The 55,119-nt window shown below is 54.7% G+C and carries 62 protein-coding genes (2 of these 62 running past the window's edge); 30 read left to right on the top strand and 32 right to left on the bottom strand.

Annotated features, from left to right (window positions below; genetic code table 11):
• Positions 1–705, bottom strand: partial view of a hypothetical protein gene (locus BHU62_RS24625; protein ID WP_078062082.1) — the 5' portion only. Its footprint begins 60 nt before the window's first position; the window shows 705 of its 765 coding nt (coding positions 1–705); its start codon is at positions 703–705; its stop codon lies off the left edge, out of view.
• Between the two features lie 116 nt (positions 706–821).
• On the opposite strand from BHU62_RS24625, the gene BHU62_RS17185 reads away from it, so the two are divergent.
• Positions 822–1,034 carry a helix-turn-helix transcriptional regulator gene (locus tag BHU62_RS17185; RefSeq protein ID WP_073533080.1) on the top strand — a complete coding sequence of 71 codons (213 nt, stop codon included), beginning with the start codon at positions 822–824 and terminating at the stop codon, positions 1,032–1,034.
• Between the two features lie 83 nt (positions 1,035–1,117).
• On the opposite strand, the gene BHU62_RS17190 is transcribed toward BHU62_RS17185, so the two are convergent.
• The 8 genes from BHU62_RS17190 to BHU62_RS17225 form a co-directional block, all read right to left on the bottom strand.
• Complete coding sequence (locus BHU62_RS17190; protein ID WP_073533081.1) at positions 1,118–4,405, bottom strand: DEAD/DEAH box helicase; 3,288 nt, start codon at positions 4,403–4,405, stop codon at positions 1,118–1,120.
• Positions 4,398–5,198: a hypothetical protein gene (locus BHU62_RS17195; protein ID WP_073533082.1), complete on the bottom strand. Its 801-nt coding sequence runs from the start codon at positions 5,196–5,198 to the stop codon at positions 4,398–4,400. The genes BHU62_RS17190 and BHU62_RS17195 overlap by 8 nt, the downstream gene beginning before the upstream one ends.
• Positions 5,199–5,333: 135 nt before the next feature.
• On the bottom strand, positions 5,334–6,113 hold the full coding sequence (qatD, locus tag BHU62_RS17200) for a Qat anti-phage system TatD family nuclease QatD (RefSeq protein WP_073533083.1): 780 nt from the start codon (positions 6,111–6,113) through the stop codon (positions 5,334–5,336).
• Complete coding sequence (gene qatC / locus BHU62_RS17205; RefSeq protein WP_073533084.1) at positions 6,110–7,483, bottom strand: Qat anti-phage system QueC-like protein QatC; 1,374 nt, start codon at positions 7,481–7,483, stop codon at positions 6,110–6,112. The genes qatD and qatC overlap by 4 nt, the downstream gene beginning before the upstream one ends.
• Positions 7,480–8,322, bottom strand: a complete 843-nt coding sequence (gene qatB, locus BHU62_RS25020; RefSeq protein ID WP_139282295.1) for a Qat anti-phage system associated protein QatB — start codon at positions 8,320–8,322, stop codon at positions 7,480–7,482. Before qatB ends, qatC begins: the two co-directional genes overlap by 4 nt.
• A complete protein-coding gene (qatA, locus tag BHU62_RS17215; protein WP_073533086.1) occupies positions 8,323–10,263 on the bottom strand; it encodes a Qat anti-phage system ATPase QatA in 1,941 nt (646 codons plus the stop codon).
• A 463-nt stretch (positions 10,264–10,726) separates the two neighbouring features.
• Positions 10,727–11,311: an inovirus Gp2 family protein gene (locus tag BHU62_RS17220; protein ID WP_073533087.1), complete on the bottom strand. Its 585-nt coding sequence runs from the start codon at positions 11,309–11,311 to the stop codon at positions 10,727–10,729.
• 437 nt (positions 11,312–11,748) lie between these two features.
• The gene (locus BHU62_RS17225) at positions 11,749–13,197 is read right to left on the bottom strand and encodes a YfjI family protein (RefSeq protein WP_073533088.1); all 1,449 of its coding nucleotides are present in this window, start codon (positions 13,195–13,197) and stop codon (positions 11,749–11,751) included.
• A 326-nt stretch (positions 13,198–13,523) separates the two neighbouring features.
• On the opposite strand from BHU62_RS17225, the gene BHU62_RS17230 reads away from it, so the two are divergent.
• The 10 genes from BHU62_RS17230 (at position 13,524) to BHU62_RS17270 (ending at position 18,667) form a co-directional block, all read left to right on the top strand.
• Positions 13,524–14,411, top strand: a complete 888-nt coding sequence (locus BHU62_RS17230) for a GTPase family protein (protein ID WP_073533089.1) — start codon at positions 13,524–13,526, stop codon at positions 14,409–14,411.
• Between the two features lie 212 nt (positions 14,412–14,623).
• Entirely contained in the window at positions 14,624–14,782 is a 159-nt protein-coding gene (locus BHU62_RS24725) for a hypothetical protein (protein WP_088776065.1), read from the top strand.
• Positions 14,783–14,907: 125 nt separating this feature from the next.
• Positions 14,908–15,372, top strand: a complete 465-nt coding sequence (locus BHU62_RS17235) for a hypothetical protein (protein ID WP_073533090.1) — start codon at positions 14,908–14,910, stop codon at positions 15,370–15,372.
• Positions 15,373–15,406: 34 nt separating this feature from the next.
• Positions 15,407–15,748, top strand: a complete 342-nt coding sequence (locus BHU62_RS17240; RefSeq protein ID WP_032616287.1) for a hypothetical protein — start codon at positions 15,407–15,409, stop codon at positions 15,746–15,748.
• Positions 15,749–15,839: 91 nt separating this feature from the next.
• Positions 15,840–16,661: a DUF932 domain-containing protein gene (locus BHU62_RS17245; RefSeq protein WP_073533143.1), complete on the top strand. Its 822-nt coding sequence runs from the start codon at positions 15,840–15,842 to the stop codon at positions 16,659–16,661.
• A 30-nt stretch (positions 16,662–16,691) separates the two neighbouring features.
• Entirely contained in the window at positions 16,692–17,135 is a 444-nt protein-coding gene (locus tag BHU62_RS17250) for an antirestriction protein (RefSeq protein WP_073533091.1), read from the top strand.
• 12 nt (positions 17,136–17,147) lie between these two features.
• Complete coding sequence (radC, locus tag BHU62_RS17255) at positions 17,148–17,690, top strand: RadC family protein (protein WP_073533092.1); 543 nt, start codon at positions 17,148–17,150, stop codon at positions 17,688–17,690.
• Positions 17,687–17,908 (top strand): DUF987 family protein, encoded by a 222-nt coding sequence (locus BHU62_RS17260; protein WP_073533093.1) that lies wholly within the window; start codon positions 17,687–17,689, stop codon positions 17,906–17,908. Before radC ends, BHU62_RS17260 begins: the two co-directional genes overlap by 4 nt.
• Before the next feature lie 25 nt (positions 17,909–17,933).
• Positions 17,934–18,284 (top strand): type IV toxin-antitoxin system YeeU family antitoxin, encoded by a 351-nt coding sequence (locus BHU62_RS17265; protein WP_073533094.1) that lies wholly within the window; start codon positions 17,934–17,936, stop codon positions 18,282–18,284.
• A 53-nt stretch (positions 18,285–18,337) separates the two neighbouring features.
• Positions 18,338–18,667 carry a TA system toxin CbtA family protein gene (locus BHU62_RS17270; protein WP_073533095.1) on the top strand — a complete coding sequence of 110 codons (330 nt, stop codon included), beginning with the start codon at positions 18,338–18,340 and terminating at the stop codon, positions 18,665–18,667.
• Between the two features lie 339 nt (positions 18,668–19,006).
• Here the strand turns inward: BHU62_RS17270 and BHU62_RS17275 are convergent, their stop codons facing one another.
• Genes BHU62_RS17275 through BHU62_RS17285 form a run of 3 tightly spaced genes read right to left on the bottom strand, consistent with a single transcriptional unit; the run spans position 19,007 to position 21,189 of the window.
• Entirely contained in the window at positions 19,007–20,143 is a 1,137-nt protein-coding gene (locus tag BHU62_RS17275) for an HlyD family secretion protein (RefSeq protein WP_073533096.1), read from the bottom strand.
• 9 nt (positions 20,144–20,152) lie between these two features.
• Positions 20,153–20,497 (bottom strand): DUF3302 domain-containing protein, encoded by a 345-nt coding sequence (locus tag BHU62_RS17280; protein WP_073533097.1) that lies wholly within the window; start codon positions 20,495–20,497, stop codon positions 20,153–20,155.
• Between the two features lie 38 nt (positions 20,498–20,535).
• Positions 20,536–21,189 carry a DUF3313 domain-containing protein gene (locus BHU62_RS17285; RefSeq protein WP_073533098.1) on the bottom strand — a complete coding sequence of 218 codons (654 nt, stop codon included), beginning with the start codon at positions 21,187–21,189 and terminating at the stop codon, positions 20,536–20,538.
• A gap of 135 nt (positions 21,190–21,324) precedes the next feature.
• Between BHU62_RS17285 and BHU62_RS17290 the strand changes: the two genes are divergently transcribed.
• A complete protein-coding gene (locus tag BHU62_RS17290; protein WP_073533099.1) occupies positions 21,325–22,260 on the top strand; it encodes a LysR family transcriptional regulator in 936 nt (311 codons plus the stop codon).
• Between the two features lie 29 nt (positions 22,261–22,289).
• Here the strand turns inward: BHU62_RS17290 and BHU62_RS17295 are convergent, their stop codons facing one another.
• The 5 genes from BHU62_RS17295 to BHU62_RS17315 form a co-directional block, all read right to left on the bottom strand.
• Positions 22,290–23,600: a serine dehydratase subunit alpha family protein gene (locus BHU62_RS17295; RefSeq protein ID WP_073533100.1), complete on the bottom strand. Its 1,311-nt coding sequence runs from the start codon at positions 23,598–23,600 to the stop codon at positions 22,290–22,292.
• Between the two features lie 30 nt (positions 23,601–23,630).
• Positions 23,631–24,962 carry an amino acid permease gene (locus BHU62_RS17300; RefSeq protein ID WP_073533101.1) on the bottom strand — a complete coding sequence of 444 codons (1,332 nt, stop codon included), beginning with the start codon at positions 24,960–24,962 and terminating at the stop codon, positions 23,631–23,633.
• A gap of 337 nt (positions 24,963–25,299) precedes the next feature.
• On the bottom strand, positions 25,300–26,961 hold the full coding sequence (locus tag BHU62_RS17305; RefSeq protein ID WP_073533102.1) for a DUF2534 family protein: 1,662 nt from the start codon (positions 26,959–26,961) through the stop codon (positions 25,300–25,302).
• Between the two features lie 71 nt (positions 26,962–27,032).
• Positions 27,033–27,428 carry a DUF2946 domain-containing protein gene (locus tag BHU62_RS17310; RefSeq protein WP_236720687.1) on the bottom strand — a complete coding sequence of 132 codons (396 nt, stop codon included), beginning with the start codon at positions 27,426–27,428 and terminating at the stop codon, positions 27,033–27,035.
• Positions 27,429–27,540: 112 nt separating this feature from the next.
• Positions 27,541–27,993 carry a GNAT family N-acetyltransferase gene (locus BHU62_RS17315; protein WP_073533104.1) on the bottom strand — a complete coding sequence of 151 codons (453 nt, stop codon included), beginning with the start codon at positions 27,991–27,993 and terminating at the stop codon, positions 27,541–27,543.
• Between the two features lie 99 nt (positions 27,994–28,092).
• Here BHU62_RS17315 and BHU62_RS17320 point away from each other — a divergent pair, with 99 nt between their 5' ends.
• Entirely contained in the window at positions 28,093–28,827 is a 735-nt protein-coding gene (locus BHU62_RS17320) for a class I SAM-dependent methyltransferase (protein ID WP_073533105.1), read from the top strand.
• Between the two features lie 62 nt (positions 28,828–28,889).
• On the opposite strand, the gene BHU62_RS17325 is transcribed toward BHU62_RS17320, so the two are convergent.
• Positions 28,890–29,387, bottom strand: coding sequence for a GNAT family N-acetyltransferase (locus tag BHU62_RS17325; protein ID WP_073533106.1), 498 nt, complete (start codon positions 29,385–29,387; stop codon positions 28,890–28,892).
• 85 nt (positions 29,388–29,472) lie between these two features.
• On the opposite strand from BHU62_RS17325, the gene BHU62_RS17330 reads away from it, so the two are divergent.
• Positions 29,473–30,399: a LysR substrate-binding domain-containing protein gene (locus BHU62_RS17330; RefSeq protein ID WP_073533107.1), complete on the top strand. Its 927-nt coding sequence runs from the start codon at positions 29,473–29,475 to the stop codon at positions 30,397–30,399.
• Here the strand turns inward: BHU62_RS17330 and BHU62_RS17335 are convergent.
• Positions 30,394–30,909 (bottom strand): DUF1543 domain-containing protein, encoded by a 516-nt coding sequence (locus BHU62_RS17335; protein ID WP_073533108.1) that lies wholly within the window; start codon positions 30,907–30,909, stop codon positions 30,394–30,396. The genes BHU62_RS17330 and BHU62_RS17335 overlap by 6 nt on opposite strands.
• A gap of 120 nt (positions 30,910–31,029) precedes the next feature.
• Here BHU62_RS17335 and BHU62_RS17340 point away from each other — a divergent pair, with 120 nt between their 5' ends.
• Positions 31,030–31,212 carry a YodC family protein gene (locus tag BHU62_RS17340; protein ID WP_025303973.1) on the top strand — a complete coding sequence of 61 codons (183 nt, stop codon included), beginning with the start codon at positions 31,030–31,032 and terminating at the stop codon, positions 31,210–31,212.
• A gap of 32 nt (positions 31,213–31,244) precedes the next feature.
• On the opposite strand, the gene BHU62_RS17345 is transcribed toward BHU62_RS17340, so the two are convergent.
• Positions 31,245–31,523 (bottom strand): GNAT family N-acetyltransferase, encoded by a 279-nt coding sequence (locus BHU62_RS17345; RefSeq protein WP_078062084.1) that lies wholly within the window; start codon positions 31,521–31,523, stop codon positions 31,245–31,247.
• Between the two features lies 1 nt (position 31,524).
• Positions 31,525–31,755 carry a (4Fe-4S)-binding protein gene (locus BHU62_RS17350; RefSeq protein ID WP_073533109.1) on the bottom strand — a complete coding sequence of 77 codons (231 nt, stop codon included), beginning with the start codon at positions 31,753–31,755 and terminating at the stop codon, positions 31,525–31,527.
• Between the two features lie 190 nt (positions 31,756–31,945).
• Here BHU62_RS17350 and BHU62_RS17355 point away from each other — a divergent pair, with 190 nt between their 5' ends.
• Positions 31,946–32,359, top strand: coding sequence for a DoxX family protein (locus BHU62_RS17355; protein ID WP_016929826.1), 414 nt, complete (start codon positions 31,946–31,948; stop codon positions 32,357–32,359).
• Between the two features lie 50 nt (positions 32,360–32,409).
• Here BHU62_RS17355 and smrA read toward each other — a convergent pair whose 3' ends face one another.
• The gene (gene smrA / locus BHU62_RS17360; protein ID WP_073533110.1) at positions 32,410–32,982 is read right to left on the bottom strand and encodes a DNA endonuclease SmrA; all 573 of its coding nucleotides are present in this window, start codon (positions 32,980–32,982) and stop codon (positions 32,410–32,412) included.
• Positions 32,983–33,166: 184 nt separating this feature from the next.
• Here smrA and BHU62_RS17365 point away from each other — a divergent pair, with 184 nt between their 5' ends.
• Together BHU62_RS17365 and BHU62_RS17370 are read left to right on the top strand one after the other, a co-directional pair.
• On the top strand, positions 33,167–33,502 hold the full coding sequence (locus BHU62_RS17365) for an MbeD/MobD family mobilization/exclusion protein (RefSeq protein ID WP_073533111.1): 336 nt from the start codon (positions 33,167–33,169) through the stop codon (positions 33,500–33,502).
• A gap of 67 nt (positions 33,503–33,569) precedes the next feature.
• Positions 33,570–34,019, top strand: a complete 450-nt coding sequence (locus BHU62_RS17370; RefSeq protein WP_073533112.1) for a DUF1198 family protein — start codon at positions 33,570–33,572, stop codon at positions 34,017–34,019.
• Positions 34,020–34,043: 24 nt separating this feature from the next.
• Here BHU62_RS17370 and BHU62_RS17375 read toward each other — a convergent pair whose 3' ends face one another.
• From BHU62_RS17375 to BHU62_RS17385, 3 genes are all read right to left on the bottom strand, one after another.
• Positions 34,044–34,382 carry a DUF2002 family protein gene (locus BHU62_RS17375; protein WP_033644143.1) on the bottom strand — a complete coding sequence of 113 codons (339 nt, stop codon included), beginning with the start codon at positions 34,380–34,382 and terminating at the stop codon, positions 34,044–34,046.
• 102 nt (positions 34,383–34,484) lie between these two features.
• Positions 34,485–35,657: an MFS transporter gene (locus BHU62_RS17380; RefSeq protein ID WP_073533113.1), complete on the bottom strand. Its 1,173-nt coding sequence runs from the start codon at positions 35,655–35,657 to the stop codon at positions 34,485–34,487.
• A 98-nt stretch (positions 35,658–35,755) separates the two neighbouring features.
• A complete protein-coding gene (locus BHU62_RS17385) occupies positions 35,756–36,652 on the bottom strand; it encodes a LysR family transcriptional regulator (protein WP_073533114.1) in 897 nt (298 codons plus the stop codon).
• 105 nt (positions 36,653–36,757) lie between these two features.
• Here BHU62_RS17385 and BHU62_RS17390 point away from each other — a divergent pair, with 105 nt between their 5' ends.
• Positions 36,758–38,140, top strand: coding sequence for a DHA2 family efflux MFS transporter permease subunit (locus BHU62_RS17390; protein WP_073533115.1), 1,383 nt, complete (start codon positions 36,758–36,760; stop codon positions 38,138–38,140).
• Positions 38,137–38,517 (top strand): DUF4440 domain-containing protein, encoded by a 381-nt coding sequence (locus tag BHU62_RS17395; protein WP_073533116.1) that lies wholly within the window; start codon positions 38,137–38,139, stop codon positions 38,515–38,517. The genes BHU62_RS17390 and BHU62_RS17395 overlap by 4 nt, the downstream gene beginning before the upstream one ends.
• Before the next feature lie 195 nt (positions 38,518–38,712).
• Here the strand turns inward: BHU62_RS17395 and asr are convergent, their stop codons facing one another.
• Entirely contained in the window at positions 38,713–39,063 is a 351-nt protein-coding gene (gene asr, locus BHU62_RS17400; protein WP_004928953.1) for an acid resistance repetitive basic protein Asr, read from the bottom strand.
• Between the two features lie 200 nt (positions 39,064–39,263).
• On the opposite strand from asr, the gene BHU62_RS17405 reads away from it, so the two are divergent.
• Positions 39,264–40,238, top strand: a complete 975-nt coding sequence (locus BHU62_RS17405; protein ID WP_073533117.1) for a nickel/cobalt transporter — start codon at positions 39,264–39,266, stop codon at positions 40,236–40,238.
• 30 nt (positions 40,239–40,268) lie between these two features.
• Here BHU62_RS17405 and BHU62_RS17410 read toward each other — a convergent pair whose 3' ends face one another.
• Positions 40,269–40,655 (bottom strand): VOC family protein, encoded by a 387-nt coding sequence (locus tag BHU62_RS17410; protein WP_073533118.1) that lies wholly within the window; start codon positions 40,653–40,655, stop codon positions 40,269–40,271.
• A gap of 659 nt (positions 40,656–41,314) precedes the next feature.
• Between BHU62_RS17410 and BHU62_RS17415 the strand changes: the two genes are divergently transcribed.
• Complete coding sequence (locus BHU62_RS17415; RefSeq protein WP_073533119.1) at positions 41,315–41,623, top strand: DUF883 family protein; 309 nt, start codon at positions 41,315–41,317, stop codon at positions 41,621–41,623.
• Positions 41,624–41,684: 61 nt separating this feature from the next.
• On the opposite strand, the gene BHU62_RS17420 is transcribed toward BHU62_RS17415, so the two are convergent.
• Positions 41,685–43,118, bottom strand: coding sequence for a PLP-dependent aminotransferase family protein (locus BHU62_RS17420; protein WP_073533120.1), 1,434 nt, complete (start codon positions 43,116–43,118; stop codon positions 41,685–41,687).
• A 96-nt stretch (positions 43,119–43,214) separates the two neighbouring features.
• On the opposite strand from BHU62_RS17420, the gene BHU62_RS17425 reads away from it, so the two are divergent.
• The 5 genes from BHU62_RS17425 to nrdF all read left to right on the top strand — a co-directional run bounded on the left by BHU62_RS17425 (position 43,215) and on the right by nrdF (position 47,664).
• Positions 43,215–43,646 (top strand): carboxymuconolactone decarboxylase family protein, encoded by a 432-nt coding sequence (locus BHU62_RS17425; RefSeq protein ID WP_073533121.1) that lies wholly within the window; start codon positions 43,215–43,217, stop codon positions 43,644–43,646.
• A 267-nt stretch (positions 43,647–43,913) separates the two neighbouring features.
• Positions 43,914–44,144: a glutaredoxin-like protein NrdH gene (nrdH, locus tag BHU62_RS17430; RefSeq protein ID WP_073533122.1), complete on the top strand. Its 231-nt coding sequence runs from the start codon at positions 43,914–43,916 to the stop codon at positions 44,142–44,144.
• A 9-nt stretch (positions 44,145–44,153) separates the two neighbouring features.
• Positions 44,154–44,558 (top strand): class Ib ribonucleoside-diphosphate reductase assembly flavoprotein NrdI, encoded by a 405-nt coding sequence (nrdI, locus tag BHU62_RS17435; protein WP_015378865.1) that lies wholly within the window; start codon positions 44,154–44,156, stop codon positions 44,556–44,558.
• The gene (nrdE, locus tag BHU62_RS17440; protein WP_073533123.1) at positions 44,540–46,684 is read left to right on the top strand and encodes a class 1b ribonucleoside-diphosphate reductase subunit alpha; all 2,145 of its coding nucleotides are present in this window, start codon (positions 44,540–44,542) and stop codon (positions 46,682–46,684) included. Before nrdI ends, nrdE begins: the two co-directional genes overlap by 19 nt.
• 8 nt (positions 46,685–46,692) lie before the next feature.
• The gene (nrdF, locus tag BHU62_RS17445; RefSeq protein ID WP_073533124.1) at positions 46,693–47,664 is read left to right on the top strand and encodes a class 1b ribonucleoside-diphosphate reductase subunit beta; all 972 of its coding nucleotides are present in this window, start codon (positions 46,693–46,695) and stop codon (positions 47,662–47,664) included.
• 62 nt (positions 47,665–47,726) lie between these two features.
• On the opposite strand, the gene BHU62_RS17450 is transcribed toward nrdF, so the two are convergent.
• Together BHU62_RS17450 and BHU62_RS17455 are read right to left on the bottom strand one after the other, a co-directional pair.
• Complete coding sequence (locus BHU62_RS17450) at positions 47,727–47,930, bottom strand: DUF1289 domain-containing protein (protein WP_073533125.1); 204 nt, start codon at positions 47,928–47,930, stop codon at positions 47,727–47,729.
• 64 nt (positions 47,931–47,994) lie between these two features.
• Complete coding sequence (locus tag BHU62_RS17455) at positions 47,995–48,735, bottom strand: SDR family oxidoreductase (protein ID WP_073533126.1); 741 nt, start codon at positions 48,733–48,735, stop codon at positions 47,995–47,997.
• 101 nt (positions 48,736–48,836) lie between these two features.
• Between BHU62_RS17455 and BHU62_RS17460 the strand changes: the two genes are divergently transcribed.
• Positions 48,837–49,730 carry a LysR family transcriptional regulator gene (locus BHU62_RS17460; protein ID WP_073533127.1) on the top strand — a complete coding sequence of 298 codons (894 nt, stop codon included), beginning with the start codon at positions 48,837–48,839 and terminating at the stop codon, positions 49,728–49,730.
• 12 nt (positions 49,731–49,742) lie between these two features.
• On the opposite strand, the gene BHU62_RS17465 is transcribed toward BHU62_RS17460, so the two are convergent.
• Complete coding sequence (locus tag BHU62_RS17465; RefSeq protein ID WP_073533128.1) at positions 49,743–50,687, bottom strand: MBL fold metallo-hydrolase; 945 nt, start codon at positions 50,685–50,687, stop codon at positions 49,743–49,745.
• A 206-nt stretch (positions 50,688–50,893) separates the two neighbouring features.
• Between BHU62_RS17465 and BHU62_RS17470 the strand changes: the two genes are divergently transcribed.
• On the top strand, positions 50,894–51,865 hold the full coding sequence (locus BHU62_RS17470) for a patatin-like phospholipase family protein (RefSeq protein ID WP_073533129.1): 972 nt from the start codon (positions 50,894–50,896) through the stop codon (positions 51,863–51,865).
• 98 nt (positions 51,866–51,963) lie between these two features.
• Here BHU62_RS17470 and BHU62_RS17475 read toward each other — a convergent pair whose 3' ends face one another.
• Positions 51,964–53,319: a 2-hydroxycarboxylate transporter family protein gene (locus BHU62_RS17475; protein WP_073533130.1), complete on the bottom strand. Its 1,356-nt coding sequence runs from the start codon at positions 53,317–53,319 to the stop codon at positions 51,964–51,966.
• 326 nt (positions 53,320–53,645) lie between these two features.
• On the opposite strand from BHU62_RS17475, the gene BHU62_RS17480 reads away from it, so the two are divergent.
• Positions 53,646–55,119 carry the 5' portion of a sensor histidine kinase gene (locus BHU62_RS17480; protein WP_073533131.1) on the top strand. Its footprint extends 119 nt past the window's final position, so 1,474 of the gene's 1,593 nt are visible here — the first part of the coding sequence; the start codon lies at positions 53,646–53,648; the stop codon falls past the right edge of the window.

Raw genomic sequence — 55,119 nt, forward strand, 5'->3', positions numbered from 1 at the left:
CGTTGCGTTAAAGGCAGCCTTAACTACGGCGTCATTTCTAGACCAATCTTCAATCAGCCGGGGAATTCTTGCAAATAATACAGCTAAGTCTTCCTGTTTTTCTTCAGGGGAACCAGGATAGCCATGCTCTTGAATAAATATGCTTACATCCTCATCAATCAACTCTATAGCCTCTCTCCTGTTTCTCCAGCCATCCGCAGGCTTGTTGCAATACAACAAACGGATAATTTCAGCTTTTAGAGGAGCGTAAAGCGATGCTTTTGCTTTACCCCCATTAGTGGCCTGTTCTTTTTTTTTCGCCTCAGTGTTTTGCCATATTTCATGGTGAACAATTCCATGGCACATGTCGAGAAGTTCTGTCGATTTGAGCAACAACGTGACACCATCACGCCAATCTGAAGCCACGAGATGTATCCCTAGGCACCAGTATACTGCAGCCAAAAAGATCCACTCATCTATTGATTCCTGGATAGTGTCAGCCTCTTCATACAAAATATGGTACGACTGATTTTCCAATTCACGACGCTTCGCTGTATCCAGCATAATATCATTGACTATTTTGTTAATATGAGTATCGCCATCATTTAAACAGGTTATACAGCTTTTCCATCCAACCGCACGTAGAGCGAGCACCAGTCTACTTTTCTTTAAGTTGAATGATTCCTTTATCGTATCGACAAAAAAACAGAGATTAAAATCATCCATAAATCAATAACCTAACTCGTGTAAAAAATGAGGTAACGCAGCCGTATACCTTATACCCGCGTCAATGAATAACCTTCCTCTCATCCAAAGCAAACCAGATTAGAGGAAACAACACTATGTCATCATCTACCGTAAAAATCCTTCGTATCAATGCACTTACCCAAAAACTGGGCATCGCCCGCTCGACGATTTACGACTGGATCAATCCTAAATCGACACGCTATGACAGGACATTTCCAAAGCAGCGCCGCCTTGGGAACCAGTCTGTCGGTTGGCTAGAATCCGAAGTAGATCAGTGGATCTTACAACGCGAAATTTCCTCCCAATAAAATTACTTAGCTAAGTAAACCGGAGAATGTAATCTCCGGTTAAGTCACTCAGCAATCATTAGCATCAAACATTCCAGTGAAGATTAAAATTCATCCAGTAATGCTGATATATGTGCTTCACGTACCCTATCACGCACATCCTCAAAACTTTCAGACGCTAATCCTGACTGCAGATATGGTAAAATCTTTGTAAATTCAGCGCGAGCGGCAGGACGCGAAGAACCATTGAGATAGATTGCATTTGCAAGAAGTTCTGGGCTAGAGCACCCTTTCCTTACCGCCCCACTTAAAGTCAGTATACTGACAGGAACAATGGGTTCATTACCATTAGCGATAGCTTGGGCGGTATATATACGGGCTGGAAGACCCGCGACAAAAGCAAGATCTGCAGTTAAACGAACCGCAAAATGTCGCGCTATTTCACATGTCTTGATATCCTTCTCTGCTGTTCCAATCGCGCGTTCAAGATCGCTGAGAGGTTTACCATCCATCCACGCGACTAAAAGTTTTTTCAACAAAGGGATAGCTAATTTTGTTTTATTTTCATCGCTTAAAGAACGATAATTTGTACCAAATAGACCGGCAATATCGTTGGGTCTAATTAGCTGGAACAACCAACCAGGATGCTTTTCAAGCCATTCAAAAAGATCTTGGATACAATCGCGGGTGCTCCCAAGAAATGCCCCACTACTTACCAACTGAGTCATACTCTCAATAACTACATAAGGCAGTCCGCAAGACGCCGCAACTCTTTCTAACCAAGTTAACTCTTGCTTCGGAGAAAGTCTAGAGCGCTCAAGTATAGCTGAAGATATCCGAGTCTCGATCCAATCATTATTGCCCTTCTGACGCATGCGGTAAGCAGCGAATGATCTATTGATCATATATTTCGCTAATTCATCTGGAGCATCGCCATCACCCTTTGGTAATCTGGCGAGGAAATATGCCTCATTATCATCAAGAGCTCCTGAGTGGATACGGTCAAGTAGACCTGTGAGCGGATCGTCTATCCTGAGGCACTGGTCTGACTGAGAAAATATTCCTTGTAAAGTCATCCAATGACTATTTATGTTACTTTTATCTTCATCAATATTGATTATTTTACTGGGAATGACTAAAACAAACCCTTGCCCTCCTTCCCCTGCTCGTCCAGCTCTGCCTGCAGCATTAAGCAATTCATGAGCATCTAACTGCTTCATTTTGTCTCCCTCAACATCCCAGCGGCTATCTCCCGCAATCAAGACGATATCACTAGGAAGATTCATTCCTTGAGCAAGAGTTGAAGTCGCAAACATAGCACTTAGACCATCAGACCGTTTAAAAAGCGATTCATGCAAGAGACGTTCTTGTTTTATCAATTGAGCATGATGACTTATAGCACCACCTACAACTCTATAATTATCGTCAATTTTAAGATAACAATGTTGAGATCCACCAAGTTCCTCCTCAACTATTTTTCGTAATACTTTCTCGTCTTCCGTAAGAGTAACTCCGTGTTTCGGTAATAGTTCACGAAAGTATTTAACAGTAGATTCCGCAGCAATAGTACTTTGAACAAATATAAGTGTCTTAAGCTTATCTTGTGCAGCAGCAGCAGCAATCTCCCCTGCAACTTTATTTCCGTTTGGGGTTAAGTACCAGTTACCTTTATATTTATTTATACCTGTAGAAAATGACACCGATTTATTTAATAATGTCATCAACGCATAATCTTTACGCTTACGCGTCGCCCAAGTCTGTCTAAGACAGAAGAAAGCAGACGGTTGAGCATTAAGCTGTGATTTAACTTTTGCTGGTACACCTTTAGTTGTTGCTTTGGCTTGGGCTTTTCGAAGTATTTCTTCTAACTTTGATATCCGATCTGAACTGTAAGCTACGCAACCACGAGCTTGTCGGGTAGGTTTCCATGCTAAATCTAACTCAAGACAAGGACGGCCAGTAAGTTCGGAAATCCAACCAGCAATTTCGGCAGCGTTTTGCATCATTGCTGAAATCATCAAAAAATCTGCTTCAGGTGCCAGTTGAGTAAGATTTAAAATACATAACATTGCATCAATGCTGCGACGACTTCGATCAGCATCTCTTGGATGCAAAAGATGACATTCATCGAACACTATCAAACCGATATCGTTAAATGCTTCTGGCTGCAGAGATTGCAGCATTAAGCATCTTTCGGGAGTTGTCACGATTATTTCTGGCAATTCAACAATATCTGTAAACACAATATCTTCGTCAAGATCGCCATAAACACTAAAGTCTTTGAAAGCATTTTTAAGTGTAAAAGCAGTCTGATCTACTAGAGCCAACGTAGGAGCAAGAACAATAGCCTTACTGCCGCTCAGTAATGAAACAGCTATTTTCAGCTCCGCAAGTGTTGATTTCCCCCCGCCAGTCGGAAAACTTATTGCAGCAGAAACGCCTTTGGTAAGATAACCTCTTTCAAGCGCAGTGCGGTGATTACGCCAAAGGTAGGGACGTTTATTAGCCGCCTGACGCACAATACGCCACCATTGTTTTACATTTATACCGGCAGGTGCCTCAATTCGGCATAATGAGGTATCGGCAAGGTTAATAGAAACCGCTAGTAGTAATTTTGCTAAATGAAGTGGACCGGGAAAGATATTAACAGCAACAGGCCCTTCATCATCAAAAACCCCATCGATACGAGAAATACATAACGATATAACCTCTTTAAATATCATCTGAGAGCGAGGAATCTCAGCGACTTCATTTGGCTCTGATAGTAATTCTTGAGCAAGCTCTACCAAACCAGCATGAAGATGCCTTAGTAATGCGTCAACAGCAACTTCGGGGCCAGTAGTTTCATTACCCAAATCCTTTTCCCGTGGTTCTATATCCAGAATTTCACCAAGCCGTCCTGTTGCAAGAGCTCCAATATCTTTTATCAAAATTGATTCGGAAGAATTTGAATCATCCCGTTGATTCAAATGCTTTGCCATTTCTGCTGCATCACTTTGAAAGTCAGCAATCAAAAAGAGTAAGGTGCTACAAATTTCCGGCGCGACACGAACTATATCGATAAAGGCTTCACGCTCTCCTCCTTTAATAACCTCAGCCATCATGCAAAGTTGATGTGCAGTTCCTGCAACAAATGCAGCAGCAGCTCGATCAACTCTCTCAGGCGAAGATGTGACTAATAGCTCCTGTGTAGCCGCTAAACGTCGCATCTCTTCTAGCAATTCTTCCAATTTTTCGTTTTTCTCTTTTGTATCGATGGCACCATGGTACCTGACACGTGCAGCAACGATTTCTGCATAAGCATTAGTGAAACGCTGAGGTAGTTCCTCTAATTCGAGAGAGTCAAGCTGAGGAGCTGAGCTAATTAGATCTATAGTTACAGGGTCAAACATTGTCTATCCAAGCCTCAATATATTTTATTGCCTTTGACGAAAACTGCTCCATCCAGTTACGTAGATCTTTTATGCACATAGTTTCGCCTTGTCGACGTTCATGCTTACCAGGAGCAACTTCATCAAAGCCCTTAAATAGAGCTTTACGGCTACTATCATCGTCATCTTTAGTATCTATCGTTACCGCAACACGATAATGTCTAGCCTCTTCCCAAATAATCTTTTCGACCGCAGCATCAATATCCATCTCTGGGAATTTAATCTGATGAGCTTCTAACAGTGCGCCTGTCTCTTGTATTAATTCAGGCATTCGTTCACCGCACTCTAATGAGCGTATTCCCTTCCAAACATCACTAGTAATTGTTGATCGGGGATTTATAGTGGCCTTATCTTCGAATATAACAACAGCAATAACATTTTCATTGGTTTGGTCTAGTTGAAGTTGCATACCATCAAACCCTTTATGCGCCAAGATAGCATGTGGCGCACGAACAATATTTCCTTTATTTGCTCTATGGGCTGCAATCCATGAAATCGCTTGGAAAATCCAACCGTCTCGATGATAAGGATCCTTTCCAGCGGGCACGGTGAGAAGTTTGATTGCTTCCTTAGCAGTATCAGGGCGGGTGGATGGTGGTTTTTTATCAATTCCAGCAAGGATTATGGATATATGCCGTGCTTGGCCCAGAGCGAGAGAAGCAACCTTACTAGCGAGATCATTTTCATCAGCAATGATCCATCTTGAACCATGGCAAAGAGAGTCGTGTACTATTTCAGTCAGCGTTAGAGGCATCATTACCTCCCCATCTTTTTATAAGGTTGGTGTAAGGTCATTATCGCAGCAAAATTCAATTCTGCTCTTGTCCCTAAAGACAATGTTTTATCTTTTTTCATTTTGTTTTAAAAGGAATATACATATGTTTGACAACTATTTAAGACAGTCCATTGTCACAAGTTTTTTAAGATTACTCAAAACTACGAATCTAGTAGCATCTTCAGAAATACCATGAAGCAGGGCTATTTCATGCACAGCGCGATAAACATCTCGAGGACATATAGCCCTTCCCTCGTTCTTTACAAAAGGGCCATCTGTTTCTGTCAGCAGTCTGTTTAGAGGAATACTAGCAATAAGTTTCCTGTGTTTGACTGAACGTAGCATCTCCTCATTAACTGAAAAGTAGCATCCGAGTTCAACAGCACGTCGAGCCTCTGCAGATGACCCTGTAAACCAATGAAGAATAGCTTGGCAATTTTCAAGAATTTTGCTTTTCTCAAGATGATCTAAAACTTTTGCTGCTGTACGTACACTATGGATACTAAGTATTTTGTTCCCCTGTTCTGCACAGGCTTGAAGAATACGCGAAAACACACGCTCCTGAGCTTCAAAGCTTTGGTAAAAACGGGGACCGGCATCTAGACCAATTTCTCCCACATAGCGTGCTGAAGACAAGTAGCGTTCTAGCAGTACCACTTCATCTTCACGTTCTGAGACCAGTTGTGGATGTAGACCCAATCCGACACGAACGAATGATGAATCTAAAGCCAATTCACAATTTCTTTGCCATGCTTTAGGGGTTGTAGTTACCGCAAGTGTAGCCACACGTGCCAGCTCGCATTCCGCAATGACAGCCTTATGATCCGGATATAGATCAAGGTGGCAGTGAAAATCTACCCAGTGCGGAGAAAGTTGATGCTTGGTTGTATTCATGATAATGGTCTCGTTCTCACCCCAGTTAGCAGGCGGCTAACTTCCTCCATGCCCCTTATATATACGCCTGCATAGTCATCATAATTATCAGGGTGATCACTTAGTGGTCCAGGTTTATGGATATCAAATTTCGCATGGCCGGGGAAACGTGCTAGCCGCTCCAGTGAGAACTGAAAGGCTCGCACATGCTCCCCTTCAGCTTTACTACAATCGAGTACTCGTGCTCGAAGATCCGGGATTCGATAAGCAGTTCCGTCTGAACCAAAAGCCGCAAATAACGATGCGCGTCTTATCAAACAAGGTACGCACCGACCGCAGTGTATAGACTGTTCTTCATTTAAATCGGGATTCCACCGGGTACTTTGTGGGGATGAACATGACATGGTATTTTCAGCATGTTGGCGAAGAAATGTCTGATCATGGCACTGTCGCGCCATTTCGCCTTTTGTCATGAAGGCATAAGGATTATTTAAATAAGCGTCTATCCCTAAATTACGTAGCAGTTCATTATAGCGAGCCATGTAATATGGATGCGTCGTTCTGGTGCTGAGTGCGCCCACACGTAATGGATCTAAAGGGACGTTGAGAGATATGAGACCATTCTCAGGAACATTTATCTCCATAGCTCCACCAGCAGCATCTGCTGCTAACGTTGCAAGGGAAAAAAAGAGAAATGATCTACCTCTTAAGGTATTTTCGCCCTCATCACCTATAATGGTATCTTTCTTAAAACCGATGCGTGCCCGGACATGGCCAAATTCTTGAGTGAATCTGCTAGACAATAATTCTGAACACTTTTTTTGGTATTTACTAGTAATAGAATCCCAGTAATGGCTGACAAATAGTGGAGTTCTTCCCTGAGAAAGAAGATCAATCGCACCAATAAAACTGTCCAGCCCGCCAGAGAAAAGACATACAGAAGTGGGATTAAGTATTCGTGGTTTAGTTGATTCTCTGACAAGGCCGCGCTCAATTTCAGGCCGTTCATGAAAATGCAATGACCAACGATCCCCTGTCAAAAAATTCAATAAATTACTTAGCAGCCCCGTCTGACTACTCCATAAAACAGGATCAAATACAGGAATATGCAAAGATAATTCACGAGTCCAAAGATCTTGGGCATTTCGATTACGTGAAATTCTAGTATCTGCAGCAGTAACTGTTGCAGCTAACAGAGCAAGATCAACTGAGGTTTCCGACGGAGTGAGCCCAAGCTCCCTTAATCCTGTTAACGCTTGCCCTAGACCAAAGTCCAACTGCCCATTATTTTTTAAAAAGTTAATTTGGGTAATATTGGTCTGTAATCGGCTTAGTACAGGCTGCTGGGAATCTCTAGCGCCAAGTCTCGCAATAATAGTGTGATGGCTCATTCTGATCTCTCCCCTTCACTAGCAATCAGTTCGAATGCCAGTTCATAAATCTGTTCGACCTTTTGGTTAATTTCACGACCTGATAGTCCTGATACATCTCTCAACTCGTCTCTCAACTGAACACGAGTAGCACCATCAACAAAATCGTGGAGTGTATCCTGAATGTCACCAATAGCATCGACATCATCAGGTAACTTGATGCCATTTTTACCTATATCGGCCATGATTCGCCCTTCAATGGAGTGAACGATGAAACCGATAAATATTTCTTGCATCTGCTCGGTGTTTAATGAATCAAAACTAACCACATCGGTATCAGACATGTCAGCAATCGTATCAAGCATTGCCTGTCTGGAGACCCCTTCATCGACTGATCCGCCAGGGGGGCACAAAAATTCGACAAGCGATACGAAAACTGTTGGCGCAGGCTCTCCAGCCAAATTGCTTAGATTAAAACGCTGAAGGGCTTGTTCTGCACCTCCCTGCTGGAAATCACCCAAGATATGAAGTAGCCCACCAGCAACGACGCGGGAGGAGCCCATACGGCGACTGGCTCTACTCGTCCCCCCTGTGCCGTTGCGCACATAACCGGCAATTGCCTTGCCGAGCGAACTTCGACTTCCGGAACGAACGTAGCGGGTAAAGTTACCTTTAGGTGTACTTAACGGCCCTGCACCATTTGAATCGGGAGGGATTAGTGATGGAGTTAAAGGCCCACCCTGAAGTTGGTCATCTTCCGGAGTTGTTGGGGATATAGGTAATGTAGGTGCCGGAGGGTTGTCTACAAAGTCAGGTACCAGTCCGCTGGTAGGCCCCCCATAAGATTTTGAAGTTCCCATTTACTTTTTCTTCCTTGGTAAATCAAGCATCGCTTGAGCTGTACTGCTTAATTTTGAATTATCAGGCTGATCTACCCATCCCTGAAGGATAGATCGGAATTCCTCTTCATGAGTATCGTCAACAAAACACTGCATGAAGGTTGATCCCAGCCAGACTCCACCAGTCTTCGGAACCGGGATTCGGCGGATGAAATCAAGCAGTTTTCTTTGCATCTGAGGCAGTACTTTCACGAGGAATTGAATTCCGTCAATTCCAGCTGGTTTTTTACCGAAACTATCTTCTTGGAGGATCTGCTCGCTAAGTGTTTCAAATACCTCGTCCACTTCTGAGGCTGTAAGTTTTTCAAGTACTGCTTTTGTTCCTGCAACGGCCATACTAGAGCCGAGAAGTTTTTCAACAAGCGGGGCAAGATGACTGGATGTTAGGGAGACTCCAAATGTACTTTGCTTGTCCCTGGTCACGAACACATAGGGGCGTAGGTCTTGGTTGGCTAATGCAGGTTCAATTTCAGCCCATCCAACTGCCCAGTCGTTTTTCAGCCATTCATTTATGTCAGAATGCTCGGCAACAGTAATTTTGCTAGGTGAATTCGATTCCTGCTGCTGTTTAGACTTTGCTCCCCTTACCAGCTGTTCAAATTGAATCAGTGCCTCAGGTTTCCCCTCTTTATGACTACTTGCCTGTCTCACTATTTGCTCATAAAAGGCAGGATAAAAACGTTCAGCCAACATAATCTTCGCCAATACAGGACGCTTAATGTCTTCACCAAACCCCCGTTCTTCTGCAATAGACTGGCGCAATATCATCGAATTGAGAAAGCGTTTTATCTGACGTGGATTTCCCCTAGTACCTTTACTAAGAAGTGGCGTTACGTGTGCACTAATCTTTAAAGCCTGTTCAATTTCCTCTGGTATGTGCTCTCCCAAGGCTTCAAGTACTACTTTCCTATCTAACCCACTACTAATCCATGGTCTTTTCATTTCTTCACGGGCTTTGCCAAGCAATTTCATAAAATGCTTATTTTTCGAGCCTAAGGCATTCTCTGCAAGAAGAAGCGTTGTATAAACACGGGTTTCAGCGCTACCTAGCGCCGGTATCCGAAATGGCACCTGTATAAGTTTTTCCAAATAGTTTCTGGCATAAGTCAAAGGACCAGTGCTTTGCGGAAGGTCGGGAAAATGTTCGCGCACCGCATATTCGATCATCGCTTCATCCGCACCGATAACAAAGGCTGTTTTCTCAACAAAAAGAAATAAACGTATAGCCTCAAGTGTTTCTATCGCTGTTTTTGGCAAACATCGGTCAAGATCATCAACGATTACAACTAGCTTTTCGACTTCGGCAACATTGAGAAGGTCTTTAAACTCTTCACGAAAGGCATGAATATGCTTGGGAAGGGTTTCCCCATCGGAATCCGCTTCTTTTATGAAATCACCAGCTCTGTCCGCAAAATTCTTTATATCATCGACTGATATATTATCTTGGGGATTGCTAAGGATACCGGAGGCAAGCTCGTAGACACTTTTGAGTTGATCCATTGTAGGAATACCTGTAAATGCGGTGAAAGCTAACCCCCCCGCTTTACGTGCCATTTTCAACCAGTCAACCCGGCGCAATACTTTTTTTGCAGCCGCAGCAACCTTGATACACCCCGGTCGGGCTTGCATTAATTCTTCGACCAAGGTTTCTATAATGACCGTCTTGGCATCCTCAAAGCCTTCAAATGTCCATCCGTTAAACCATAAGCAAAGTGTCTTATTTTTTCCTTCGTATGATGCTTCTAGCATTTTCAAAACGCTTGACTTACCAGCCCCCCAATCACCATGCACACCGATGGTTATTGGCGCATCAGGAGTATGATCTATCAGTTTTACGACCGTCCTCGCGATAGCTTCGTAATACAAAAGGTCTGTTGCAGTTTCTTGATCATTCAAAAACATGTGCTCTTCCCCTGAGTGCGGTAAATGTGCATCACAGCAATCACTTTGCTTATCACACTCCCCTCTTGAAAATCAAATCTCACATTTTCAATCAGATAAGTACGAATACATTGTATTTATATTACAAGAGAACTTAGTTGATGTAGCTCACGTTCTTAGCTTTAGATAGTTGAATAAATAAGTCATTATTATCAATATATTAGGTTTTTTCTTCACTTCATTTACCAACCGGATCGCTCCAATAGGTAACCAAAGCTTCCACTCAGAGAGCGGGGGAAAGGAGCCCATCAGGTTGATACAGGACTTGGCCAAACGAAGTTGCGCCAACCACCATTAGACCGAAGCCTACAGTTCCTTTAGATGTTTTTTGCCATACTAAATTTTCGTTAGTTTACAGCGCAAAAAATTTTAGAGACGACAGTCAAAGCAATTTGCCCATCCAAAGTTCATACTGTGACTTCTTTCACCCTCGGCTCATTCCGATTGATCGATATCTGTCGTTATAGTTCTTGGTGTGGTCTTTTGCCATATACTCCATACGCTTCAGCAATTCGGTAATCTGTTGCATATAATTAGGGGAATTTCTGTTTAAATAAAAACACCCGTTCTCAGTCATATTCGTTAAACCTGAATATTGCTCCGAATCCAGACCTAACGCACTACACCATGCCTGCTGGATTAATGCGTATAAACTGTCATCGGCGTTATAGTTCCCGGCACCATGGTAGAAGTCTTTATTCAGCAGCAGTAATACATGGTAATGTTTACGGCGGTTAAGCTCACCGACTTCACGTACCCATACATACCGTAACCTATTAGACCGATTACGTTTCCATCGTCGGTTCTTACGTTGGCAATCGACCAGTAACTTAGCTTTCAGTGATTCAATAAAACGAGTAACCTCTTTGTTCGAATCACCATAATGATAGTTGCGGGGAAAACGTAAATCAACACGTAGTGCTAACGTACGCGGAAACTCATCTACTGCATTACGAATAACATCGTAAAATGCCTGCTGGTAATCAGCGTTCAAGGAATCAAGTTGCATATTAAGACCTGAATAAATAACTCACTCAATAATTAACATTGAGGTAAGTATGAATAACTAACCATGCGATTAACAATTGTGTTAATGTTACATGCAGATATGTACATGAACATAATCGAATAATAATCATTAACCGTATGGTGTTACGTAATCAATGTATGCTGCGTTATAATTAACTGATTGTATAGGCATAATGTATTAGTATGTTAATGACCAACACTCTGGATAGAGAGTGGATATATTATTAACAAACATATATTACTATACCGACAGTTAATTCATCAGTAATAATATAACAATAAGCACTTTAGCTTGATTAAACCTCATACAAATAGTAAGCATGATAATAATATTACTCTGATATTAGTTTTACTGGTTTTTGTCATTTTCTACAGGTTCCTCCCCCGGTAGTTGCGACTGATCGCAACTACCGGGGCTCAGTAGTGTTGATATGCTGCATGTTTTGTAAACGGATTATTATCAAAATGACGACCTTTATATACCTTTCGGGCACCATATTTTGAATAATCAATATCTATCACCTCTTCCTTTTCAAGTCTGTCAATAACCCTGTCCAGTAACTTTCCCTTACGTAACACATTAGGTCCGCCGTTTCGGATATCATTATATCGAACTACATCTTTCCATGAACGTGAATACTGCCGACGTAGCCACGACAATAACAGTGCTTCATAATAGCCCTCCTCATTGCCAAAGAGTGTTACTGCCTGTTGCATATACCATTCGCACAGCAACCATGCATTTTCGACATATTCTTTTTTTATCGCACATTCACCCTCACTCCAGTAACTCAACAGGGCGGCTACGCGTGCAGTATTATTCGACATTTTGGATGCAAAATCTTTCGAGTTTTCATAGTCTCCCTCTGGCCCCAGGCGACGCTCTATCTTATTGTGAATTCTCACCCATGCTTCCTGAGCTTGAGGTTCGAAGGATAAACATGTCTGATGCCCGGTTCCGTGTTGAGAAGCACTTTTTTCTACCAGTTCATTCATACGTTGGTAGAAGGAATTAAGATTCTCTAGGTCACCAGACTGAGGGCCAGATTGACGACGAATCAAACGCTGGCCTTGTGTCGATAAATTCTCATCAATATTCAAGACAAGACAACGTGCAAAAAAACCACTTCCGCGTGCACTTTCGCCCTTACGTTTTAAATAATCATCAAATATAGCTTTTTGTACCATAACCAACAAAGTAATACGTCCATTCCTGAGCGTAAAACTCGGTGTTGTTTTACGTTCAACCTGAAAATATCCCCCATCCCACATTGAGTTAATAAAACCGAAGTCAGCCATGGTCTTTCTGTTAAGTATATTAGCTCCCTCATCGGTTATTAGTCCTGTTTGCGGCGACTGAGTGTACATTGCAAACTGTAGGGCTTCCGGTGTGGTATTATTATAAACAAATCTTCTGGCTTTTGGTGGTTCTGGTTTTTCAGCGTATAACGCCTTTAACTGCAGTGAAAATTCATCTGTACACTTTCCTTTCATAGTGGCTTTATCTACACATTTCAAGAGTGCACTTTCTTTTCTGCGCCATATTTTAGAGCAGCGCTCATGTTCTTTTTGCTGTTCTTCATACTGGAGTAATACACGTAGATCATGCTCATGAAAAGGCTTGAATACCAATTTACCCACCGTCGTTTTTCTCTCGCCAGACTCTGCTATCACGAATGAATACAATGACACCGGAGATATTAAAGTGTCATTGATCTTTACATTAATCAGGCTCTGGCACCCCAGGGATAATGCACTTAAAACTGCGGATGCAATCATTTCAGGTGGTGACTGTGTGTGATCCTCAATATTAAAAATAGTTTCACGCAATAGTCCTGTAAAAGCATTAAATGGAAAATTTTTCATTACGATACCTGCGAAGTATGTTGTTTATGGAGCTGACAATTAATCGCAAAACCCAATCGCAAGTCAATATAAAAAACTGACATTTAGCCCAATCCGACAGCTTTGGACTAAATTAGTTAACTGGCATAAGTCAGGATTATCACCCATCTGTTATTTGAGTGATAAAAAGATAAATGGATGCTCCTGCACGGCATTATACTGCCCGGTTAATATGAGGCTGAGGTATTTTTAAAAAACTCTCAGTTATATATCACCTGACTGAATTCCCTCCTGTTTATTTCCAGCAGGTCATCCCCACGGATGGCTTTTTTCATTCAGAGGCCGATATGAAACATCCCTCAGGCTATGCCCTTATCCGTCGCCATCTGCGGCGTTATCCACACGCGCTACGCCAGCATTTGCTGCAGGAGCTCAACCGACTCGTTACGTATGAACCGGTGATTGGCATCATGGGGAAAACCGGCGTCGGTAAATCCTCGCTATGCAATGCACTGTTCCGGAGCGAAGTCTGTACTGTCAATGCCGTGGAAGCCTGCACCCGTCAGCCACAGCGTGTCCGGCTACGTTTCGGTAATCACTTCCTGACGCTGGTTGATTTACCCGGTGTGGGCGAGAGTGTTACCCGTGATGATGAATACCGTGAACTGTATCGTGACCTCATGCCACAACTCGATATGGTGCTGTGGGTACTCAAGGCCGATGACCGCGCCTATGCGGTGGAAGAGCAGTTTTATCAGGACGTATTCGCGCAGTACAGCGGACCGCAGCCGCCGGTGTTATGGGTGCTCAACCAGGTGGACAAAACCGACCCCGCCGAGCAGTGGAACTGGCCGTCCGCCCAGCCCTCGGCGTTACAGGCCGAGCGTATTGCTCAGAAACAGCAGGCGGTGGCCCGGCAGTTAGGTATCGCTGAGCAGGATATTCTGCCGGTTTCGGTCCGGGGGCGCTATCGTCTGTCGCGTCTGGTGGAGGCCATGATTACCCTGCTCCCAAAGCAGGCCCGCAGTCCACTTGTGCCGCACCTGCAGAACGGGTATCGCACTACCAGTATCATCAGCACCGCCAGCAGCAGCTTTGGCGATGCCGTGGTAGACGTTATCGATAAGGTTATTGACCTGGCCCCGCTACCACAGGTGGCTCGCATTGCACTGCAGGCTGCAACACACGCTGTCGCCCGCGCGGCACGCTCCCTGTGGGGATTTTTCTTCGGCTAGTCACTTCGCTTTCAATGAGCGGCCTTGCCGTTTTCGATAAGTTTCTTTGTTTCATCACGATCGATTTTCTCGATCGAGCCGATCGGTATTCATCGTTGTACATGATTAATCCGGTAGCCACATAATCCACAGGGCATTATGTGATTTATTAATTTTAACCATCAAAATCAATGCGGTGTATCGCAGGGGTTGTCACGCATTAAGGGAAGTATATGCCGTTATTTCTGTTATGGGGCGCGCTGGCCCTGTTGCTGGGTTTCGTGGCGTCCGCCAACGGCCGCTCGTTCTGGGGCTGGCTCATTCTCGGTCTGATAATCGACCCGATACTGGCGGGGCTGCTGTACTGGCTTATTGCAAAGGACCGCACATGAAAACATTTCTGTGTCTGTTCGGTAAGTTCACCCGCTGGTACATCACCCTTATTATCTTTATGGCCTGCCTGCTGTTCATTATCACCACCCTGGGCAATATGGCTGGCTTCTGACAGGACACTCCAATGAAAAATAAACTGATTATTTCACTTTTACTGGCTTCAGTGCTGACGCCTTCTGTCTCGCATGCGTTTGGCAACCGTGATAGCTGGGTAAGTGGCTATGCGCAGGGAACCTCTGAGTACACCATCCTCGGTAAAGGGCAATCACAACTTTACCTGGCCTGCGACAGTTCCGGCTCACAGCCAGCGACCATTATCTTCACTGACGTGAATGGCCATCGGGTCAGGATGGACAGTGGTCAGACGCTTACCATGAGAATTGATAACGCTGAAGAAGTGAATATCAGCGAAAGCGAGTCTCATGTGGGATCTGACAATGTGATGTGGGCATGGAACAAATTACGCATCGGCAAACGTGTTGTGGTTTCAGGTAGCGGGGTAAAACCTGTCACTTTCACTTTAGCGGGGGCTGCTGCAGTTCTTCCTGCCTTCGGTGACAACGGCTGCGTGCCCGGATTTGCACGGTAGTTGTGCCTCATTCTTACAGGTTAAAGGAAATTTAATGAAGAAAATCATCACAGTCGCAGCACTCTGTCTGCTGTCATTTTCTTCGCTGGCCGCTTCTTCACCGGTCAGCGTCAGTGTTAGTCCCGGAAGCTACAGCCACTACTCATCGATTCGGATTACATCAAAAGTCGATTCGATTGTGATTAAACAACTCATTGTCAACCGGGGAAACTGCCAGGATGCAGAATTCGCCAGCCCGTGGAAACCAGTACGTCTGGGATTTGGCGGTGCTGTATCCCATGAATTTACCGGCAAGGGGCTGATGGTTCCCTGTAATGTACTGGAAGTGGTTGTCCAGACAAGCGAAGGCGCATGGCAGTTTGATTTTGACAGCTGACACCGCGCGCTTTTCCACCTTTCTTTTCTATCTGAACGCCCTGCTCAAACGAGCAGGGCGTTTTCTTTTGCCTCTTTTAAAGGAATTCCTCATGAGATTAGCCAGCCGCTTTGGCCGTATAAACCAGATACGCCGTGACCGTCCTCTGACCCATGAAGAGCTGATGAGTCATGTTCCCAGTGTATTCGGGAGTGATAAACATGAATCGCGTTCAGACCGTTACACCTACATTCCGACCATCATCATCCTCGAAAGCCTGCAGCGCGAGGGTTTTGAGCCGTTCTTTGCCTGTCAGACAAAGGTTCGGGACCAGAGCAAGCGGGAGCACACCAAACACATGCTTCGCCTGCGTCGCGCCGGGCAGCTAAACGGTCATCAGGTACCGGAAATCATTTTACTCAACAGCCATGACGGCTCATCAAGCTACCAGATGCTGCCGGGGCTGTTTCGTGGTGTCTGTACCAACGGTCTGGTCTGTGGTCAGTCATTCGGAGAAGTGCGTGTACCGCATAAAGGTAATGTCGTCGAGAAGGTGATTGAAGGGGCTTACGAAGTGCTCGGGGTATTTGACCAGGTGGATGAAAAGCGCGATGCAATGGTGTCACTGTTACTTCCGCCACCAGCACAGCACGCTCTGGCGAATGCCGCGCTGAAATATCGCTTTGGTGAGGACCACCAGCCGGTCACGGTATCGCAGTTGCTGACCTCACGTCGCCGGGAGGATTGCAGCGATGACCTGTGGACCGTCTACCAGCGCGTGCAGGAGAACCTGATGAAAGGGGGATTGTCAGGACGAACCGCACAAGGGAAAAGCAGTCGCACCCGTGCCGTTACCGGTATTGATGGCGACGTGAAGCTCAATCGTGCCCTGTGGGTAATGGCAGAGAATATGCTCGAGTTTTTCGGGTGTTAAACAACGGTACCTGCATAAGGAGATAGTTTCATGGATACACAGAACCTTCAGTTCGCTGAGCAGACAGCTATTACTGCCTCAGTGGTACCTGATGAGTTACGCATCGGTTTCTGGCCACAGCACTTTGGCTCCATCCCGCAATGGATAACCCTTGAGCCCAGAATTTTTGCCTGGATGGACCGCCTGTGTACCGATTATCACGGCGGTATCTGGCACTTTTCGACGCTCAGCAACGGCGGCGCTTTTATGGCCCCTGAGTCAGATCAGGATGAGAAGTGGACATTGTTCAGCAGTATGAATGGCAACGGCGCGGAACTTACTGTTGAAGCTGCAGGGATAGTCGCCTGTCTGATGGTATACAGCCATCATGCCTGCCGTATCGAGTGTGACGCGATGACTGAGCACTATTATCGCTTACGCGACTACGCGCTGAACCATCTAGAGTGCAGCACCATTATGCATCTCATCGACTGAGGGATACCGAACATGAATACCGCATTATCCCCGCTGTCATCTCAGCCTGAACTCTTTCCACTGGCGATTATTGCCCAGCATGGTTGTTTGCTCCCCGCGACCTCCGGATTAACCCCCTATGCCCAACGCACCATTCGCCGCGCTATCAACCTGCTGGAAAAATATCTGCGCCAACCTGGCATATCCTTTACCTCAAGTACTGCTGCCCGTGACTGGCTTCGGCTACAGCTGGCAGGACAAGAACGGGAAGTGTTTATGGTGCTCTATCTCGATAACCAGCATCGTTTACTGGAGAGTGAAACTCTATTTGCCGGTTCGATTAACCATGTCCAAGTCCATCCTCGAGAGGTAGTGAAGTCAGCGCTTCGCTTCAATGCTGCAGCTGTCGTGCTGGCGCATAACCATCCATCCGGCGACCCGGAGCCCAGCCTATGCGATCGCAACATTACCGGTAGGCTTAAAGAAGCCCTGGCACTGGTTGATGTGAACACGCTTGATCATCTGGTTGTCGGTTCAGATGGCATTGTGTCGTTTGCGGAGCGAGGGTGGATATGAAAATCATCAGTAAACGCCAGGCAATGGCTTTGTACCGACAGCATCCAGGCTCCCGGCTGTTTCGCTTCTGTACCGGTAAATATAAATGGTCCGGCAGTATCTGCCATTATGCTGGCCGGGAAGTTCAGGACATACGCGGTGTTCTGGCAGTGTTTGCTGAGCGCCGTCAGGATCGCAAGGGTGCCTATGTAATTCTTCGAAGTGTCACTCTTAATTAATCCTTCCCTTTAATCAGGAACAATAATGAACAATCACTCAGAATCCGGTACCAAACCGGAGAATCTTACCTGCCAACAGTGGGGACTAAAGCGCACGATCACCCCCTGTTTTGGCGCTCGTCTGGTGCAGGAAGGCAACCGGGTGCATTTTCTCGCTGACCGGGCCGGATTCAACGGTGCTTTCAGCGACGATGACGCGCTACACCTGGATCAGGCCTTTCCCCTGATACTCAAAAAACTGGAACTAATGCTGACCAGCGGCGAGCTCAATCCACGCTATCAGCACTGCGTCACGCTTTACCACAACGGGCTCGCTTGCGAAGCCGACACACTCGGTTCCTGTGGCTATGTCTACATTGCTATTTATCCTGACTAGACTGAGCCGCAGTAACTCACCGCTTATTCCCTGAACATCACAGAGTAAACATCATGCAAACCTTATCATCACACCCGACACGGGCGACTCAGCCCTATCTGTCACCCGTTGAAACCTGGCAACGGCTGCTGACTCATCTGTTATCGCAGCACTATGGCCTGACGCTGAATGACACACCGTTCAGTAATGAAACCACCATACGAGAACATATTGATGCTGGAGTATCGCTCAGCGATGCGGTGAACTTTCTTGTCGAAAAATACGGGCTTGTCCGTATCGACCGAAAGGGATTTTCGTGGCAAGAACAAACCCCGTATATTTCCGTAGTGGATATTCTGCGAGCAAGGCGCTCTACCGGCTTGCTAAAAACTAACGTGAAATAAACGCTTAAATACAGAGCAGATTAAAGGAAAGCAAAATGCTAACCTCACAGACGAAGAGACTCCTGTTGTAACCTCCCCTCCCCTGCAAAAAAACCTGACATTTTCTTTTAGGACCAACAATGGGACCAAACTGAAAATTGAACTGGAGGTTATCAGCTATTAAACAACAAGTTACACAACCAATTCAGACTCCGCCAGCCCACCAAATACGTCGCCAGTGAACCAGATAGACCCGGCGATAATAGCGAAAAAGCCCACAACTTCGGTTGCGGGCTTTTTTGTTTTTGTCACATTCAGGGGACCAACCCCACGGCCCGGGCTCCCCCGGGCCGATACAGGCTAGTGATCCAAATAGAGGTAATGCAGCCAACTGGTCATGCGCAGCAGCACTTTGCGCATCACGGAGACGTGCTCGAAGTGCCCGGTATACACTGCCGCCTGGGCGCTCACGCCGTCGGGCAGATGATCCAGATCCGGGTTGGCCGCCAGGTCAATCATCACATACACCCCTTCTCGGCCCGGCGTGGCGCTCAGGCCCTGCAATGCGCCGCTGGCCTGGTAGCTGCCGTCCGGTATCGCCGGCAACACCCGGCTCACGGTGCCGCCATAAACCTGCCCCGGCAAGCCGTTGAACACCACTTCCGCCTGATCGCCCTGCGTTAAACGCAGGATGGCGTTCTGGCGGAATACCGCCACCACCTGCCGCTTTTGCTGCGGGATAAAAATCATCACCGGCTTGAACGGCAGGCGAACCGCCGCCGTACCCGGCCGCGCCAGTACCTGCGTGACATAACCGTCGCTCGGCGCACGCACCACCGTTTGTTCCAGGTTGTAGCGTGCTTCGGCAATCTGCGATTTCAGGCTGGCTACCGCGGCGTCTTCGCCGTCATAGCGCCCGGACAACCGCGCCTGTTCCTGTTGGTACTGGGCTTTCGCCGCCTGCAGCGCCGCAGACTGCGCCTGATACTGCTGCTGCGCATGGCTGATATCCTGCTCCGAGAACGGGTTGACCGACATGGCCGCCCCTTTCGCGTAGCGCTGATAATCCTTGCGGGCACGCTCATACTCCGCGTTCGCCCGCTGCACGTTGGCGGCAGACTCGCTGAGCGCCGCCCGGCGCGTTCTGATCTCCGCCTCCGCCCCGGCCAGATCCGCCTCCAGCTTGGTGAGACGCGCGCGGTAGCGGCTGTCGTCGAGACGGAACAGCACCTCGCCTTTGCGCAGCAGTACGTTGGTTTTCTCCGTCACCTCAACGATCATGCCCGAGACCTGCGGCACCATCGGCACAGAAACGGCGATCTTTTGCGCCCGATCGCTGTACGGGTGGTTGTAGTTCATCGTCAGAATCAAGGCGCCGACGATAAATATTCCGCCAAGCACCGCGGTCGGCACGGTCCATTTGTTGACCGGAATACGGAACAGTTTAAATACGCCGTAGCTCAGCGCTACGTAGCTGAGAATAATAAGCAAATCCATAGGCTACGCTCAACTTACCGTGGGGCCGGGAACAGCCGTCGGCTTTTCCTGCAGGCGTTGCAATTCCGCTTCGAGCAGTGCGATGCGCGCCTGCAAGTCCGGCGAAGGTTCCGCCCTCTCACTCATGCCCCAGCCGCGTTCCGGCCGATAGAGCGTCGCCCAAATCCACAACAGCGGCCAAATGGCGTGCAGCGTAAACAGGCTGACCCAGCCGGCGACGTGAATCGCATCCTGATGCGGGTGCTGGCGCTTTTTGGCCAGCAAATAGGGAATGTCATGAATAATAATGACGCCGTAGAATAAAATCAGGAATACCGCGATCAGTACGCCTAAAGCGAAATAGTTAAGGAACATGTAAAGCCCTGGTTGATAATAGTGGAAATAAACGATGTCTATAGCGTGTTATATTGTCTAATGTCGTTGGCGATAGTATCGATGGCGTTTTTCACGTCGGTGACTTTCAGCTGCGCTTTCTCATTATTGAGATTTTCCCCCGAAGCCTTGCGTACCACCTTAATGACCGGTTGATTGGTCGCGGCATCGATAAACTCGCCTTCCATATAGACCGCACTCTCAATAGTGCGATGGCCGGTCACGCTTTGCGTCGCGGCGATCAGCAGGGTGATCGGCAAGACTTCATAGATCTGCAGCCCTTTCTTCTGCGTGTCGATCGCCGTAATGGCGCCACGGAAAATCAACGTATGCTCGCGCGGCATGTCCACCAGCGTGAAGTGGGTGCCCATCGCCTGTTTAAACTGCTGGTTGGTGTAGTTCAGAATATTGTCGAGTGCGCGCTGGCTGACCATTTCGCTCGGCTTCGGCCGCGGGAAATAGATCATCGGTTGATAAACCAGATATTGATAACGCGAAAAATCGACGTTCTTATCTTTCCAATATAAAACATCTTTACCGGACGCGGATTGACCTTTATTGATATCGTTATAATTGGTCAGAAACGTCGAGTATTTTTCTTTTTCGGTCACGGCGGAAGAACACGCGGCCAGTAATAACAGCGCAGGTAAAACAACCGCTCTTGTCACTTTCATTGACGGATTTCTCTTTATTTTGTGGATAGCAAATAATCAAATCGAATGATACCCACCCGTCCGTGATAAGTCATATGACAATGCCGCCAAAGACGTATATCATTTTTGATATACAAACTCATAAGAGCCGGCGCCGTGAAAGAGAAAGACTTCCGCATAGAAGAACTCAGGATTGTCCGCGTCATTGCCGAAACGGCGAGCGTCAGCAAAGCGGCGCAGCGGTTGGATATGCCGCAGTCCAACGTGTCGCGCACGCTCACTTCACTGGAACGGCGGCTCGGGCTGGAACTGTTCCTGCGCGGCCCGCGCACCTTGGCGCTGACCGAGTTCGGCGAGCAATTCTTGCGGCGCGCCTCGCAGCTGCTGGACGAGCATAGCGATTTGCTCGATATCTCAGGCACCTACAAGCGCAGTCTGAACGGCATGGTCACGCTCGGCGCGCCGATCGGCATCCACGCTTTCCTGGCCCGCTATTTACTGCCGCCGCTGCTGCACGCCGCGCCGGAATTGACGATCGATCTGGTGACCCGCAACCCCGACGAACGCGAGAAAAAGTACGGTGCGGTATTCGACAGCGACTGCGATCTGCTGATCAGCTTCTTCCAGCCACAAAACGAAAACCTGATCGCCAGGCCGCTCACCCGTTTTCGCGTCGGGCTGTTCGCCGCGCCGGATTACATTGCCCATTCACCGCTAACGGAACTGGATGAGCTGTCGCAACACCGCTGCATCACCTTGCGCATGCTGGGCGGCATCCGCAATACCTGGAGCAGCTACGGCGCGCAGGGCGAATTAACGCAGGTCGACGTCAGCGGCGCCAGCGTCTGCGATAATATTCTGCCGGCGATCGAGCTGGCTAAACAAGGGTTGGGCATCGTCTACGCCCCGTATTATTCCGTCGCCGCCGAGTTGGATGCCGGCACGCTGTTGCCCTGCCTGGCGCGCGATCGCTGTATCGATATGCAGGCCTACCTGATCTACCGCCAGCGCGGCGTGTTGCCGCACCGCGTGCAGGTGATGATGGACAGCATTATGGCGAGCGTTAAACTGCACGCGCACCGGCTGATGTAGCCAAGCCCCCCCGCCGCAGCGGGGAACGCTCAGGACGCCTTTTGCGCCATAATTTCGATGATCTGTCTGTCGGTTTGCTGCATCGCCTGGCTGGCCAGCGCGCAAAGGTTAGCGATCGACTGCTCGACATCGTTCGCCACGATCCCCTCATTGCCGGTTACCGCCGTGTCGTCCAGTGCCATCAGCACCGCTTTCCACGCCGAAGAGGCACTGGTGGAAACCTTCATCGCGCAGCTGTTGGAGGCACCATCGCAAATCATCCCGCTCACATCGCCAATCATACTGCCGATGGCCTTGGCGATGGTGTCGTACCGGCCATCCGCCAACCACGCCATACCGGCGGCGGCCCCCATCGAAGCGGTGGTGGCGGCACACAGCGCGGAGAGGCGCGGCAGACGATAGTGGATATAAATGGCGCTCAGGTGGGACAACATCAGCGCTCGCGCCAGCTTTTCTTCACCGGCCGCGAAGTGCTCCGCCACCGCCATCACCGGCAGGGTGGCGGCGATGCCCTGATTGCCGGAACCGGAGTTGCTCATCGCGGGCAGCGTCGCGCCCCCCATGCGCGCATCGGACGCAGCGCTGGTACGGATCACGATGTCGCTGGCCAGATCGCTCGCCATCAATCCGCGCACGCGCTGTTTTTGCAACGTGGCGCCCACGTGTAATCCCCACTCGCCGCGCAGCCCTTCACGCGACAGTGCATCGTTGAGGTGCGCGGCATCGAGAATAAAGCGGATATCGTCGAACGGCACCCGCTCGATAAAATCCACGATCTCACGCAGCGAAGTCTGCGCCAGCACCTGCAGCGGGCACACAGGTGCTTCGCCCTGCGCCTGCTCCGCCAGCGTGAACAGCGTGGCCCCCTGCTGCTCGATGCTCACAATGCGGGTATGTCCGCCGACGATGGTAGCGCTGGCCCAGCGCTCGCCGGCGTACACCTTCGCCCGGGCATAGAGGATATCGTCGCAAGGCGCCTGCAACATTACGCGCACCGCCCCCTGTTGCAGCAGCCACTTCGCCTGGGTGACGGCTTCTGCCGAGGCCTTCTCGAGCACTTCCAAACCGCCGTTAGCATCGCCGCCCACGGCCCCCAACGCGGCGGCGATCGGCAATCCCGCCATGCCGGTGCCGGGCACCGTCACGCCCATGCCGTTTTTCATCAAATTCGGCGAAACCCAGGCTTCAATGCGATCCACCGGCCCCGGTAAATGGGCCGCCGCCGTGGCGCTGGCCAGCGCCAGAGAAACCGGTTCGGTACACCCCAGCGCAGGCTTCACCTCCTCCTGCACCACGCGAATGTATTTTTTCCATAATGAAAGACTTTCAGGGTTCAACATAATGACAACCTTAATGCCGTGTTAGCTATATCAGGAGAATGCCAGGAACGGGGAGACGCACAGTAATAGACCGGTCACGATGATGAGCACCAGCGATGCGCCTTTATATTTATGCAGCGCCGGCACTTTATGAACCAGCCACGCCGGAATCAGACAGCCGACCAGGCCAAAGATGGGGCTGCAAATGGACGTGAAACTCAGCACCGGGGCATTCAACACAATAGCGCTCCAGGCCAGCAGAATGGCGAACACCATAATGCCGCGCTGCACATATTTTTCATTGATGCTTTCCAGCGGCAGCTTACGGCGCAGCAGGTTCATCACGATACCCTGCGTCGCTTCGCGAAAACCCAGGTAAACGCCGAAAAATGCGGTCATCACGGCGAAAATATTCAGTATCACGCTGACGACTTTTACCCAGGCGGCGCCGTCGCCGCTTATAAATTGAGCGGCAATCGCCAGCGCGGAGATATTCTGCTCATAGGCCTTAACGGCCTCGTCATGCCCCATCGCCAGAGTGAAAGAGACGGCATAGAAAAAGACGGTGGTAAACAGCACGCCGAAGGCGATATTCATGGCGCGTAACGCTTTATGCCGGGCAACCTCAATGGATTTTTCGCGCGAGCGATAAGAAATGACCATTGGGCTAAGCGTCTGAATAAACAGAATCGAGGTCAGGGTAAACGGCAGCGTAATGATGGCGTTTTTAATCAGCAGCGCCGCCGGCGGCAGCGCGCCGATATTATGCACGTGCCACAGGCCAATCATCGACATGCCGAGCGCCGCCACAACCAGCAGCTTGGTCAGCACCATCAGGCTTGAAAGCTTAAACAGCAGCTGTTCGCCGCGAGATGAAATCGCCACTAAAATGCAGATCAGCACCAGACCGTAAAAAGGATTGTCGGACAACAGCCCTTCCGTCACGCCAAAGGTGTGCAAATAAGAAGCGCTGTCGTTGGTGATGGCGGTGGAATAAACAAACATCCAGATCACCAGCATGACAAAATAGAGCGCACCGAGCAGGATGCCCCAGTTTTTCCCCAGATAGCCGCTAATCACGCTGGGATAATCTTTACACTCCGGCGACTCCGCAAGGGTATTGATAAATAAACGCTGGAATAAATACATTGCCGGATAACCGATAATTGAGGAGAGCAAAAATACCCATAGCCCCATCAATCCGACCTGAACCGGTAAAAACACAATGCCTGCGCCAATGGCCATGCCAATACTCATAATGACCCAGCCGGTATCAGTGCTGTCGAATTTAATTGCCTCACGCCATTCACTTTCCGTCATCTTCGCCCGCAACGCAGGCGACGTGTCATCCAATAGCACGCTATTATTTGAAGCCGTTTCCATAAGTTTCTCGCTTGTGTAGGTAGAGGTTTTTTTTAATAGTTTCGGCACGATGGACGGTACGAAAATGCAGGCGAGTTATGGTTTTAATGTGGAAAATCTTACCCCTGAAACAAGAGAAAAAAGTCACAATATTAGTGTGGATTAGTGCTATCAAAGAGAAAAAAATTCCATGCATAAACAATAAGAAGAAATAAATTCTATCAAAAACCAGTATGAGAGGCGCATCACATTATCCCGATGCGCCATGGCGTTCATCGCCAAACGGTGTTAACTCAAGCGTTCTGTCCGTTTCTCATGAGCAACGTCCGGCAGGCCACCCCGCATGCCGGACGCCCCCTCACCGCCCCTCTTTCTCCCCCAGGAAGAAATACCACAGCGGAATGGAAAGCAGCAGGGTGAACACCAGCGTATACAGCAGCACCATCAGGCTCTGCATGATCACCATCTGGGCACTCCAGGCGCCGATCGGCAGTTGGAATTGCTCGACGGTGCCGCCGAGGATCGCTCGGCCCATCACGCAGCCGACTGCTACCGCAACCGTCGCCACCGCCGCGCGGAACTTGCGCACCTCGGCGCGTCTGGCGGCCACTTCCGGCGTTTCGTCCTGATGCCCTTGCCGGTGGCCGTACCAGCGCCACACGTCCACCAGCAGCAACGCCGCGAGGCTCCCCCCCATCAGCGGCAGGCAATAGCCCAACGCCGCCGCAGTCAACAGCGTGACAGTACGCGCCGGCAGGGAAAGCGCCAGCCAGGCGGCAACCAGCGTATGCACCGGATGTTGCGCCCCTAGCGCCGGGCGGCGGATCCACCACATGCGGTAGCCCAGCGCGATCATCAAGCACAGACCAATGCCGAACGCCGCCAGCAGCAGCTGATTCGGCAAGCCGAACAGAATGCCCATGTGGGCGTCGATGCCCCAGCGGGTTAGTTTGGCGATGAGCGGGAAGGTGTCGAACCGCACCTGGTCGACGACGGCGAAGCTCTGCGGCGCGATAGCAACCGCGTCCACCTGCGTCGGCCAACTGCGATCCACTTCGGTCACCGTCCAGGCTTTACCCTCGCCTTTCGGCTGGCGTAGCTCGACCTTGGCGGCGTCGATCCCGGCGGCGCGCGCGGCGTGCAGCACCCGATCCCAGTCGCCGTTCTGCGCATTGGTCTGCGCGGCAGGGCCCATCTTCATGCCCGGTATCATCCCGCGGTGTTCGGCGTGCGGATCGGCCGGCGCCTGCGGCATATCGGCCTGCAGGCTGGTGTTGACCTGCGGCGTCAGCCAGCCCAGGTTGGCCCGCAGCACGTCGATGTTGCCGCCGGCCCACTGCGACCAGGTCAACCCGGTAGCCGAGAAGAACAGCAGCCCGGCCAGCAATGCCACGCCCAGCGTGATATGCCAATGGCGACTGGCGGCGAAGCCCCCTTTCGCCCTTTTCAGCTTGCGTTTTGGCCGCGTCGCCAGCCACAGCGCCACGCCGCCCAGCGCAGCTACCCACAGCCAGGAGGCCGCCAGTTCGCTGTAATTGCGGCCCAGGTCGCCGAGCAGCAGGCTGCTGTGCAGCTTGTCCAGCCAGGTGCGCAGCGGCAGCACGCCGGAGGTGCCGTACACCGTCATATCGCCCTTGATCGCCAGGGTGTAAGGATCGACAAACAACGCGCGCGACTCGGAAGCGCCCAGATCCGTACCAACAAACTGCACGCGCGTGGTATCCGTTGCGCCGGGTGCCGGGCGCACGGCGTAAATTCGCGTCTCGTCACCCGCCGCACGGCGGGCGGCAGCGATTTGGTCGGCCAACGGCCTGGCCTGCCCGTGCGGTTCGGTGAACAACGCATCGCGATACAGCGCCTCTTCAAGCTGCGGAGTCAACACATACAGCGTGCCGGTCAGCGCGGCAACCAGAATAAAGGGGGCGACCAACAGACCGATATAAAAATGCAGCCGTCTGATCAGATTCAGCATCGCGCCACGCGGCGATGCGGCAGGTGGAGTTTTAGTGATAGAAGACATGGCCTTTCTCGTTTTTCAAACTGTGTGCGCAGGCAAACCGTCCGCAGCGATACGGACGGAATCACCCATGTTCAAGCTATAAGGAAAAACGGCTGGCCGGGCGGCCCGCGCGGGCTTGGCCGCAGAACAAGGCGCCGAATGGGCGGAGAAACGATGCGCGGGGCGCAAGGCAAGCGCACGATGCGCATCATCAGCCACAGCAGCGGGACGAAGACCCACAGCAGCAGCGGCACGTGGATCAGCAGTTCGCAATAGCCGCAGAAAATCATCTCCGCCGGGTCCATGCCGTGATGGCCGGCATGCTCGGCGGCGGGCATCGCCATCGCATGCATCTCATGCGGCATGCCGTCCATCATCTGATGGTGCGTCAGCGATTTCGACACCACCGGCGCCACAAACAGCAACAGCACCGCCATGATGGCGATGCAGGCGCTAAAGCGTTGCTGTAACTGGCGTGGCACTCTCATCGCGGCGGCGAATTAACCCGGTCGGTTGCGAACAAGCGGCCAGTGTAACCCGCGATGCGCAGTGAGGTGAAAGAAAAGTCAGATTTGTCTTAATCGCCCCCGGCGGCGGCGATCACAGCACCCGCGAATAGACCCGCGAGGCTTCGCCCCAGGGGTGATACCCGAGCCCGTTATAAACGAAGCCGCTGCGCTCGTAGTAGCCTTCCAGATCGGTGCACAGGTGCAACTGCGGGAAGCCCAACCGGCGGGTTTCCGCCGCCACATGCTCAATCAGCTCGGCGCCGTAGCCCCGGCCGCGCTGCGTTTCTTCCACATAGAGCGCACACAGCCAGGGATACAGCTCCCCGCGGCTGATAAAATCGTTGGTGATGAGCCCCGCGCAACCGAGGATTTGCTCATTTGCCATCAGCAGGTACCACTGCGGCAGCGGATTGGCGGCGCCGATGCTGCTATTGATGGCGTCTTCATACATCATCAGCGTCTCTGCCGTGGCCCAATGCCGCTGAAAATACGCGATGGCGCGCGACGCCAGCTCGGGCGCTTGCCGCACCGAAATCATGTCCATCGTCATTCCCGTTATCAATATTGTCAGCGTAGAATTATGCAGCAAGATGCACAGTATGGCAGCGGCACTCCGCCGCCATCACTCATTTAAGGAGTCACAGTGACACAAAACATCTATGACAATCAGGCCTTCTTCGACGGCTACGCGCAACTCAGCCGTTCGCAGTACGGCCTGGACGGCGCGCCGGAATGGCCCGCCATCCGCCGCATCCTGCCGGATTTGCAGGGCAAGAGCGTGGTCGATCTCGGCTGCGGCTACGGCTGGTTCTGCCGCAGTGCGCGCGAACAAGGCGCTGCCGACGTGCTGGGGCTGGACGTTTCGGAAAAGATGTTGGCCAAAGCGCGGGAGATGACCGCCGACACAGGCATCGCGTATCGCCGGCAGGATCTGGCGCAGCTGCAGTTGCCGCCGGAAAGTTACGATCTGGTCTACAGCTCGCTGACGCTGCACTACCTTGAGGATCTGACCGCGCTGTTCGCCACGGTTTACGCCGCGCTGAAACCCGGCGGGCAGTTCATCTTCACCGCCGAGCACCCGATCTACACCGCCCCGGCGCAGCAGGGCTGGCTGGCCGACGGCAACGGGCTGAAATCCTGGCCGGTCAACGGCTACCAGCGGGAAGGCCGGCGCGTTTCCAACTGGCTGGCGGAAGGCGTCATCAAGCAGCACCGCACGCTCGGTGGCTATATCAATCCGTTAGCGCAGCAAGGGTTTATCATTCAGCATTTGAACGAATGGGGCCCCAGCGCGCAGCAAATCGCCGCTAATCCGGCGCTGGACGAAGAGCAGGAACGCCCGATGATCTTCATTCTCGCCGCCCGTAAACCCGCCTGATTGATCCGCAGTAAACCGTTCACATCACCACAGTTGGGGAGGCCACCTCCCCCCAATGGCTATTATGCCGGCAGCGCCGCCCCGTGCGCCGCGAAGTGCGTCAGCGCCTCGCCCTCCATACGATAGCGCACCCACTCGCCCTGCGGCTGAGCGCCGATGCTGAGGTAGAAATCGATGGCCGGTTGGTTCCAGTCCAGTACGCTCCACTCCAGGCGGCCGCACTGCCGTTCGCACGCCAGCTGGGCAATGTGCCGCAGCAGCTGTTTACCGGCGCCCGCGCCGCGATGCTTCGGCGCCACGTACAGGTCTTCCAGATAGATGCCGTTTTTGCCCAGCCAGGTGGAGTAACTCATAAAGAACACCGCATAGCCTGCCGGCTCCCCGTTCACCGTGCAAATCAGCGCTTCGGAACAGGCACCCGGCCCAAACAGGCTGCGTTCGATGTCTTCCACGCCGGCCAGCACCTGCTCGCGCGCCTTTTCGTACACCGCCAGCTCGATAATCATATCCAGAATCAGTTTGGCGTCGCTTTTTTGCGCCGGGTAAATCTCAATGGTCATGGCAAATCCTGAGTGTGTTGATGACTGTGCTTGCCAGCATATCGCGCCTCAAATACTGTATGAACTGCATTTTCATCAACAGGTAATGAGTATTATGCATCTGGATTTGAAGCGTCTCGATCTCAACCTGCTGCTGGTGTTCGAAGCGGTCTATCGGCTGCGATCGGTGACGCGCGCCGCGGCAGAGCTGGCCCTCAGCGCGTCGGCGCTGAGCCACGCGCTGATCCGGCTGCGCAAAACGCTGGCTGACGAGCTGTTTTACCGGGTCGGCAACGACATGCACCCGACGGTCTATGCCGACAGCCTGGCCCCCACCGTCAGCGAAAGCCTGGCGCTGTTGTCCAAAGGGCTGCATCCGCGCCCGCGCTTCGTCCCCGCCGAAAGTCGGGAGAGCTTCACCTTTGCCATTACCGATTACACCGCCTTCGCGGTGTTCCCGGCGCTGATGGCGCAGATGCAGCGTTTGGCGCCGGGGCTGTCGTTCCAGCTGCGCTATTCCGAGCGCAAAGTGGCGCTGAACGATCTGCTGGCGGGGCGCATCGATTTCGCGCTGGGCTTTACCGAAACCGACGGCGAAAGCTACCCGGAGATCGACGAAGTGACCTGGCTGGAGGATGAATATGTGGCGATCTGTTCGCCCGCTTTCCGCGCAAAATATGGCGAAATGACGCAGGAAAACTACCTGCGGGCGCGCCATCTGGTGGTCACGCCGTGGAACGAACAGCGCGGCGTGATCGACTACCAGCTCGACAAGCTGGGGATGCTGCGCGATATCGCCCTGCGCACGCCTTCATTACTGGGTGCGCCGTTCATCATTGCCGACAGCGAACTGGTGATGAGCATGCCGCGCTACGCCGCACAAAAATTACGGCAGGCGGCGGCGCTGGATATCCACCCCCTGCCGTTTCCGGTACCGCCGTATCAGATCAAAATCTACCTACACCGCAAAAACGGCCGCCCGGAGGCCTGCCGTTGGTTGCGGCAACAATTGCAGACGCTGGCGGCGTTATAACGCGGATTCACCGATCGGCAGATACCCCTGCCACAGCGGCAGCGCCGGCTTGCCGTGCGGATTGGCCCGCAGATGCACGTGATAGCCCTGCAGCGCCTGCAGCAGCAGGCAATCGTCCACCTCGGCCAGGTCATCCTTGTGCTGCTGCGCGCTGTCCGTCAGCAGTACCCGCTTGGCCTTGTCCTTCGCTTCGTCGGCGGAGCGCGCCACGAACAGGCCGAACTGGTGCAGCTCCGCCAGCTCATCGCTGCGGTAGCCGCCCACGTTGATGAAAAACAGTTTCTCTTCACCGGCAAACGGCGCGGGCTCCAGGCTCACATCGTAACCGTCTGCCCAATCGATGCGCGCATAGCCATCGACATGCACCTTGCGCTTGTCGCCGAACCACTTTTCACGCAGCAGCGGATGCGCTTCTTCCGGCCGGTCCACCGCCGCGAACTGCACGTCGTGCAGCTCAATATTGGCGCCCGGCGCCGTACCGCCCACATAAAACATCAATAATCCCGGCATGTTATTCTGCTCTCCTTGGTGATAATCGCTGTATAAATTAATACATAACGAAACTCCTGCCAACGGCGGCGCTATTCTGTGTTATCAATAGATGAGGTTTAATCTGTTGTGGAGGAACGCATGGCATTCAACATCGGCGATTTTGTTCAACGCACCACCGGCGGCCCAAAGATGACCGTAGTGGCGATCGACGGCGAAACCCTGGTTTGCAGCTGGAATGAACTGGGTAAAGAGCAGCGCACGGAGGTGCAGGCCAGCGACGTGGCGCTGTACCACGAAGACGGCGATTTCGGCGTCTGCTGAATGACCGGGGCGCAACGCGCCCCGTTATCGCCTCAGGCGCGGATGTCCTGATAGGCTGGGGTGGTATCGAACTCATGCTTGGCGAACGGGCACAGCGGGATGATTTTGCGCTGCTCCGCGCGCATTTTATCCACCACCAGCGCCACCAGCTTTTTGCCGACGCCCTGCCCCTTCAATGATTCATCTACCCAGGTGTGATCGATAATGGTCAGCGTGTCGCCGCTCGGCACGAAAGAGATCTCGGCAATCAGCTTGCCCTGATCGTCATTGATATAAAAACGCTTCTCGTCGGCCAGTATTTTCAAGTCCATATCATCTCTCCCTATATTTGAGCGCGCCGCTGGGGCAGGTGTCGATAACGCGTTTCACCTCTGCCGGGTCGGCATTATCCGGCATAATCCACGGGCGGCGATTCAACGTGAAAATAGCCGCATTGCCGCGCACGCAGTTAGCGGAATGGCGGCAAACTGCGCTGTTAAAATAAACGTCAATCTTTTCACCGGAATAACGGCGGTAGCCGGCGGCGGTCAATTCTTCATCCATCACGACCTCACATTGCCTGTTTTATTTTTTGCTCCACGCTCAAGTATAGGCAATGCCGCCGGCTTCACCACGCGTCTCGCCCGCCGAAAAAAGAGGTGCAACCGCCCGCCGCCGCTAGAAAAAAACGTAAATTGTTCTAATCTTTAATCAGCAAGACAACATAATTCCGACAGTGGCTAAGGAGTTCGAAATGGGTGATAGCTCAAAAGACGGCGTAATTTTGCTGTCCCGCATTCTACTGATGGTTCTGTTTATCATTTTCGGCTGGATGAAACTGGTCAACTTCGGTGCGACCGTCACGGCGATGGAAGGCTACGGCACGCCGATGCCTTATTTGGCGGCGATTGTCGCCGTGGTCGTGGAGTTTATTTTCGGCATCGCGCTTATTCTCGGCCTGTTTACTCGCCCTATTGCAGTCATTTTCGCCCTGTACGTATTGGGCACCGCCTTTATCGGCCATCCGTTCTGGAAAATGACCGGCATGGAAATGATGGGCAACGAAATCAACTTCTTTAAAAACATCAGCATCATTGGCGGTTTGCTGCTGCTGGCGGTGACCGGCGCCGGCCGTTATTCGCTGGACTATAAAATATTTAATAAATAATTCATTGATGGCCGGCGGTATTCGCCGGCCATTTTATTTCCCTCGCCCTCTCAACGGCTGCGCTTGGCGTGGCGCTCAAAGTTCTCTGCTTTAGCCTGCGCCGATTTGCGCAGCGTGACATAGCAGGCGCCCTCGCCACCGTCGCGCGGTAAGGCGCGGCAAAACGCCTGCACCTGCTCGAACTGCGCCAGCCATTTGGCGACATAGCTGCGCACGACATTCGGATGGCTTTCGTTTTGCCGCCCGCGGCCGTGCACGATCAGCAACGAACGCAGGTGTTGCGCCTCCGCCTGCACGATAAAGCGAAACAGCGCCTGTCGGCTGGCTTCAACCGACTGACGCAGCAGGTTCAGCGACGCCTGCGGCGGATAACGGCCGTTGCGCAGCTTGTCCAGCACGCCCTGTTGAATGCCTTCCCCTTTAAACGCCAGCGGCTGCTCGCAGGGAATAACCTCGAGAAAATCGGTGCTGAGGAAGTTTTCCTGCAGCAGGCGTTGCGCTTCGCGCCGCGCGCTTTTGTCCATCGTCTCCTGCGGCTTGAGGTAAAGCGTCTGCTGTCCGCTCGCCAGCGGCACCACGTCCGCCATCGCCTGTTCAAAAAAGTCTTTTTCCTGCTCGCTCATGTTCCACCTCTCTTGAACGGCAGCCTTTACGGCCGGGAATGGGGACGATTGTAAGACGCCGTGGCGCGGTTGCAAGCCGGGAATTGTCAGCGGCATTTGTCTCAATTGTCGTCAACGGGTGAGCTTGCGAGCAGTTTTCGCTATACTGCTAAGCCATCATTGAGTGCCGTAAAGGATCGAGCCCATGACAATGCGCGAGCTGGAAATCCAGTTTCAAAATGCGATGAATGAGTTACAGAGCAGCTTCGAACGGCAACACCGCGAATGGCAGCAGAGCTACCAGGCGCTGCAGCAACTGCTGGAAGAAGCCAAACAGCGCGAAGCCGCGCTGCAGGCGCAAAATGAACAGTTGGCGCGTAAACTGAGTACCGCCAGCTCGGTGCCTGAACAGCATGCGCTGGTGAAGCAGATCAAAATGCTCGGCGCCCATCTGGATGCGCTGGCCAAAGATGCGGCAACCTTCAACCACCACCTGCGCCAACAGCGCGCGGCCGGCAATTTCAGCGGCGAACAGCATTGATAACGGGCGCTGTCGCACAGCGCCTCCCGCCCCGCTTCTGGCGTACTGAGAGTGTAATAAAGCCTAAATGACCTGGATCATCCTCGCCGCCCTGATCGTCGTATTTATTATCGGTTATCGCATTTTGACGTCCGACACCCGCAAAGCCATCGATTCACTGGCCCATCTGCTGAGGGTCAAACCGATGCTGATCGAATCGATGATCCAGGAAATGGGCGGTCGCCAAAGCCAGACCTTTATCCGCATGCTGAACAACGGCTACACCGAGGAGATGCACCAGGCCGCTTATCTGCTGTTTATCTACCTGACGTTCATCAAGCAGGCGGACGACGATCAGATCGGCCAGTGGCGCGACATGCTGCTGCGCGCCGGGCTGTCGCCGGAGTTGCACGCCGAGCACACCGAAGCGGCGCTGTTTTATTTCGCCGAGCTGGATATCGATGCGTTTGAACTGGCGCAGTTTCGCCGCGCCTACAACGAGCGTTTCAACCGCGAAGCGTTGGCGCACGGCGGATAGCGTCCCCCTTGGGCGGGGGACCGATTACAGAAACATGCTGTAGAGGTAGCGCGACAGCGCTTCACGCGAACTGAAGCCGTGTGCGATGCCGTAGCGCTGGTTCGGGGCGTCGCTGCTTAAATCCAGGGGAAATTCCAGATACTGCTCGCTGGTGCGCACCGGGGAGGTCGGCGTGGCGAAATGCACGCTTTTCTCTTTCAGCGCCGGGTGGATCACCAACGCGGTTCTGCCCATCCGCGCTTCGCGATTCACATACACGTAGTGTGCGCCCTTACGGTAACCATAGGCCTGGTCAGTGACATAATCACGCTCAAAGCCGGTATTCTCCAACACTTTAGCCACTTCATCCGGCCGTAAATACATCGATTCCTCCTCTCATTCTGGACCGCTGAGCGACCTTACCGTAATCATTCACCGAAACAATGATTTTCTGGGGAGGAGTTCGGGTTTCAGACTATTCCTGAATCAGGCCCGGCTACGCTGCAGCAGACGCAGGGTGAGCAGCACGCCAAGCGCCACCAGCAGCGCCGCAGCCAGATAGATCGACGGCACGCCCGTTTGCCCGATCAACAGCCCGGCCAACGGCCCGGTGATGCCCAGCGCCAAATCGAGGAACGCCGAATAGGTGCCGAGCGCCGTGCCCTGATTCTGCGGCGGCACCTGTTTCACCGCCTCGACGCCCAGCGCTGGGAACACCAGCGAAAAACCGGCGCCGGCCAGTAATGCGCCGGTTTGCACCATCCAGGGCTCGCCGGCCTGCCAGATCAGCAACAGCCCGACGATCTCCACCAGAAACGACGCCAGCGTCACCCTCAACCCGCCGTGGCGGTTGATGACGTTGCTGAAGATCAGGCGAATGCCGACGAAGGCGCAGCTGAACAGCGTTAGCGAAAACGCCGCGCCGCTCCAGCCTTTATCGGCGTAGTAAAGGGTGATGAACGTGGCGATCACGCCGAAGCCAACGGTGCCCATCGCCAGCCCGAGGCCATAGGCCCAGATGCGGCCGAACACTGCGCGAAAAGCGATGCGCTGCCCGGCGGCGATCGAGACGTCCGGCTTGCCGCTCGCCAACAGCAGCGCCACCGCGACCGCCAGCACGATCAGCGCCGCCACCCCGGCCAATCCCCACTGCTGATTCAGATACACGCCAAGCGGCGCGCCGGCCGCCATCGCCCCGTAGGTGGCAACGCCGTTCCAGGAGATCACCCGCGCGGTGTGCATCGCCCCGACCCGGCCGATGCCCCACAGCGTGGAGCCGGTGCTGGCGAAACTTTCGCCGACGCCTAGGAATACCCGCCCCATGCACAACAACAGCAGGCTGAGCCACGGCCAGCCGTCAACGCCGAACGCCAACGCGTAAAACAGGCCGCTGGCGCCGCAGCACGCCAGGCCGAACAGCACCACCTTCTTCGGCCCCAGCTGATCGGCGTAGCGCCCGGCGTGCGGGCGGCTGAACAGCGTGGCGAAGTACTGCGCGCTGATGATAAGACCCGCCAACACCGAGTTGTAGCCCAGGTGGTCATGCACAAACCCCGGCAGCACCGCCAGCGGCAGGCCGATGGTCAGATAACAGACGAAGGTGAACATCACCACGGACAGAATGCGTCGGTTCAGCTGGCGATTATTTTCTGCGGTCATCGAAGGTGGCTCGCATCGGACGGGATAGACAGGAATTTCCAGCATACCCCGATGGGATCTGATGATAAATGAGAGAGTTATAACGAATTATTATTTCGCTAACGGTTTGCTGCCACCCTCGCACGCAGAAAATCGATGAACGCCCGCACCTTCTCCGGCACGTGACGGGTGTTTGGGTAGAGGGCATAGATGCTCTGCTCGGGGAAGCGGTGATCCGGCAGCAACCGTTGCAGCCTGCCGGTGTCGATTTCAGGCTGCGCCAACCACGCCGGCAGTAGCGCCACCCCGGCGCCATGCAGGGTGAACGCCAGCAATGCCGCGGCGCTGTCGCCGGTCAGCGTGGCGGCGTCCGCAACCTTGAACAGCACCGCATCGCGCTGCGGCGTGACCACCTGCCAGCTGAGCGGCGAACTGAGCCGGCTGTGGGCGATCCACTGCGCTTGCGCCAGATCCGTCAGCGAATGAATCGGCCGCTCGGCCAGGTAATCCGGCGCCGCCACCGGAAAAATGGCAAAGCTGTCGATCAGCGCCGCGCGGTGGCTGGAGTCCGCCAGCTGGCCCAAGCGGATCGCCACGTCGAAGCGCTCCGAAATCAAATCGGCGTGATAAGAAGAAGAGACATGCTGGATGCGCAGGCGCGGATGCTGCCGCGAAAACGCCGCCAGCGCCGGCACCACCACCTGCGCGCCATACTCCGGCGTGCTGGTGATGCGCAGCACGCCGCTCAGCCCGTGATGATCGCGACGCACGTCGTCCAGCACGTTTTCCGCCTCCTGCAACAGCTGCAGGCTGCGCTGGTAGAAACGTTCGCCGGCGTCGGTCAGCGACAGCCGCCGGGTGCTGCGCGCCAGCAGTGAAACGCCCAGCTCGTTCTCCAGCTGCTTGACGTTAAAGCTCACCACCGCCTTGGTTTGCCCCAGCGCCACCGCCGCCGCGGTAAAGCTGCCCGCTTCCACCACCGCCGCAAAGATCGCCAGGCGCTGCAAATTCAGCATTTCGCCGCCCTTATTGTCAAAATAATTTTGACAGTGTAATCGCCCGCCGCCGATTTATCCGCACTTTTCCCCCCGATACACTGCTCGCCTTCAACCGGAGGCACCATGTCTTATCGCAGCAAAGTGGCAATCGTCTATCTGCTCGGCTTTTTCGTCGATCTGATCAATATGTTTATCGCCAACGTCGCCTACCCGGCCATCGGCCAGGCGATGCGGGCATCGGTCAGCCAGCTGGCGTGGGTCAGCAACGGCTATATTCTCGGCCTGACGCTGGTGATCCCACTCAGCGCCTGGCTGGCGCAGCGCATCGGCGGACGGCGGGTGTTTCTGCTGTCGCTGGCGCTGTTTATGCTGGCCACCTTTGGCGCGGGCAACGCCGACAGCATCGGCGCACTTATCGGCTGGCGCACCCTGCAGGGCATGGGCGGCGGCTTGCTGATCCCCATCGGCCAGACGTTGACCTATCAGCTGTACCGCAGCCATGAGCGCGCCGGGCTGTCGGCGGCCATCATGCTGGTGGGGCTGCTGGCGCCGGCGCTGTCACCGGCGCTCGGCGGCTGGCTCGTCGATCGGCTGGACTGGCGCTGGGTGTTTTTCGCCAATCTGCCGCTGGCGGCCCTGGCCTTGGCGCTGGCTGCGCTGTGGCTGCGCGCGGAAACGTCGCCGGCGGCGCGCAAACCGCTCGATGCCAAAGGACTGCTGAGCGCCTGCGCGGCGCTGACGCTGCTGCTGCTCGGCCTGACCCGGCTGAGCGAAGCGGGCCATCTGCCTTCCGGCGCAGCGCTGCTGGCCGCCGGCCTGCTGGTACTGGCGTATTATCTGCGCCATAGTCTGCGCACCCCGCAACCGCTGCTGAACCTGCGGCTGGTCGCAGATCCGTTGCTGCGCAACGCCATGACGGTCTACCTGTGTATTCCCGGCCTGTTCATCGGCGTCAGCCTGGTGGCGATGCTGTATCTGCAAAACCAACTGGGGATGCCCGCTGCACAGGTCGGCGGCCTGATGCTGCCCTGGGCGCTGGCATCATTCCTGGCCATCACGCTGACCGGAAAAACCTTTAATCGTCTCGGCCCGCGGCCGCTGCTGATCGTCGGTTGTCTGCTGCAAGGCGCCGGCATGCTGACGCTGGCACAGATCGACCAGGCCGGGCAGCACGCGTTACAGATCGCCGCCTTCGCCCTGATGGGGTTCGGCGGCAGCCTGTGCAGCAGCACCGCGCAGAGCAGCGCGTTCCTGCAGATCCCCGACGCTCAGCTGGCAGACGCCAGTGCGCTGTGGAATATCAACCGTCAGCTCAGTTTTTGCCTCGGCGTGGCGCTGCTCAGCCTGCTGCTGAATCTGCTACTGATCGGGTTGCCGCCCGCCGCGGCCTACCGAACCTGCTTCATTCTGGCTGGCGCCAGCGTACTTATCCCGCTGCTGCTGTGCCTGCGCCTCGCCAACCGCGCCATCGTGCGCCAACTCAACGCTCAACAGGATGCTTTATGAACCCGTATTTTACCGAAGTGATCGACGCCCACATCGCCATTGAACGCTGGCTGGGCAAAGGAACAGGAGAAGAGCAGGCGCTGCTGGCGCGCTTTATGCCGGATTTCAGCATGATTGCGCTGAACGGTGCCCCGCTGGATTTCGCCGCGCTGTGCGCCTTTTTCTGCGCGCATCGTGCTGCCAAACCGGGATTGGAAATCGTGATAGAAGAGATGAAACTGGTGGCCGAATGGCCGACGGGAGCGGTAGTCAGCTACCGGGAAAAACAGAGTCTGCCGGGACAAAGCGCCACGCTGCGCCACTCCACGGTGGTGTTTGAGCGTCTGCCCACCGCGCTCGGCTGGCGGCATTTGCACGAAACCGCCGCGGCACAATAATCACAGGAAGCTGCCGGCCAGAAACAGTTCCCAACCGACGACCACCCCGCACAGAGTTACCGCGCTGAAAATGACTTCAAACAGATAGCGATTGATCATCGTGCGTAGCCTCAAAAGAAGACACCCGGATAAACCGGGTGTCTGAAATACGGGCTGGAGAGTGCGGAACCTTTCGGTCCCGCAAACATCACTTAATTAAGCTTTTTTACCGGCTTTTTTGTGGTGTTTTTTAGCGGCCTGAGCTTTCTGCACTGGCGCTTTTTTGTGGTGCTTTTTAGCAGCCTGGGCTTTCTGAGCTGGCGCTTTTTTGTGGTGCTTTTTAGCAGCCTGGGCTTTCTGAGCTGGCGCTTTTTTGTGGTGCTTAGCTTTTTTGTGGTGCGTTGCTTTAGCTGGCGCTTTTTCAGCAGCAGCCGCTGGCGCAGCGGTGGTGGTGGTCGCAGCTGGCGCGGTGGTGGTAGCCGGAGCAGTAGCTGCAGTATCAGCAGCGAAAGCAACAGAAGACAGACCCATAGTGGCAGCAACGATCAGCGCTAATACTTTTTTCATCTTTAAATCCTCAGAGTGTTGTTTCGGTAAGCTCCGGTGGAGCCGTTGAAACAGATACTAGTGGAATCAAACGGCCGTTTCCGTGAGTGATTGGTTTCGCCGAGTAACCAAATGTACAACGTTTGTGAATGGCACTTGAGAACCGCAAAGGCGAGTATATGCTGAAGGAAGACGCCCCTCGACACAGGGTCACTCACGCGATGAAAACCGCCTCACTGAAACACGCGCCAAGCCGCTTCGCCGGCCTGGTACTCGCCGGTCTGCTGCTGCTGACGCTGCTCTATCTGTTCGTGCAGCACTGGGCGGATTTTGTACAGTACTGCATCAACTTCCAGATTTACATGCACCGCTATTTGGTGCTCTATCTGCTGCAACAGCGCAACCATCAATACAGCGGCGGGCTGATGCTAACGCTGGCCAGTTTCGCTTATGGCTTCCTGCACTCCATTGGCCCCGGCCACGGCAAGTTCGTCATTACCACTTATCTCGCTACCCACCGCCAACAGCTGAACGCCAGCCGGCTGATCACCCTGCTGGGCAGCCTGATGCAAGGGGTGATCGCCATTGTGTTCGTGGTCGTGCTGGCGGTGGCGCTCAACCTGTCGATGGGCGATCTCAGCCTCAGCCGTTACTGGGTGGAAAAAGGCAGCGCGGTATTCATCGCCGTCTTCGGCCTGATGGTGATCCTGCGCGCCAATGGCTGGCGCTGGCGTCGGCGTCGTTCACCGGTCATCAAAGCGCTGCACCCGGCGGACCACGCGCATACGGCGGCGTGCGATTGCGGCCACCGGCATCAACCCGGCGCGACCGAACTGACCGGCGGTTGGCGCAACGCGCTGTGGCTGATCGTCTCCATCGGTATTCGCCCATGCAGCGGCGCAATCCTGATTCTGGTGTTCGCCAACGCCATCGGCATGTTCACTTGGGGGGTGATCTCCGCCATGAGCATGGCGCTGGGCACCGGGCTGTCTATCATGATTCTCGCCACGCTGGTGCACCACGCGCGCGAGCGCTTTCTCGCCCATCAACCCGGCCTGACAGGCTATTATCTGGCGCAGGCGTCGCGTATCGCCGTGATGCTCGGCGGCGTGATCCTGATTCTGTTCGCGCTGGTGCTGTTCAATTCGGTGATCCCGGTCAGCGCCAACGGCGATTTTATCGCCGCCGGCTGCTAACGCCGGTGAGGGCGAAATCGTCCCGGTCGATTACAGCTTCTCGATTCCGCTGGTATCCGTCGCACACAGGCGGATGCGGTGCCCATCCGGATCCAGTGCCACAAAGGTGTAGCCAAACTCCAGCCTGCTCGGTGGCAACGCCATTGGAACATTGCGCGCTTTAAAGTCGCGATAAATGGCGTCGACCTCTTCAATCGAAATATCAGTCAGACACAACTCAAATCCGCCGAATGCCGGTTGGGGCTTAGGCTCGATATCGTGCTTGGTTTGCAACCCTAAAATAAAACCATCTTTTAACGAGAACACGGAAAAACCGGGGAAAGCCTCGATCGGTCCCTCACCCAAAATAGCTTGGTAAAACGCGGTGCTGGCTTCGACGTTGTCGACGTACAAAATCACACTATTAGGCTTGAACATACCGCTCCTCCTGTAAAGGCTTAACGTCAGATGTATTCAATAGCGCTCGATGTATTTAGAGTAGAAATAATCAAATATGAAATTAATCACCATAAGAAAGAATACCTTTGCCATCGACAACTGCATATGTATTTCACACACAGACCAACTTTTATTGATATATATCAAAAACCGATTTCCAGCAGATTTCTATCGCAAAATAACAATAATGATCACTTAATTAAATGCACCTTACGGTAAGCGTTAAAAAGAGGGAGAAAATGGATCGCGTCCGAGAAAACATTCTCCACCGCGAAGATGAATTCCGGCACGCCACGGCGCATTTTTTACCGATGTTTGAATGGGCAGGCGAAGCGTAGCCCCTTACAGCCCGAAGCGATCGCCACCTAGTATAATCGAAAATCTTACTCGAACATGCAAGAAAACCATGATATTGCCGAACTATTCAAGCCACAGTGAGTGAATACGCCGGCAGACGCCTTTGCCCAGTTGGCACCACTTTATCCCTTCCTGATCCGTATTGAAGGGGAGCAGAATAGCGATATCTAGCTGCAGCGCTCACAACTCTTCGGATAATTACGCGGCGTTCTTTCCGCGATCGCCAACGCAAATCTCGGCATGGTCTACACTTAAAACACGTGTGTCGAATGGAGAGCCGAATGTTTAAGAAAGCGGAAAGAACCGAACGCGACATCGATCAGGACGTGACCCTATTGGCCGATACGTTGGATGAAGTGTTGCGTGAGTCCGGCGACAAGACCCAAGAGGAACTGAAAGCGTTGCACAGCAAGGCGAAAGGCGTGCTGCGCGACGCGCGGGCGCGGTTCAATGGCTCCACCAGTCTGACACAGCATGCGCGCGACGCGGTCGATCATGCCGACAGCTATGTGCGTGACAAACCTTGGCAGGGCGTAGGGATCGGTGCCGCCGTCGGCATCGTGCTCGGCGTGCTGCTGGCCCGGCGTTAACACCCCCGCAGTCATAAAGATAAAACAGATGTGCGTCTGGCCCGCGGAAATCGCGGGCCGTTTAATTTGCGTGCCTGAACAGCTGTGCCAGCCCCTGCACCGCCCGCTCCGTCTCCTCTTGCCGAGTGAAATTGGCGAATCCCAACAGCAAGCCCTGCCCAGCCGGATAATCGATTCGCCAGTCCGACAACGCCTGCGCCGCCAGCCCCCGTTGCCAGGCTTGTGCCGCCAACGGCGCATCCGCCAGGCCGTCATGCAGCCGGGCCAACAGCTGGATGCCGCCCTGCTGCGGCACCGCCGTCAGCCACGCCCCCAGCTGCCGCTCCAGCGCCTGCGTTAGCCATTCGCGCCGCTGGCGGTACAGCGGCCGCATGCGTTTCAGATGACGGTAGAAGTGCCCTTGCCGGATAAAGTCCGCCACGCTAGCCTGCAGGAGCGGCGGGCAGCCGCAGCCGCGCAGCCGGCTGCTGCGCGTGAACGCCTCCGTCAGACCGGCGGGCACCACTAAATACGCCATGCGCAGCGCCGGGAACAGCGTTTTGCTGAAGGTACCGGCGTACAGCACCCGTCCCTGAACATCGAGGCTTTTCAGCGGCGGCAGGGGCCGACCGTGGTAGCGAAACTCGCTGTCGTAGTCATCTTCGAGGATCCAGGCCGCACGCTGCTGCGCCCAATCAAGCAGCGCCATCCGCCGCGCCAGGCTGAGCGAGACGCCGAGCGGGCTTTGATGGGTCGGCGTCACCACCGCCAACCGCGCCTCAGGCTCGGTCAGGATACCGGCGGCCACATCCATACCCTGTTCATCCACCGGCACGGCGACCGGCCTGGCGCCGGCAGCCCGCAACAGCGGCCGCGTGACCGGATAGCCGGGATCTTCTACCCATACCGCGTCGCCGGCCTGCAACAGCGTCTCCGCCACCCAGTCCAGCAACGCCGGGTAACCGGCGCAGAGGAAAATCTGCTCCGGCCGGCAGCTGATGCCGCGCGACAAATGCAGATAATGGGCGATCGCCTCGCGCAGCTCTGGCAGGCCGCCGGCCGGCGGTAGCGCCAGGGAAGCGGCCGTGGAACCGCGCAACTGGCGGGCAACAATCCGCTGCCACAGCGCTCGTGGAAACGCATCCAACGCCGGCACACCCAGCTGGAAAGGTTGCAGCATGCCCTGCGGCTGCAGCGGATCGGGCGCCATCGCCGCCAACGGCGGCGCAACGGGATGCGCCTCCGGCAGCCTGAGCTGCAGCTGCGGCGAAACATAGGTGCCCGCCTGCCCGCGGCTCTGCAAGAAACCTTCGGCGATCAGCTGCGCGTAGGCGCTTTCCACCGTAGCACGCGCCACGCCCAGATCGCTCGCCAACCCGCGCACCGAGGGCAGCCGGCTGCCCGCCGCCAGGCTGCTCTGGGCGATGGCGTCTTTAATTCGCAGGTAAATCTGCCGGTACAGCGGTTCGGCGAGCCGACTGTCCAGCCGCAGCGAGGTCAGAAAGGATTGCATTATGGCCTGGTTAAATAATCATTTTATGGCCCTATAGCATAGACCATAAGGCCGTTAAAGTAGCGCCATGATTTCGTTACCTACCGATTGAGGTTGACCATGATTAAGCAACGTTTGAACTATGCCGAGCTGGCGCCCGCACCGTACAAAAATATGGTGAGTGCGCTGATGGCGCTGGAGAAAGGTGCCCTGGACAAGGCAACCATCGAGTTGATGTTTATGCGCGTTTCGCAGATCAACGGCTGCGCCTACTGCCTGGATATGCACGGCAAAGCGCTACGTGAAAGCGGCTTCAGCCATACCAAGTTGGATACGCTGGCGGGCTGGCGCGTCAGCCATGAATTCAGCGAACGCGAACGCGCGGCGCTGGAGTGGGCTGAGTCGGTCACGCTGATCGCCGCCACCGGCGCGCCGGACAACGTTTTCGAGGCGCTAAAGGCGCACTTCAGCGATACCGAGATCGCCGATCTGACCTTCGCCATCAGCATCATGAACGCCTTCAACCGGCTGGCCGTCAGCATGCGCCAGTAAGCCGTTCCTTCCCCCTCGCAGCGGAGGGGGAAGGCATCACCCGCAAAATTTTTCCCCTCGCTTTTCCAGCCCCGGTGCGGCCTGCGCGCAAAACCCAACAAAACACCATATATAGCGTGGTTGATAAAATAAATATCAACATATAGTATTTTACCTATCAACCGCAGGGACTGCCATTCGGTTGATAACGCCGTCAGAAACGCCAGGAACGATGCTCCGTTATCTGACTTGTCCGCCTTTTCCTCAGCCAAAAGGTAAATGCGAATCATGAGCATTATTATTTACAGCAAACCAGATTGTGTCCAGTGCAACGCCACCTATCGCGCATTTGATAAACAGGGGATTGATTATCAGGTGATCGATCTCACCCAGGATCAGCAGGCGCTGAACCACGTTAAATCATTAGGTTATCAGCAGGTTCCGGTGATTATCGCCGGCGACGATCACTGGTCCGGTTTCCGGCCGGACAAGATCGGCGCGCTGGCGTTCGCCTGTTGAGGCCCGCCGATGAATCCGCTGGTCTATTTCTCCAGCAGTTCGGAGAACACCCATCGGTTCGTTGAGAAACTGGGCCTGCCGGCGATCCGCATTCCGATCGCCGGTGCCCGCAGCAAGCTGCTGATGGAACAACCCTATATCTTGATCGTGCCCAGCTATGGCGGCGGCAGCGCCGTCGGCGCGGTGCCGATCCAGGTGATCCGCTTTCTCAACGTTCCGCAAAACCGTTCATACCTGCGTGGCGTCATCGCCGCCGGGAACACCAACTTCGGCGCGGCGTACGGCATCGCCGGCGACATCATCGCCAAAAAATGCCAGGTGCCTTTTTTGTACCGCTTCGAGCTGCTCGGCACCGCGCAAGACGTCGAAAACGTTCGACAGGGAGTAACCGCATTTTGGCAACGACAGAACTGACCAGGCCCGAGACGGGCGCGCTGGATTACCATTCGCTCAACGCGATGCTCAATCTTTACGATGCGGAAGGCCGGATCCAGTTCGATAAAGATCGGCTGGCGGCGCGGCACTACTTCCTGCAGCACGTCAACCAAAACACCGTGTTCTTCCATAACCTGGAGGAGAAGCTGCGCTATCTGGTGGAGGAAGGCTACTACGAGCCGCAGGTGCTGGCACAGTACGACTTCCCGTTTATCAAGCGGTTGTTCCAGCAGGCCTACGCCAAGAAATTCCGCTTCGAGACCTTTCTCGGCGCCTTCAAGTACTACACCAGCTATACGCTGAAAACCTTCGACGGCAAACGCTATCTGGAGCGCTACGAAGATCGGGTATGCATGGTGGCGCTGCAGCTTGCGGCGGGCGACACCGGGCTGGCGCAGGATCTGCTGGAGGAGATGATTTCCGGCCGCTTCCAACCGGCCACCCCGACCTTCCTCAACTGCGGCAAACGCCAGCGCGGCGAGCTGGTTTCCTGCTTCCTGCTGCGTATCGAAGACAATATGGAATCGATCGGGCGGGCCGTGAACTCCGCGCTGCAGCTGTCGAAACGCGGCGGCGGCGTGGCCTTCCTGCTGAGCAATATTCGCGAGGTGGGCGCGCCGATCAAGCGCATCGAGAACCAGTCCTCCGGCGTCATTCCGATCATGAAAATGCTCGAAGACGCCTTCTCCTACGCCAACCAGCTCGGCGCGCGCCAGGGGGCCGGCGCGGTGTATCTCAATGCCCACCACCCGGACATTCTGCGTTTCCTCGACACCAAGCGGGAAAACGCCGACGAGAAGATCCGCATCAAAACGCTGTCGCTGGGGGTGGTGATCCCGGATATCACCTTCGAGCTGGCGAAGAACAATGAAGAGATGTACCTGTTTTCGCCCTACGACGTCGAACGGGTATATGGCGTGCCGTTTTCGGAGATTGCCGTCAGCGAGAAGTACCGCGAGATGGTGGACGACAAGCGCATCCGCAAGTCGCGCATCAACGCGCGCGAGTTCTTCCAGGTGCTGGCAGAGATCCAGTTCGAATCCGGCTACCCGTACGTGATGTTCGAGGACACCGTCAACCGGGAGAACCCGATCGCCGGGCGCATCAACATGAGCAACCTGTGTTCGGAGATCCTGCAGGTCAACCGCGCCAGCACGTATCATGAGGATCTGAGCTACGATCGCATCGGCAAGGACATCTCCTGCAACCTCGGCTCGCTGAACATCGCCAAAACCATGGACGCGCCGGACTTCGGCAAGGCGATCGAGACCGCGATCCGCGCGCTGACCGCGGTGGCCGACATGAGCGACATCCGCTCGGTGCCGTCGATCGCCGAAGGCAACCGCAGCGCCCGCGCCATCGGCCTGGGCCAGATGAACCTGCACGGTTACCTGGCGCGCGAGCGCATTTTCTACGGTTCGGAAGAAGGCATCGACTTCACCAACCTCTATTTCTATACCGTGGCCTATCACGCCATCCGCGCCTCGAACCGGCTGGCGATCGAGCGCGGCGGCGCCTTCGACGGTTTTGAACACTCCCGCTATGCCAGCGGCGAGTACTTCGACAAGTACACCGAACGCGACTGGCTGCCGCAGACCGAGCGGGTGCGCGAGCTGTTCGCCGCCGCCGGCATCGCCATTCCGGGCCGCGACGAGTGGCGCGCGCTGCGCCAGTCGGTGATGATGCATGGGCTGTACAATCAGAACCTGCAGGCGGTGCCGCCGACCGGTTCCATCTCGTACATCAACAACGCCACCTCCAGCATCCACCCGATCGTTTCGCGCATCGAGATCCGCAAGGAAGGCAAGATCGGCCGCGTCTATTACCCGGCCCCCTACATGACCAACGACAACCTGGCGTATTACCAGGATGCCTACGAGATTGGCCCGGAAAAGATCATCGATACCTACGCCGCCGCTACGCAACACGTCGATCAGGGGCTGTCGCTGACGCTGTTCTTCCGCGATACCGCCACCACCCGCGATATCAACCGCGCGCAGATCTACGCCTGGCGCAAAGGCATCAAGACCATTTACTACATCCGCCTGCGCCAAATGGCGCTGGAAGGCACCGAGGTGCAGGGCTGCGTGTCCTGCTCGCTGTGAGGCAACTTATGACCACCGTAACATCGGCGCCGCTGGTGCGCGCCATCAACTGGAACATCATCGAAGACGACAAGGATCTGGAGGTGTGGAACCGCCTGACCGCCAATTTCTGGCTGCCGGAGAAGGTGCCGCTGTCCAACGATATCCCCTCATGGGCCACGCTGACGCCGCAGGAGCAGCAGCTGACCATTCGGGTGTTTACCGGGCTGACGCTGCTGGACACCATCCAGAACACCGTCGGCGCGCCGGCCCTGATCGCCGATGCGCTGACGCCGCACGAAGAGGCGGTGTACTCCAACATCAGCTTTATGGAGGCGGTGCACGCCCGCTCGTACAGCTCAATCTTCTCCACTCTGTGCCAAACGCCGGACGTGGACGACGCCTACCGCTGGAGCGAAGAAAACCGCGCGCTGCAGAAGAAAGCCGGCATCATTCTGGCGCACTACCGCAGTGACGATCCGCTGCTGAAGAAGGTTGCCAGCGTGTTCCTCGAGTCGTTTCTGTTCTATTCGGGCTTTTACCTGCCGATGTACTGGTCGAGCCGCGCCAAGCTGACCAACACCGCCGATCTGATCCGCCTGATCATCCGCGACGAGGCGGTGCACGGCTATTACATTGGCTATAAGTTCCAGAAAGGGCTGGAGAAAGTGGACGCCGCGCGGCGCCGGCAGGTGAAAAACTTCGCCTTCGATCTGCTGCAGGATCTGTACGACAACGAGGTGCGCTACACCGAGGAGCTGTACGACGGCGTCGGCTGGACGGAAGACGTGAAAACCTTCCTGCACTACAACGCCAACAAGGCATTGATGAACCTGGGGTATGAGGCGCTGTTCCCACCGGCGATGGCGGAGGTCAACCCGGCGATCCTATCGGCGCTGTCGCCGAACGCTGATGAAAACCACGACTTCTTCTCCGGTTCCGGTTCGTCTTACGTCATCGGCAAGGCGGTCAACACCGAGGATGAGGACTGGGATTTCTGAGGGCTGGCTGGCCGTATCAGGAAAAGGCTTTCGCGTGAGTGCGACGTGTCGTGCTCCCGCGACTATGTGTTTTGCTTGAAGGCCGCACGCAGCTCAAGCCGCCGCCAAATAGCGCGTTTCTCCGCGTCGCTGGCGCTCGGCCAGGCGGCGATCTCCGCCCGCGTGCGCCGACACCCCCGGCACTGCTGGGTTTCGTCGTCGATGCGGCACAGGCTGACGCAGGGCGATCTCACGCCGTATTGGGATTGCTGATTGTCGCCCGCCATAAACCGCCCTTGATGTAATGTGTGCCGCCACAGGATACCCGATCCTACGGCGGCGCGTCGTCAATCAGATGATACCGCCGTTGGCGCGCAGGGTTTGGCCGTTGATCCAGCCGCCGTCGGCCCCGGCGAGGAAGGCCACCGCCGCAGCGATATCTTCCGGCGTGCCCAGGCGCTCCAGCGGCGCCATCTTCGCCAGCCGCTCGATAAGTTCCGGGGTTTTACCGTCGAGGAACAGCCCGGTCGCGGTCGGCCCCGGCGCCACGGCGTTCACCGTGATATTGCGGCCACGCAGCTCTTTCGCCAGCACGCTGGTCAGCGCCTCGATCGCCGCCTTGCTGGCGGCATACATGCCGTACCCCGGCTGCAGCAACCCCACCACGCTGGAGGAGAAGTTGATGATGCGGCCGTTGTCGCGCAGGCGCTTCGCCGCTTCACGCATCGTGTTGAAGCTGCCTTTCAGGTTAATGTCGATCAGGCGATCCGCGTCTTCATCGCACATGTCCGCCACCGGCGCCAGCGCCATCACCCCGGCGTTGTTGACCAGCACGTCGACGCCGCCAAACGCCTGTTCGGCGCTGTCGAACAGGCGGGCGACCGCAGTCGCATCGCTGACATCGGCTTTGGCACCAAGCGCGCGGCCGCCGCGCAGTTCTATCTTGCGCACCAGCTCATCGGCCGGCGCCGGGTTGCCGGAATAGTTGATGATGACGGTAAAGCCGTCGGCGGCCAAACGTTCGGCGATGGCGGCGCCGATGCCGCGCGATGCGCCGGTGACGATGGCGACGGGGTGAGTGGCGTGGTGCATAAATCTCTCCTCCTGGGTCAGTGAGTTGTCATCATGCACCTTTCGGCACGGCGAATAATCCCCTATTCTTCGTTATCACTATCCGAAATAAACGAACAATTATGGACAGAATCGACGCCATGCGTCTGTTCACCCGCGTGGTGGAACAACGCAGCTTCACCCAGGCGGCGCAGGATCTGAACCTGCCGCGATCCACCGTGACCGACGCCATCAAACAGCTCGAAGCCCGGCTGCAGGTCAGGCTGCTGCAACGCACCACCCGCCACGTCAGCCCGACGCTGGACGGCGAAGCCTACTATCAGCGCTGTCTGAGCATTCTGGCGGACATCGAAGAAGCGGAGATGGCGTTCGCCGGCGCCAAACCGCGCGGGCTGCTGCGCATCGAGGTGCACGGCACGCTGGCGCGCCATTTTCTGTTGCCCGATTTGCCTGACTTTTTGGCGCAATACCCGGATGTCGAGCTCTATATGAGCGAAGGCGATCGGCTGGTGGACGCGCTGCGGGAAGGTATCGACTGCGTGGTGCGCGTCGGCAAACTGCGGGACAGCGACATGGTGGCGCGCCGCCTGGGCGAACTGGAAGAGGTGACCTGCGCCGCCCCGGCCTACCTGCAACGCTTTGGCACGCCGCAGAGCCTGGACGATCTGCGCCATCACCGCATGGTGGGCTTTCGCTCTTCGGCGACCGGCGCACTGATGCCGCTAGAGTTCAACGTGGCAGGGCAAGCGCAGCCCATCACGCTGCCGGCGGCGGTGTCGGTCAGCGCGGCGGAGAGCCTGGTCGCCGCCGCCCGCGCCGGGCTGGGCATCATTCAGGTGCCACGCTATCACCTGCGCGGCGATCTGGCCGACGGCAGCCTGTTGCCGCTGCTGCCGGATTACCCTTCCACGCCGATGCCGGTCTCGCTGCTTTATCCGCGCAACCGCCAGCTGTCGCCGCGGGTGCGCGTGTTTCTCGATTGGTTCAGCCGGGTGTTCGCCGAGCGGAACCGGTAGCGAGAACGTGCGTTACAGCGCGCCGTAATTCAGCGGCACCCAGCTGTACCCTTCGCCCTGGCGATTCAGATAACCCAATCCCGGGAACGACAGGTGCGCGCCGCCCACCAGCTCGCTCTGCCGCGCGCTGTCGCTGAACACCCGCAGCCGCTGAGCGACCGCCGCCTTGGCGTCGCTGTCAAAGCTGATAGCCACCTTCGGATGCGGCATCTGTACCGCCGCCACGTGGATCAGATCCCCCAGCAGCAGCAACTTTTTCCCCTGACTCGTCACCTGATACACGCTGTGGCCCGGCGTATGCCCGTGGGCGGCGAAGGCGGCGATACCCGGTGAAAGCTCACCGTCGCCGCTGAACGGTTTAAAGTGACCAGCAGCCTGATAAGGCTTGATCGCCGCCATCGCGGTTTCGAAATTACCTTTGCTTTCCGCCTTGGCCTGTTTCAGTTGGTCGGCGCTCAGCCAGAAGTCCGCGTCCTGGCTGGCGACGCGCACCACCGCATTGGGGAATACCGCCTTGCCGTCTTGCGTCAGGCCGCCGAGGTGGTCCGGGTGCATATGGGTCAGGTAGATTTCATCCACCTGCTCAGGCTGGTAGCCCGCCGCACGCAGGTTAGCCACCAGCTTGCCCAGGCCGTCGCCCAACAGCTGGCCGGCACCGCTGTCGATCATCACCCGCTTACCGCCGGTATTGATCAGATAGGCATTGACCGAGGTGACCACCGGCAGGCTTTGATGCTGCTCGGCCAACCCGGCGGCGATCTGCTGCGGCGTGCTGCCCAGCAACAGCTTGTCCGCCGGCAGGCGAATAATGCCGTCGGACAACGCGGTCACTTCAAAACTGCCCAGCATGATGCGGTAAAATCCCGGCGTCGGGGTGTTGGCCTGCGGCGCGGCGGCCCCGGCCTGTAACGACATCACGGCCAGCGCCGCACCCAGCAGACAACGTTTCCAGAACATAGTGACTCCTTGCGAGAATTGAACAGCGCTAAGTATTGACGCAAAAAGCCCGCTGCGCCTGTTTAATAAATGCCTTTGACAAATATATAAATAATATATTTATTCCGAATAATTTTGTTTGCCGAATCACACAACCCTAATCAATATTTTATCGTCAGGCCTTTCGTTATTTTTCTTACTCCCTAAACCACGAGTAAGGAAATATCATGAACTATCAATTCGAAAATCTGGTATTCGAAGGCGGCGGCGTAAAAGGCATCGCCTATGGTGGCGTGCTGGAATTGCTGGAAGCCAAAGGCATCATGCCACAGATCAAGCAAACCTCCGGCGCCTCGGCCGGTGCCATCGCGGCGCTGCTGGTCGGGCTGGGCTGCAGCTCGGCCGAGGTGACCAAAATTCTGTCGGCAATGGATTTTAAAAAGTTCCTCGATTATAACGGCGGTTTTTTCGGTACGATCCAGGACGCCTATCGCCTGTTCAATCAATATGGCATTGCGCCCGGCGATTATTTCTATAATTGGTCGCGCGATATTATCAAGCAATATACCGGCAACCCGGATATGACCTTCGAGCAGTTCGAGGCGATGAAGACGGCGAAAGGGTTCAAGTCGATTTACTTTATCGGCGCCAACCTCAACAGCGGCCAGCGCGAGGTCTATTCTCATCGCACCACGCCGCACATGAAAGTGGCGGACGGCCTGCGCATTTCGATGTCGTTCCCGTTCGCCTTCGTGGCCAAGCACAATACCCTGGGCGACCTGTGCATTGACGGCGGCATGATCGACAACTACCCGGTGCGGCTGTTCGACTATGACTTCTCCGCCACGCCGCCTTACATCGACAGTTCCAGCCAGCGCATCAACACCCGTACCCTGGGCATTCGCCTGGATTCCGCCGGCGAAATCGCCCAGGCCGCCGGCCAGGCCGGCCCGCGCACGCCGGTCAACAACCTGTTCGACTTCACCCTGGCGGTGGCCAACGTGATGCTGGACATTCAAACCAAAGTACATCTGGACAGCGATGACTGGAAGCGCACCGTGTATGTCGACACGCTCGACGTCAAAACGCTGGATTTCAACATCAGCGAGGAGAAGAAACGCGCGCTGATCGAATCCGGCCGCCGCGGCGTAGAACGTTACTTCGCCTGGTATGACGCCACCATGAAGCAGGCGGCGTAACCGGTGTTTCCCCCGCCCGCGCGCCTGGCCGCCGCGCGGGCAAAAAAAATCCCCGCGGGGGCGGGGAAAGGCAAAGTAACGCTAAGGTTTTATAGGAGTTATACGAAGAACTTGGCCAACACCAGCAGCGACAACGAGACGTTGATAGCGCCCCCGATACGGGTGGCGATCTGGGCGAACGGCATCAGCGACATGCGGTTGCCGGCGGTGAGGATCGCAACATCGCCGGTGCCGCCCTGCCCGCTCTGGCAGCAGGAGACGATCGCCACGTCGATAGGGTGCATGCCGATTTTCTTGCCAACGAAGAAACCGGTCGCCACCAGCGCGCTGACGGTCGTGACGATCACGATCAGATTCTGTACGGTGAACGCGTCCACCAGCTCCTGCCACGGCGTGATGGCCACCCCGACGGCGAACAGGATGGGGTAGGTCACGGCGGTGCGGAAGAATTTGTACACCACCTGCGAGCCTTCCTGAATGCGCGGCGACACCCCGTGCGCCAGCTTCACCGCCACGGCGGCGAACAGCATGCCCACCGGCGCCGGCAGGCCGATCAGACGGTGCAGCAACATGCCCACCATATACAGCAGGATGGCCAGCAGCGCGCCGCAGGCGATCGTGCTGACGTCCACCTTGCCGCTGATTTTTTCCACCGCGTTCATGTCGCTGTCGCCCTGCTTGCTCGGCATCAGGCTGCCTTCGCCGGTCAGGTGCGGATAACGCTTGCCCAACTGGTTGAGCAGGCCGGCGATAACGATGGCGGTCAAGCTGCCGAGCATCACGATCGGCAGAATGCGTCCCAACGCCACGCCCTGCTCCATGTGCAGGATCGCCGCGTAGCCCATCGACAGCGGGATCGCCCCTTCGCCCACGCCGCCGGCCATGATCGGCAGGATCAGGAAGAAGAAGATCTGGAACGGCTCCAGGCCCAGCGCCATGCCGACGCCCATCCCCACCAACATGCCGACGATCTCGCCGCACAGCATCGGAATGAAAATGCGCAGGAAGCCCTGGATCAGCACCTGGCGGTTCATGCTCATGATGCTGCCGACGATGATGCAGCAGATGTAGAGATAAAGAATGTTGGTCGATTTGTAGAACTTGGTGGTCGATTCCACCACTACGTCCGGCAGCAGGCCGTAATGCACCAGCGCGGAAGGAATGAAGGTGGCGCAGATCGCCGCCGCGCCCATTTTGCCGATCAGCGGCAGGCGCTTGCCGAACTCGCCGCAGGCGAAACCGAAGAACGCCAGGGTGGCCACCATCACCACGATATCGCTCGGCAGTTTACCTTCCAGGCAGTCGAGCAGAATCAATACGCCGGCCAGAATAAAGAACGGTAACGGAATAATCCCTACTTTATAATTGTCCAGTATCCGCCACCATTTCTCACGCAGAGGAATATCGGCGGTCTTGTCTTTGGTTACGAGGTAAGAATCATCTGTTGTGCTCATAATCTGGCCTCTTATTAGTTTGTTCAGCCATCATAGAGAAGCGCACGGATTATCTGCTGTGATTATGTTCAAATTTAAAAAGGGTTTTTAATGGTGGTTATGGTTTCTATGGCGTTAATTAAGATTATGTAAAAATAGCCGTGGTTTTAATGGTGTTAATGTTGTTTTTATTTTAATGCTTATCAACTTTATCGCAGGCGAACAATTATCGTCCGCTTTACTCTAATCCCGTGTGGGGGATCACAAGTTGATCGGGCGCAATATTACAGACTCCGCTTCTCGTGGTAGGGTAAGGTTTCAGGATATCTTTACGGTGAAGCCCCGCCATGCACCTCAAACTCTCGTTTCAAATCAAGCTGTTTCTATGCCTGGTGGCCTTCTCCTGCCTGCTGCTGACCTGCATCGGCGCCTACACCTATTACCAGCTGGATGCGCAGCTGCACCGCGATCTCGGCGCCCGCGCCCAGGTGCAGGCGCGAGAAATCGCCCTCATCCCTTCGCTGGTGGACGCGGTGGAAAACAACGACGCCGCCAGGATCGCCGCGCTGATGAAAAAAATCCGCGCCAGCAGCGACGCCAGTTATATCGTCATCGGCGATAATCACGCCCGTCATCTTTATCATTCCGAATATGAAGGCCGCCTGGGTACGCCGATGATCGGCGGCGATAATAAAGAGGTGCTGGAAGGGAAAAGCATTATTTCCATTCGCAAAGGCGGTATCGGCGTTTCATTACGCAGCAAGGCGCCGATCGTGGATGAAAATAATCACGTGATTGGCATCGTTTCCGTCGGTTATTTGAAGTCGCATATCGATAATCTCAATGCCAGAACCCTGACGCAAATTATCGGCTCCATCGTCCTGTTGCTGCTCGCCCTGTTTGTCTTTTCCTGGCTGCTGTCGAAAAACCTCAAGCGCCAGATGTTCTGGCTGGAGCCGAAAGAAATCGCGCTGCTGGTGCGCCAGCAAAAAGCACTGCTGGAAGCTATCTATGAAGGGGTGATCGCCATCGATCCGCAGCTGCGTATCATCACCATCAACCATGCGGCGCGCGAGCTATTGGATCTGCGCCAGCCCGCCGCCGGCTTGCTGGGCCGGCCGATCGGCGACGTGATCCAGGCGCAGCCGGACTTCTTCAGCGCCGCGCAGCTGGGCCAGGATACACACGACGAGGTGTGCCGCTTCAACCACGTGCGGGTGATCGCCAGCCGGGTGCGCATCATGCAGGAGCAAGAACTGCAAGGCTGGGTGATCAGCTTCCGCGACAAGAACGATATCAATACCCTGAGCAGCCAGCTCAGCCAGGTGAAACGCTATGCCGACAACCTGCGTATCATGCGCCATGAGCAGCTGAACTGGACCGCCACGCTGGCCGGGTTGCTGCATATGCAGCGCTACGACGAGGCCATTCGCTATGTAGAAGCCCAGTCGGAGGGCGCGCAGGAGATCCTCGATTTCATCTCGCAGCGCTTCAGCTCGGCGGCGCTGTGCGGCCTGCTGCTGGGCAAATATTCCAGCGCCAGAGAAAAAGGCATCGAGCTGCGCTTCGATCCGGCCTGCCAGCTGCGGCAGATCCCGGCGGCGCTGAATGAGACCGAACTGATGTCGATCGTCGGCAACCTGTTGGATAATGCGGTGGAGGCGACGCTGCACTGCCCAGCCCCGCACGACGCGATCGAACTCTATATCAGCGACGGCAGCGACGAGCTGGTGATCGAGGTGGCGGATCGCGGCACCGGCATCGCCGAAGAGATTCGTGATACGCTGTTTGAACAGGGCGTCACCACCAAAGCGGATAAAA

This window comes from Serratia marcescens (assembly GCF_001902635.1).
GTDB lineage: Bacteria > Pseudomonadota > Gammaproteobacteria > Enterobacterales > Enterobacteriaceae > Serratia > Serratia marcescens_F.

Bases quoted from the DNA above. Each gene is read 5' to 3' on its own strand.
- qatD (WP_073533083.1), bottom strand. From the start codon at position 6,113: ATGAATACAACCAAGCATCAACTTTCTCCGCACTGGGTAGATTTTCAC.
- BHU62_RS17370 (WP_073533112.1), top strand. From the start codon at position 33,570: ATGACCTGGATCATCCTCGCCGCCCTGATCGTCGTATTTATTATCGGT.
- BHU62_RS17225 (WP_073533088.1), bottom strand. From the start codon at position 13,197: ATGAAAAATTTTCCATTTAATGCTTTTACAGGACTATTGCGTGAAACT.
- BHU62_RS17315 (WP_073533104.1), bottom strand. From the start codon at position 27,993: ATGGACATGATTTCGGTGCGGCAAGCGCCCGAGCTGGCGTCGCGCGCC.
- qatB (WP_139282295.1), bottom strand. From the start codon at position 8,322: ATGGGAACTTCAAAATCTTATGGGGGGCCTACCAGCGGACTGGTACCT.
- BHU62_RS17470 (WP_073533129.1), top strand. From the start codon at position 50,894: ATGAACTATCAATTCGAAAATCTGGTATTCGAAGGCGGCGGCGTAAAA.
- BHU62_RS17305 (WP_073533102.1), bottom strand. From the start codon at position 26,961: ATGTCTTCTATCACTAAAACTCCACCTGCCGCATCGCCGCGTGGCGCG.
- BHU62_RS17275 (WP_073533096.1), bottom strand. From the start codon at position 20,143: ATGGATTTGCTTATTATTCTCAGCTACGTAGCGCTGAGCTACGGCGTA.
- BHU62_RS17380 (WP_073533113.1), bottom strand. From the start codon at position 35,657: ATGACCGCAGAAAATAATCGCCAGCTGAACCGACGCATTCTGTCCGTG.
- BHU62_RS17325 (WP_073533106.1), bottom strand. From the start codon at position 29,387: ATGACCATTGAGATTTACCCGGCGCAAAAAAGCGACGCCAAACTGATT.
- nrdI (WP_015378865.1), top strand. From the start codon at position 44,154: ATGAATCCGCTGGTCTATTTCTCCAGCAGTTCGGAGAACACCCATCGG.
- BHU62_RS17285 (WP_073533098.1), bottom strand. From the start codon at position 21,189: ATGAAAGTGACAAGAGCGGTTGTTTTACCTGCGCTGTTATTACTGGCC.
- BHU62_RS17450 (WP_073533125.1), bottom strand. From the start codon at position 47,930: ATGGCGGGCGACAATCAGCAATCCCAATACGGCGTGAGATCGCCCTGC.
- BHU62_RS17395 (WP_073533116.1), top strand. From the start codon at position 38,137: ATGAACCCGTATTTTACCGAAGTGATCGACGCCCACATCGCCATTGAA.
- BHU62_RS17335 (WP_073533108.1), bottom strand. From the start codon at position 30,909: ATGCCGGGATTATTGATGTTTTATGTGGGCGGTACGGCGCCGGGCGCC.
- BHU62_RS17185 (WP_073533080.1), top strand. From the start codon at position 822: ATGTCATCATCTACCGTAAAAATCCTTCGTATCAATGCACTTACCCAA.
- nrdF (WP_073533124.1), top strand. From the start codon at position 46,693: ATGACCACCGTAACATCGGCGCCGCTGGTGCGCGCCATCAACTGGAAC.
- BHU62_RS17345 (WP_078062084.1), bottom strand. From the start codon at position 31,523: ATGGACTTGAAAATACTGGCCGACGAGAAGCGTTTTTATATCAATGAC.
- smrA (WP_073533110.1), bottom strand. From the start codon at position 32,982: ATGAGCGAGCAGGAAAAAGACTTTTTTGAACAGGCGATGGCGGACGTG.
- BHU62_RS17220 (WP_073533087.1), bottom strand. From the start codon at position 11,311: ATGCAACTTGATTCCTTGAACGCTGATTACCAGCAGGCATTTTACGAT.
- BHU62_RS17385 (WP_073533114.1), bottom strand. From the start codon at position 36,652: ATGCTGAATTTGCAGCGCCTGGCGATCTTTGCGGCGGTGGTGGAAGCG.
- BHU62_RS17415 (WP_073533119.1), top strand. From the start codon at position 41,315: ATGTTTAAGAAAGCGGAAAGAACCGAACGCGACATCGATCAGGACGTG.
- BHU62_RS17340 (WP_025303973.1), top strand. From the start codon at position 31,030: ATGGCATTCAACATCGGCGATTTTGTTCAACGCACCACCGGCGGCCCA.
- BHU62_RS17240 (WP_032616287.1), top strand. From the start codon at position 15,407: ATGAAGAAAATCATCACAGTCGCAGCACTCTGTCTGCTGTCATTTTCT.
- nrdH (WP_073533122.1), top strand. From the start codon at position 43,914: ATGAGCATTATTATTTACAGCAAACCAGATTGTGTCCAGTGCAACGCC.
- BHU62_RS17460 (WP_073533127.1), top strand. From the start codon at position 48,837: ATGGACAGAATCGACGCCATGCGTCTGTTCACCCGCGTGGTGGAACAA.
- BHU62_RS17410 (WP_073533118.1), bottom strand. From the start codon at position 40,655: ATGTTCAAGCCTAATAGTGTGATTTTGTACGTCGACAACGTCGAAGCC.
- BHU62_RS17455 (WP_073533126.1), bottom strand. From the start codon at position 48,735: ATGCACCACGCCACTCACCCCGTCGCCATCGTCACCGGCGCATCGCGC.
- BHU62_RS17365 (WP_073533111.1), top strand. From the start codon at position 33,167: ATGACAATGCGCGAGCTGGAAATCCAGTTTCAAAATGCGATGAATGAG.
- BHU62_RS17260 (WP_073533093.1), top strand. From the start codon at position 17,687: ATGAAAATCATCAGTAAACGCCAGGCAATGGCTTTGTACCGACAGCAT.
- BHU62_RS17280 (WP_073533097.1), bottom strand. From the start codon at position 20,497: ATGTTCCTTAACTATTTCGCTTTAGGCGTACTGATCGCGGTATTCCTG.
- qatA (WP_073533086.1), bottom strand. From the start codon at position 10,263: ATGTTTTTGAATGATCAAGAAACTGCAACAGACCTTTTGTATTACGAA.
- BHU62_RS17250 (WP_073533091.1), top strand. From the start codon at position 16,692: ATGGATACACAGAACCTTCAGTTCGCTGAGCAGACAGCTATTACTGCC.
- BHU62_RS17230 (WP_073533089.1), top strand. From the start codon at position 13,524: ATGAAACATCCCTCAGGCTATGCCCTTATCCGTCGCCATCTGCGGCGT.
- BHU62_RS17300 (WP_073533101.1), bottom strand. From the start codon at position 24,962: ATGGAAACGGCTTCAAATAATAGCGTGCTATTGGATGACACGTCGCCT.
- BHU62_RS24725 (WP_088776065.1), top strand. From the start codon at position 14,624: ATGCCGTTATTTCTGTTATGGGGCGCGCTGGCCCTGTTGCTGGGTTTC.
- BHU62_RS17235 (WP_073533090.1), top strand. From the start codon at position 14,908: ATGAAAAATAAACTGATTATTTCACTTTTACTGGCTTCAGTGCTGACG.
- BHU62_RS17330 (WP_073533107.1), top strand. From the start codon at position 29,473: ATGAGTATTATGCATCTGGATTTGAAGCGTCTCGATCTCAACCTGCTG.
- BHU62_RS17425 (WP_073533121.1), top strand. From the start codon at position 43,215: ATGATTAAGCAACGTTTGAACTATGCCGAGCTGGCGCCCGCACCGTAC.
- BHU62_RS17475 (WP_073533130.1), bottom strand. From the start codon at position 53,319: ATGAGCACAACAGATGATTCTTACCTCGTAACCAAAGACAAGACCGCC.
- BHU62_RS17465 (WP_073533128.1), bottom strand. From the start codon at position 50,687: ATGTTCTGGAAACGTTGTCTGCTGGGTGCGGCGCTGGCCGTGATGTCG.
- BHU62_RS17295 (WP_073533100.1), bottom strand. From the start codon at position 23,600: ATGTTGAACCCTGAAAGTCTTTCATTATGGAAAAAATACATTCGCGTG.
- BHU62_RS17350 (WP_073533109.1), bottom strand. From the start codon at position 31,755: ATGGATGAAGAATTGACCGCCGCCGGCTACCGCCGTTATTCCGGTGAA.
- BHU62_RS17265 (WP_073533094.1), top strand. From the start codon at position 17,934: ATGAACAATCACTCAGAATCCGGTACCAAACCGGAGAATCTTACCTGC.
- asr (WP_004928953.1), bottom strand. From the start codon at position 39,063: ATGAAAAAAGTATTAGCGCTGATCGTTGCTGCCACTATGGGTCTGTCT.
- BHU62_RS17390 (WP_073533115.1), top strand. From the start codon at position 36,758: ATGTCTTATCGCAGCAAAGTGGCAATCGTCTATCTGCTCGGCTTTTTC.
- BHU62_RS17270 (WP_073533095.1), top strand. From the start codon at position 18,338: ATGCAAACCTTATCATCACACCCGACACGGGCGACTCAGCCCTATCTG.
- BHU62_RS17355 (WP_016929826.1), top strand. From the start codon at position 31,946: ATGGGTGATAGCTCAAAAGACGGCGTAATTTTGCTGTCCCGCATTCTA.
- qatC (WP_073533084.1), bottom strand. From the start codon at position 7,483: ATGAGCCATCACACTATTATTGCGAGACTTGGCGCTAGAGATTCCCAG.
- radC (WP_073533092.1), top strand. From the start codon at position 17,148: ATGAATACCGCATTATCCCCGCTGTCATCTCAGCCTGAACTCTTTCCA.
- BHU62_RS17405 (WP_073533117.1), top strand. From the start codon at position 39,264: ATGAAAACCGCCTCACTGAAACACGCGCCAAGCCGCTTCGCCGGCCTG.
- BHU62_RS17190 (WP_073533081.1), bottom strand. From the start codon at position 4,405: ATGTTTGACCCTGTAACTATAGATCTAATTAGCTCAGCTCCTCAGCTT.
- BHU62_RS17245 (WP_073533143.1), top strand. From the start codon at position 15,840: ATGAGATTAGCCAGCCGCTTTGGCCGTATAAACCAGATACGCCGTGAC.
- BHU62_RS17375 (WP_033644143.1), bottom strand. From the start codon at position 34,382: ATGTATTTACGGCCGGATGAAGTGGCTAAAGTGTTGGAGAATACCGGC.
- BHU62_RS17195 (WP_073533082.1), bottom strand. From the start codon at position 5,198: ATGCCTCTAACGCTGACTGAAATAGTACACGACTCTCTTTGCCATGGT.
- BHU62_RS17310 (WP_236720687.1), bottom strand. From the start codon at position 27,428: ATGAGAGTGCCACGCCAGTTACAGCAACGCTTTAGCGCCTGCATCGCC.